Consider the following 56,593-nt stretch of genomic DNA (forward strand, 5'->3'; position numbering starts at 1 on the left):
CTTCAGGTCGCTGAGCTTCTTGCCGGGATTGCGGTCCAGCATGGCCAGGACCGCCGCCGCGGCGGTCAGGCCACAGTCGTAGCCATAGCCCAGCTCGCCGTTCATGAAGAAGTGGCCGCTCTTCTCGAAGCCGGCCAGGGCGCCCAGCTCGGCGCTCTTGCGCTTGATGTAGCTGTGGCCGGTTTTCCAGTAGATCACCTTGCAGCCATGCTGAGCCAAGATCGGGTCGGTGGCGTAGAGGCCGGTCGACTTGACGTCGACCACGAAGGTCGCGCCGGGATGCAGCGGGGCCAGATCGCGGGCCAGCATCAGGCCGATCTTGTCGGCGAAGATCTCCTCGCCCTCGTCGTCCACCACGCCGCAGCGGTCGCCGTCGCCGTCGAAGCCGAACGCCAGGTCCGCCTTGTGCTCGCGGACGGCATGGGCCATCGCGTGCAGCATCTCGGCGTCTTCGGGGTTGGGATTGTACTTGGGGAAGTTGAAGTCGAGGTCGGTGTCCATCGGCACGACCTCGCTCACGCCCATCTTCCGCAGGGCCTCGACCACGAAGGCACCGGCCGTGCCATTGCCGCAGGCGGCGACCACCTTCAGCGGGCGGGTGATGCTGGCGCGCTTGGCGACGTCGTCGATATAGCGCTGAGCCTCGCCCTGGACGCGGATCAGCTTGCCGCCGTCGCGCTCGACGAATTGCGCGCCCAGCACGATGGCCTTCAGGCGGCTCATCTCCTCGGGACCGAAGGTCAGCGGCTTCTGGGCGCCCATCTTCACGCCGGTCCAGCCGTTCTCGTTGTGGCTGGCCGTGACCATGGCCACGCAGGGAATGTCGAGGTCGAACTGCGCGAAATAGGCGGTCGGCGACAAAGCCAGACCGATGTCGTGCACCTCGCAACCGGCGCTGATCAGGCCCAGGATCAGGGCGTTCTTGATCGAGGTCGAGTACGAGCGGAAGTCATGGCCGACCACGATCTTCGACTGGCCCAGTTCGTGGATGTAGGTCCCCAGCCCCAGCCCCAGCGCCTGCACGCCCAGCAAGTTGATCTCCGGCCCGAACAGCCAGCGCGCGTCGTACTCGCGAAAGCCCGTCGCCTTGACCAACGGCTCGTTTTCATAGGCGGCGGTATTGGGAACGAGATCGGCGCGCGGCGCGGAGAACATCAAGAAGCTCGCTTCCGTTGAGACAGGATGCCTTTAGCTATCCAGAACCCAGGCGACCAGCACGATCCATGACAAAGTTCGGCAAGGACGGATGCGACTTGGATCCCGCCCGTCGCGGCGGACCGTGGACATGCCGCGCGCCGACTGAAAGCTCGGAGTGGATCACGAAGCACGCCGTGATCCGACGACCGGCGCGCATTCGCTAGCGGAGCTTCGCCAGCAGAGCGCTCAGCTGGACATGTTCATCGGGGGTCAGGGCCGCGAAGGCGTCCTGATCGTGCACGGCGGTCTCATGCTCGATACGCGCGCGCAAGTCCTCGCCCGCGACGGTCAGGTGCAGGGCGTTGGTGCGCCGATCACGCCCGGGCCGGCGCTCGATCGCGCCCAACGCCTCCATCTCGTCCACCGCCTTCACCGTGCTGGCCCGATTCACGCCTAGCGCGCGCCCCAGGGTGGTCTGGTCGCAACCCGGATGCAGCCCGATATAGACGATCGCCGTCGCCCGCGCGGGCGTCACGCCCAACGGCGCCAGACGGGCGCTCAAGCCCGTCATCACGCGCACGTCGGCGTAGTGCAGTTGCAACCCCAGGCGACTTCCCAGGACGCCAAAGGCGGCGATCTCTTCCATATTCGACAAGGCCCTAAGAGGAAACGGTACGCCAAGGAAACTGTATCTGACGCGTTTAGAGTGCTTCCAGCGATAGCTCCAGCGTCCTCTCGCTTCGAAACTCAATCCGCGCGAATGGTTCGGGCCGCGCCGAGCGGCAGGCCGGCGCCCATCGCCGCTTCGAAAACCTTGGCGTTGCGGATCGCGGCCAGGGCGTGGTCGCGCATGATGCGCTCGGCCTCCGCCGCGTCGCCGCGTTCGATCGCATCGAGCACGGACCTGTGCTGACGGTGCGCCGCGAGAAGATGATCATACTCGGCCGTCAGATCCGTCAGGTCCAGCGCCAGGGCGCCGGCGCCGGCGAAAGGCTCGAAGTTGTTGCGCGCCAGAGCGGTCTCGACCGCGTCGTTGCCGGCGGCTTCGATCAGCGCGTCGTGGAAGGCCAGATTGTAGTCCGCGTACCGATCGACGTCCTCGGGCTCCAATCGACCGCTCTCGAACAGGCCCTCCCCCGCCTCGATCAGGCCTGAGAGCCGATCGCGGGTTTGGGGAGATAGGCCGCGCTCGGCCAGGCGCCGCGCGGCGAAGCCCTCGAGAACGCCGCGCACCTCGATGGCGTCGCGGATCCGCGCGATCGACACGCCGCGGGCGGCGTAGCCGCGCGCGCCAAGGCGCACGACCAGCCCCTCTTGCTCCAGGCTCCGCAGCGCGGTGCGCACCGGCATCCGGGAAACGCCCAGGGTCGCCGCCGTCGGGATTTCGGCGATCCGTTCGCCGCTCTTGATCTCGCCCGAGGCGATCATCTTGCGAAGGGCCATCAGCACGCGCTGGCCCGGCTTCATCCTCGGCGTCTCCATGAGTTGGACCCTAGCCGACGCGCGAAGTCAGCGACAAGCGACATATTGGATCCAATCTTGACGCCGCCGCCCCAGCCGTGACAATTGGATCCAATTGGCGAAGACCAACGATACACGCGAGGAGACGACGATGGGCCCCGAACAAACCACGACCCTGCCCTCTTGGCCGCTCGACGCCTGGTACGTCGCCTGCACGCCCGGCGAGATCGGCGACAAGCCGCTGGGCCGCCGCATCTGCGGGCGGGCCATGGTCTTCCATCGTGGCAAGAACGGTCAGCCCGTCGCCCTCGAGGACTTCTGCCCGCACCGCGGCGCGCCCTTGTCCCTGGGCTTCGTGCGCGATGGCGAACTGGTCTGCGGCTATCACGGCTTGGCCATGGGCTGCGACGGCCGCGCCACTTCGATGCCAGGTCAGCGCGTCGCCGCCTTTCCCACGATCCGAGCCTTTCCGGTGCTGGAGCGCTACGGCTTCATCTGGGTCTGGCCGGGCGATCCGGCGCTGGCAGATCCTGCCAAGCTACATAAGCCGTTCTGGGCCGACAGCGCCGACTGGGCCTATGGAGGCGGGCTCTACCACATCGGCTGCGACTATCGGCTGATGGTCGACAACCTGATGGACCTGACCCACGAGACCTACGTCCACGCCACCAGCATCGGCCAAAAGGAGATCGACGAGGCGCCGGTCAACACCCGCCTCGACGGCGACACGGTGGTGACCAGCCGGTTCATGGAGGGTATCCAGGCCCCGCCATTCTGGCGCATGGCGCTGCGGGGCGCGGGCCTGCCCGAAGACGCCATCGTCGACCGCTGGCAGATCTGCCGCTTCTCCCTGCCCAGCCACGTGATGATCGAGGTGGGCGTGGCCCTGGCTGGGACCGGCGGTTATGACGCGCCCGCCGACAAGAAGGTCTCCAGCGTGGTCGTCGACTTCATCACGCCCGAGACCGAGACTTCGCACTGGTACTTCTGGGGCATGGCGCGCAGCTTCGCGGTCGAGGACGCCGCTCTGACGGACACGATCCGCGAGGGCCAAGGCAAGATCTTCGCCGAGGACCTGGAGATGCTGGAGCGCCAGCAGCAGAACCTGCTGGCCTATCCCGATCGCAAGCTTCTGAAGCTGAACATCGACGCCGGCGGCGTGCGCTCTCGCATGGCCATCGACAAGGCGATCGCGCAAGAAGCAGCGGCCCGCGCCTGATGATCAAGGTTCGTGTGGCGTCCCGCGCCCGGGTCGCCGAAGACATCGTCCGGCTGGATCTCGTCCACGCCGAAGGCGGCGAGCTGCCGTCGTTCAGCGCCGGGGCGCATGTCGACCTCTTCCTGGGCAACGGCCTGACCCGGCAATACTCGCTGTGCAATGACCCGGCCGATCGCGACCGGTATCGGATCGCCGTCCTGCGCGAGCCAAGCTCGCGCGGCGGCTCGGCTCATGTGCATGACACCCTGACGGAAGGCGCGGTGCTGGATATCAGTCCGCCGCGCAACCTGTTCGCCCTGGACGAGACCGGCGGCGAACACCTGTTGTTCGCGGGCGGAGTCGGGGTGACGCCGATCCTGGCCATGGCGCACCGGTTGCACGCGCTTGGGGCCCGCTTCACCCTCCACTATTGCGCCCGGTCGCGGTCCCGCGCGGCCTTCCTGGATGAGCTGGCCGCCGCGCCGTTCGCGGCGGCGGTGCGTCTCACTTTCGACGACGAACCCGACACCCGCCTCGACCTCGACACGGCCCTGGCCTCCCCCACGCCCAACCGCCGACTGTATGTCTGCGGCCCCGGCGGCTTCATGCGCTTCGTGACCGAGGGCGCGGCGGCGCGCGGCTGGACGCCCGAGCAAATTCGCAAGGAGCACTTCGCCGCCGAGGCCAGTGTCGGCGAGAACCAACCTTTCGAACTGTTGATCGCCAGCAGCGGTCAGGTCGTGCCGGTGCCCGCCGACCAGACGGCGGCGCAGGCCCTGGAGGCGGCCGGCGTGTTCGTGTTGCTGTCGTGCGAACAAGGCGTCTGCGGCACGTGCCTGACCCGGGTGATCGAGGGCCAGCCCGACCATCGCGACACCTTCCAGACCGACGCGGAGAAGGCGACGGGCGAGCAGTTCACGCCCTGCTGCTCGCGCGCCCTTGGCCCGCGCCTGGTGATCGATCTCTAGAGCGCATCGGCTTGAGATGCGCGCGGTTGACCGCCAAAACCCACTCTAAGGAGATTTTGCGCCTGCCTGGTTTGGATGGCTCATCCGGATCGGGCAGGCCCCAGGAACGACGTCAGGGCCGCGCGGCGATCAGACGTTCACGCAAAACCGTCTTCAGGATCTTGCCAGACCCCGTCCGCGGCAGGGCCGAAACCAGGGTCAGAGCCTTGGGCAGCTTGTAGCGCGCCACCTTATTGTCCAGGTGCGCCAGAACCGCCAGGAGATCGAGCGCGACGCCGTCGCGACATGTCGCGACCAGATGGCCGACCTCGCCCCATTGAGGATCAGGCACGCCCACGACCGCGCACTCGACGATGGCCGGGTGGTCGGCAAGGGCCGCCTCGATCTCGGCCGGGTAGACGTTCTCGCCGCCCGAAATGAACATGTCCTTCTTGCGGTCGACCAGCCAGTGATAGCCCTCGGCGTCGGCAAGGGCGATGTCGCCGGTGCGGAACCAGCCGTCGGTCGTGAAGGCCTGCGCGGTGTCTTCGGGACGCCGCCAGTAGCCCAGGAAGACGTTGTCGCCCTTCAGCAGCAGCTCGCCGGGGACGCCGGGCGGGCAGTCACGGTCCTGGTCATCGACGATCCGGGTGAACACCGACGGCATGGGCAGGCCCGCCGAGCCGGCCCGCGCGTCGATCAAGGCGGGATCGGCCGGCATGCCAAAGACCGTCCCCGCCTCGCTCATGCCGTAGCCGTCCACCACCGGGATCCCGTGAGCCAGCCAGGCGCGGATGTCGGCGGCCGGGTGCGGCGCGCCGCCGGTGAAGACGGCGGTCAGGCCCCGCAGCGCCGATGCGTCGAAGCCCGGCAAGCTCCGCAGCATGGCGGCCATTTGCGGCACGCAGAAATAGTGGGTGACGCCCAGGCCAGGATCGCCGAGGCGGCCCAGGGTGCGCGCGGGCTCGAAGCCGTCGGACACCAGGATCGTCCCACCGTGCATCAGCACCGGACGGATCGAGGTGATCAGGCCGATGATGTGGAACATCGGCGCGTCCACCAGGAAGACGCTCTCGTGCGTCACCCTGCCCAGCCGGCCGAAGTTGATCGCCGTCTGGTCAAGGTTGCGCTCGGACAGCAGGGCGCCCTTGGGGCGGCCCGAGGTGCCGGACGTGTAGAGGATCAGCGAGGGACGCTCGCGGTCGGCGGGCCCCGCCTGTTCGGGCTCGGCGGCGTCGACCTCGGCCTGCAGGGCGTCGAGGTCGACGCCCTGAAGCCCCGCCGCCGCCAAAAGAGCGTCGCCGACGATGAGGGTCGGGTCGGCGTCCTCCACCAGCGCGGAGATCTCGGCCGGCGACAGGCGCCAGTTCAACGGGACGAAGATCGCCCCCAACCGGGCGCAGGCCAGATGCAGGACGGCCAGCAGGACCCGGTTACGGGCCAGGGTCGCCAGGCGAGCGCCCTGCCCTACGCCCCGCCGACGAAGCACGGTCACCGCCCGGGCGACCGTCTCGTCGAGTTCGGCGTAGGTCCAGCGGCGACCGCTGGCCAGGTCGACAGCCGCCGTCCGGCTGGGCTGCAGGCGCGCCTGGGCGGCGACGTGATCCGTCGGTGTCATCTGCTCCAGCCTTCCTAGCCGTTTCCCCCTCAGCCTCGTCTCGCTCTATTTGGCGAGATCGTAGGCTCCCAGACCCGGCTTGTAGGTCTTGTCGTCAATGAACTGCTTGATGCCTTCCTTGCGCCCCTCGTTGTCGAACGAATTGGCCGCCTCCTGGGCGCGGACCAGGAAGTCCTCGGCGTTATCGTAGGTCATTTCCTTGACCCGACGCACGGCGTCCTTGGTCGCCTTCAGGGCCACGGGGTTCTTCTTGAGCAGCACCTCGGCCAGTTCGCGGACGCGGGCCTCGAGCCGCTCCAGCGGCACGCTCTCATTGACCAGGCGCCAGGCGGCGGCCTTCTTGCCGTCGATCAGCTCGCCGGTCATGGCGTGGTACATCGCATCGCGCATCGGCATCAGGTCGACCACGACCTTGGTGGCGCCGCCGCCCGGCAGGATGCCCCAGTTGATCTCCGAGAGGGCGAACTGCGCCTCGTCGGCGGCGATCGCCAGGTCGCAAGAATAGAGCGGGCCATAGCCGCCGCCGAAGCACCAGCCATTGACCATGGCGATGGTCGGCTTCTGGTACCAGCGCAGGCGGCGCCACCAGCCGTAGGACTCCCGCTGGGCCTGACGGGTCGCGCCCAGGCCCTTGGCCTCGGTCTCGCGGAAGTATTCCTTCAGGTCCATGCCAGCCGACCAGGCCGAGCCCTCGCCGGTCAGAACCAGCACGCCGACGTCGTCACGGAACTCAAGCTCGTCCAGCACCTGCATCATCCGCCGGTTCAGGGTCGGGCTCATGCAGTTGCGCTTGTCGGGGCGGTTGAACTTCACCCACGCGATGCGGTTCTCGACGCGGAAGGTGACGGTGTCGTCGGCGTTCGTCATGTCTGGTCCTTGGAAGAATATTGAGTGCGACGCAGAGCGTCAGATCGGGAAGTGGCCGGCTTGCGTCTCGATGGTGATCCAGCGCAGCTCCGTGAAAGCGTCGATGCCGGCCTTGCCGCCAAAGCGGCCGTAGCCCGAGGCCTTGACGCCGCCGAACGGCATCTGGGCCTCGTCGTGAACGGTGGGGCCGTTGACGTGGCAGATGCCCGACTGGATGCGGCGAGCGACCTTCAGGCCTCGCGCGATGTCGCGGGTGAAGACCGAGGCCGAGAGGCCATATTCGGTGTCGTTGGCCAGGGCGATGGCGTGCTCCTCGTCGCGGGCGCGGATGACGCCCACCACCGGACCGAAACTCTCCTCGCGGAACAGGCGCATGGCCGGCGTGACCTTGTCGACGACAGTGGCGGGCATCAGCACGCCCTTGGCCTCGCCGCCCGCCACCTGCACGGCGCCGTCCGCCACGGCGTCGGCGACCAGGCTCTGGACGTGGGAGACCGTCTTGAGATCGACCACCGCGCCCAGCGGGGTCTTGCCCTCGCGTGGATCGCCGACCGCGAGGCTGGCGGCCTTGGCGGCGAACTTGGCGACGAAGGCGTCGGCGATCGCGTCGACGACGATGATCCGCTCGGTCGACATACAGATCTGGCCCTGGTTCATGAAGGCGCCGAATGCGGCGGCCTTGACCGCCTCGTCGAGGTCGGCGTCCTCCAGCACGATCAGCGGGGCCTTGCCGCCCAGTTCCAGCAGGACCGGCTTGAGATGTTCGGCCGCGCGCTTGGCGATGATCTTGCCCACGGCGGTCGAGCCGGTGAAGTTGATCCGGCGCACCGCCGGATGGTCGATCAGGGCGCCGACCACCTCGGCCGCGTCCTTGGGCGCGTTGGTGACGATCGACAGCGCGCCCGCGGGCAGGCCCGCCGCCTCGAAAGCCTCGGCGATCAACGCGTGGGTGCGCGGGCAGCTCTCGGAGGCCTTCAGCACGACGGTGTTGCCGCAGGCCAGGGGCGTGGCGACGGCGCGCACGCCCAGGATGATCGGGGCGTTCCAGGGCGCGATGCCCAGGATGACGCCGACGGGCTCGCGGACCGCCATGGCCAGGCAGCCGGGCTTATCGGAGGGAATGACTTCGCCATTGATCTGGGTGGTCAAGGACGCGGCTTCGCGCACCATCGAGGCGGCGAGCATCAGGTTGAAGCGTGCCCAGCCCTCGGTGGCGCCTATCTCGCCCATCATCGCCTGGACGAAGGCGTCCGCGCGGACCTCCAGAGCTTCGGCCGCCTTGTACAGCAGCGCGCGACGAGCGTTGGGGCCCAGCGCGCTCCAGGCCGGCAGCGCCGCCTGGGCGGCGTCGACGGCGGCGCGCGCCTGGTCGGTGGTCATGGCGATGGAGGTGGTGGCGACGGCGCCGGTGATCGGATCAAGGCGTTCGAAGACGGCCTGGGTCGAGCTCATGTCGTTCCTTCCCTCACGGCGCGGCGCATGGTTCTGCGCCGACTATTTGTACGTTACTCGCTTTGTATGCCAGGCAAACAATGCTGACAAGTCACAATCCCCCGTCCCGCGATCAGGCGGCCAGGGCGGACGATCGGACTGCCCGATCCAGGCGATAGCGCTTGGGCGAGATCCCCTCCGCCTTCGCGAAAAACCTCGAGAAATAGGCGGGATCCTCGAACCCCAGATGGTAGCCAACCTCGGCGACCGTCATGTTCGAGTAGAGCAGCGCCCGCTTGGCCTCCAGCATCAGGCGGTCCTGCACCAGCCGCAACGGCGAAGCACCCGCGGCCCTCATGCAGGCGGCCCGCAGACGGGGCAGCGCGACGCCCAGGTTGCGGGCGTAGGCCTCCATCGGCAGGCCCTCGCGATAGTGCGCCTCCACCAGCTCGCGAAAGCGGGCCACCAGGGTGACATGGCCGCCCTGCTCGGCCGGCCCCGCGGCCTCGCGCTGAACCTGGCGGCGCAGGGCTTCGACGAGAATGGTCAGCAGATAGGCTTCCGCCGCCGCCCCGCCGCCGGGAGCGGTCCAGACCAGCTCCCGCGACAGCTCGGTCAGCGTGGACGCGATCCGCGAATGGACGTCGAGCGGCGTCTGGCGCGGCGCGCGAAACAGACCCGCGAACGCTGGCTCGCGAGCGGTCAGGTCGCGCAGATAGCTGTCGGCGATGGTCAGCACCCAGCCCGCCGTTTCGACCTCGTAGGCGAAGCCATGCACACGCCCCGAGGGCACCAGCAAAAGGCACGGCGCGGCGAAGGCGATCGTCTCGTCGTCGACGTGCATCACCCCGCCGCCAGCCGAAATGTGGAAAATATGGTTGAGATCCGCGTGCGCGTGCGCGCGTATGTTCCAATTATTGGGCCTTGTACGATCGTCCAACTCTTCGAGATGAATGAACTTGCCCTGGACGGTCTTCAGCGGCTCGCCGAACAGGAAAAAGCTAGGAACTGTTGAGCTATCAGGCACACCCCGTACTCCCCGTTGACGCTCACACATTCACGACACCAAGTCGAAAAGTCCAACTTTTTGGTAGCTCTGTCCATCCCCAGAACCGCGTCGAAACCGCAGTCTCACGCCAAGTCGCCCGAGAGCGGCTCTAGGGTGGAGATCGAACGAGATGCGCACACAGGTCGCCATTATCGGCGCGGGACCGGCCGGGCTGCTTCTGGCCCACCTGCTTCGCCGCGCCGGCCTGGACGCCGTCGTGCTGGAGCGACGCGACCGGGACTATGTCGAAGGGCGCGTGCGAGCCGGCGTCCTCGAGCAGGTCACGGTCGACCTGATGAACGACTTGGGCCTGGGCAAGCGCATGCGCGCCGAGGGCTTGGTCCACACTGGCACCAATATCGCCGCCGACGGCGAGCTGTTCCGCATCGACATGGCCGAACTGACCGGCGGCTCGACGGTCATGGTCTATGGCCAGCAGGAGGTGATGAAGGACCTGTTCGACGCGGCCGAGCCGCGCGGCGTGCAAATCATCTTCGACGCCGAAGACGTCGCCCTGCACGACATCGACAGCGCCAAGCCGCACGTCACCTGGCGCAAGGATGGGTTCGAGCACCGGCTGGACTGCGACTTCATCGCCGGATGCGACGGCTATCATGGGGTCAGCCGCGCGGCGATCCCGGCCGATGTCCTGAAGACCTTCGAGCGCGTCTATCCGTTCGGCTGGCTGGGCGTCCTGGCCGAGGTGCCGCCCTGCGATCACGAGCTGATCTATTCCAACCACGATCGCGGCTTCGCCCTGGCCTCGATGCGCTCGCCCACCCGCAGCCGCTACTACATCCAGTGCGGCCTCGACGAGAAGATCGAGGACTGGAGCGACGAGCGGTTCTGGGACGAGCTCTGCCTGCGGCTGGGACCCGAGGCCGGCGCGCGGGTGACGCGGGGCGCCTCGTTCGAAAAGTCGATCGCGCCGCTGCGCAGCTTCGTCAGCGAGCCCATGCGGCATGGACGGCTGTTCCTGGCTGGCGACGCGGCCCACATCGTGCCGCCCACCGGCGCGAAGGGCCTGAACCTGGCCGCCTCCGACGTCGTCATGCTCGCCGAGGCCCTGACCGAGCATTATCAGGAAGGATCCGACGCGGGCGTCAACGGCTATTCCGCCCGCGCCCTGGCCCGGGTGTGGAAGGCCGAGCGCTTTTCCTGGTGGTTCACGGGCTTGACCCACCGCTTCCCCGACCGCGATGGTTTCGACCGCAAGATGCAGGTCGCCGAGCTCGCTTACATGCGCGGCTCGCGCGCCGCCCAGGTCACCCTCGCCGAAAACTATGTCGGCCTCCCCTTGGTCTAGGAGGCTCCGGAGCACCCATGAAGAGCAAGATCTACGAAAGCGCCGCCGCGGCCTTGGAGGGCGTAACCTTCGACGGCATGACCCTGATGTCCGGAGGCTTCGGCCTGTCGGGCAATCCCGAGACCCTGATCCCGGCCCTGAAGGATACGGGCGTCAAGGGCCTGACGGTGATCAGCAACAACTGCGGGGCCGACGGCTTTGGCCTGTGGATGCTGCTGAACAACGGCCAGATCCGGAAGATGATCTCGTCCTATGTCGGCGAGAACAAGCTGTTCGAGCAACTCTACCTGTCGGGCGAGCTTGAGCTGGAGCTGAACCCGCAAGGCACCCTGGCCGAGCGCATCCGCGCCGGCGGCGCGGGCATCCCGGCCTTCTACACCAAGACCGGCGTCGGCACGGTCGTGGCCGAGGGCAAGCCGGTCGAGACCTTCGAAGGCGAACAGTACGTGCGCGAGACCTGGCTTCGCGCCGACCTCGCCATCGTCAAGGCCTGGAAGGCCGATCCGGAGGGCAACCTGATGTTCCGGATGACGGCCCGCAACTTCAACCCGGTGATGGCCACGGCCGGCAAGCTCACCATTGTGGAAGTCGAGGAGATCGTCGAGGCCGGCGAACTGGACGCCAACAGCATCCACACGCCGGGCATCTACGTCGACCGCATCATCAAGTCGACGATCAACGAAAAGCGCATCGAGAAGCTGACCACGCGCCCGCGTGAAACGGCTCAGGAGCAAGTCTGATGGCCTGGACCCGCGACGAGATGGCGGCCCGCGCCGCCCGCGAACTGAAGGATGGCTTCTACGTCAACCTGGGCATCGGCATCCCGACCCTGGTGGCCAACCACATTCCCGACGGCGTCCACGTCACCCTGCAGAGCGAGAACGGCATGCTGGGCATGGGTCCCTTCCCCTACGAGGGCGAGGCCGATCCCGACCTGATCAACGCCGGCAAGCAGACGATCACCAAGCTGCCGACGTCCAGCTTCTTCGACAGCGCCCAGAGCTTCGCCATGATCCGCGGCGGGCACATCGATCTGACCGTGCTCGGCGCCATGGAGGTGGCCCAGAACGGCGACATCGCCAACTGGACGATCCCCGGCAAGATGGTGAAAGGCATGGGCGGGGCCATGGACTTGGTGGCCGGCGTCAAGCGCGTCATCGTCGTCATGGACCACGCCAACAAGGCCGGCCAGAGCAAGGTCCTCAAGCGCTGCGCCCTGCCCCTGACCGGCGCGGCCTGCGTCGACATGGTCATCACCGATCTCTGCGTCTTCGACCTGGACCGGAAGGGTGGCGGACTGACGTTGCTCGAGCTGGCCCCCGGGGTCACCCTCGACGAGATCAAGGCCAAGACCGAGGCCGATTTCGACGCTGGAGCTTTCGCATGACCACCGCCTATCTCTGTGACGGGATCCGCACGCCGATCGGCCGCTACGGCGGCGCGCTGGCCAAGGTGCGGGCCGACGACCTGGCCGCGATCCCGCTGAAGGCCCTGGCCGCGCGCAATCCGAGCCTGGACCTCTCGGCCATCGACGAGGTGGTGCTGGGCTGCGCCAACCAGGCCGGCGAGGACAACCGCAACGTCGCCCGGATGACCCTCTTGCTAGCGGGCTATCCGCTCGAGATCCCAGGCGTCACCGTCAACCGGCTCTGCGCCTCGGGCCTGGAAGCCGTCGGCTACGCCGCGCGCGCCATCCTGTCTGGCCAGAACGATCTCGTCATCGCCGGCGGCGTCGAGAGCATGAGCCGCGCGCCATTCGTGATGGGCAAGGCCGACAGCGCCTTCTCGCGTTCGGCGGAAATCCACGACACCACCATTGGCTGGCGCTTCGTGAACCCCGCCATGCGCAAGGCCTATGGCGTCGACTCCATGCCCGAGACCGCCGAGAACGTCGCGACCGACTACGGCGTCAACCGCGCCGACCAGGACGCCTTCGCCCTGCGCAGCCAGCAGCGCGCCGCGGCCGCCCAGGCCAACGGCTTCCTGGCCGGTGAGATCACCCCGGTCGAGATCCCCGGCAAGGCCGGCCCGACCCTGGTCGACCGCGACGAGCACCCGCGCGAGACCACGCTGGAGGCGCTGGCCAAGCTGAAGCCCATCGTCCGCGAGGGCGGTACGGTGACGGCCGGCAACGCCTCGGGCGTTAACGACGGGGCCGTCGCCTTGATCGTGGCCTCGGAAGAGGCGGTGAAGCGCCACGGCCTGACACCCCGCGCGCGCATCACCGGCTACGCCACCGCCGGCGTGGCTCCGCGCGTCATGGGCATCGGCCCGGTCCCGGCGGTCCGCAAGCTGCTGGCCAAGACCGGTCTCGCCATCGGCGACTTCGACACGGTCGAGCTCAACGAAGCCTTCGCCGCCCAGGGCCTGGCGGTGCTGCGCCAACTGGGCCTTCCCGACGACGGCGCCCACGTGAACGCGAACGGCGGCGCCATCGCGCTTGGCCACCCCCTGGGCGCGTCCGGCGCGCGTCTCGTCCTGACCGCCTTGCGCCAGCTGGAAGCGACCGGCGGCAAGCGCGGCCTGGCCACCCTATGCATCGGCGTCGGCCAGGGCGCCGCCCTCGCCTTCGAGCGCGTCTAGGAGAACGACATGAGCCTGATCCTGCCCGGTTCCTATCGCCGAGAAGACGCGGGCCAGCCGCCCTCGCTCTATCCGCCCTACGCTTCGACGGTCTCGCGCTCGCCGCGCGAGCCCCTGGTCAAGATCCCCCACACCCTGACCGAAACCACCGGTCCGGCCAACGCCTGGGCGCGCCTGATGGGCGAGTCGATGGCGGACCTGACCACCCAGCACAAGGCCATGCCGCTGGGCCAGCGGATCGTCGTCTCGGGCCGCGTGCTCGACGAGGACGGCCGCCCCGTCCCCAACACCGTGGTGGAGATCTGGCAGGCCAACGCCGCCGGCCGCTATATCCACAAGAAGGACCAGTGGGACGCCCCGCTCGACCCCAACTTCACCGGCGCCGGACGGGTGATCACCGACGCCGACGGTCGCTACCAGTTCGTCTCCGTTCGCCCCGGGGCTTATCCTTGGAAGAACCACAAGAACGCCTGGCGTCCGTCGCACATCCACCTGTCGCTTCTGGGTCCGGCCTTCGCGACCCGGCTGGTGACCCAGATGTACTTCCCGGACGATCCGCTGATCGAGATCGACCCGATCGCCAACGCCGTGCCCATGCCCTACCGCCAGCGCATGGTGTCGCGCTTCGACATCGAGACCACCCAGCCCAACTGGGCCCTGGGCTATCTGTTCGACGTGGTCCTGCGCGGCCGCGACGCCACGCCTTTCGAGGACGGCCAATGACCCCCGAGTCCATGTCTCCTGAGCAAGCCAGACCCGCCTCGCGCCATGACAACCAGGATCCGGCGCTCTTTGGCCAGACCCCGTGGCAGACCGTGGGGCCGTTCTTCCACTACGGCCTGCCCTGGAAGGGCGGCGCGGACCTGGTCGGAACCAGCGAGTTGGGCGCGCGGCCCGAGTTGATGCCGCCGGAACACTACGTCCTGGCCTCTCCCAGCCCGAAGGGCGAGGTCGCCGGCGAGGTGATCATCCTGGAAGGCGCCGTGCTGGACGCCGACGGTCAGGTCATTCCCGACGCCATGGTCGAAATCTGGCAGGCCGACGCCTCTGGCCGCTATGCCGAGGGCAATACGGGCTTCGTCGGCTTTGGCCGGTCCTCGACCAGCGAAGAAGGCGTCTACCGCTTCAGAACCGTCCGTCCAGGCTCGATCGGTGATGGCCATGCCCCGCATATCGCGGTCGGCGTCTTCGGCCGCGGTCTGCTGAAGCGCCTCGTCACTCGAGCCTATTTCGAAGGCGACCAGGCCAATGCTGGCGACCCGATCCTGGCGCTCGTTCCAACCGAGCGGCGCGACACGGTAATCGCTCGCAAGGTCGGGAACGAGGACGGAGCCGCCGTCTGGCGTTTCGACATCGTCTTGCAAGGCGCGAGCGAAACGGTCTTCTTCGACATCTGACGCTGAACGGAGTCGCCCGCCCTTGCCTTCCCTGCTGCGCGACCGACCGGCCTCGACGCCGGAGATGCTGGCCGTGTTCGGCGACGAGGCGCTGCTCAAGGCCGCCCTGACGTTCGAGGCCCAACTGGCCCTGGCCCAGGGCGAGTTGGGCTTGATCCCGCCGGCTGACGCCGAAGCGATCGCCGCTGCCTGCGCGCAATCGTTCGATGTCACGGAGCTGGCCGAGGCCGCCGCCCACGCGGGCACGCTGGCGATCCCGCTAGTCGAACGCCTGCGGGCGCGGATGGCGCCCTCCGAGGCCGCCGCGCGGGTCCACAAGGGCGCGACCAGCCAGGACCTCGCCGACACCGCCCTGATGCTGCAGGCCCGCGAGGGCGCGGCGCTGATACGGCGCGACGCCGCGCGACTTGCGGACGCTCTCGCCGTCCTGGCGCGCGAGCACAGGTCGACACCGATGCTGGGCCGCACCCTGCTGCAGGCCGCCCTGCCGATCACCTTCGGCCTCAAGGTCTCGACCTGGCTGTCGGGCGTCGTCGGCGCCCTGGAGCGGTTCGAGCGCGAGACCTCCGCCATCCGCCTGCAGCTTGGCGGGGCCACCGGTTCGCGCGCCGGCCTCGACGGCCAAGGCGCCGCGCTGGCCGAACGGCTGGCCGAGCGTCTCGACCTTCATCCCGCCCTTCCCTGGCATGCCGAGCGCCAAGGGTTGGCGGGCCTGGCCTCCGCCCTGGCGATCCTGACCGGCGCGGTCGGCAAGATCGCTGGCGACGTGGCCCTGATGGCCCAGGTCGAGGTTGGCGAGGCGTTCGAGCCGCGTCAGGCGGGACGCGGCGGCTCGTCGGCCATGGCCCACAAGCGCAACCCGACCGGCTGCCAAGTCGCCCTCTCGGCCGCCATCCGCGCGCCTCATCTGGCCACGACCATCGTTTCCGCCCTGCCGCAGCAGCACGAGCGCGGCCTGGGCGGCTGGCAGGCCGAAGCCCCCGCGCTTGCGGACCTGTTTCAACTGGCTCACGGCGCCCTGACCGCCATGCTCGTCGTCATCAAGGGCCTGGAAGTCGACGCGGCCCGCATGGGCGCCAACCTCGCCGCCGCCCAAGTCGGAACCGACACCGGCGAGAGCCAGGCCCTGGTCGACCAGGCGCTGACCGCCTACGAAAAGGACCGCTGATGCCCTTCGCCACCTCGCACGGCGCACGCCTCTACTGGCGTCAGGACGGCGCGGCCGACAAGCCGGCGCTGGTGCTGCTGACCTCTATTGGCACCGACCTTTCCCTGTACGATCCGGTCGTGCCGCTGCTGACGCCGGACTTCCGCGTGCTGCGCATGGACACGCGCGGCCACGGCGCTTCCGACGCCCCGTCGGGCGACTACAGCCTGGACCTGCTGGCCGACGACGTGCTCGCGGTGATGGACGCAGCCGGCGCCGAGAAGGCCAGTATCTGCGGCACCTCGCTGGGCGGCATGGTCGCCATGACCCTGGCCCTCAAGGCGCCCGAGCGCGTCGAGGCCCTGATCCTGGCCTGCACCTCCCCGGCCATGGACCCGTCCGTCTGGGACCAGCGGCTGGCGCTGATCCGCCAAGAGGGTATGGGTGCGATCGTCGGGGCGGTGATGGGCCGTTTCTTCTCGGACGCGTTCCGCGCCCAGCATCCCGAAGTGGTTGAAACCGTCAGCGCCGGCATGCTGGCCCAGAGCGTCGACGGCTATAGCGGCTGCGGCGCGGCCATCCGCGACATGGCCCTGCTGAACCCACTGCCCTCCATCGTCGTCCCGACCCTGGTCATCACCGGATCCAAGGACCTGGCTACGCCCTACGAGGGCCACGGCGACCGGATTGTCGCCGCCGTCGCTGGCGCGCGGCACGTGGAGATCAGCGGCGCGCACCTGCCCAGCCTGGAAGCGCCCACGGCCCTCGCTGGCTCCGTGCGCGACTTTGTCCGGGAAGTGCTGGGCGGCACGGCCGTGCGCGAGGCCAAGGAAGCCTTGTTCGAGGCGGGCCTGAAGACCCGCCGCAAGGTTCTGGGCGACGCCTGGGTCGACAAGTCCCTGGCCAAGCGCACGGCGTTCACCGCCGACTACCAGGCGATGATCACCCGCTACGCCTGGAACGAGATCTGGGGCCGCCCCGGCCTGGATCACCGCACCCGCCGCCTGCTGGTGCTGGCCATCTGCGCCAGCCTGGCCCGCTGGGAGGAGTTTCGCCTCCATGTCCGCGCGGGGCTGGAGCAAGGCGGCTTCACCCAGGACGAGCTGAAGGAGGTGCTGATGCAGACGGCGATCTACGCCGGCGTGCCCGCCGCCAACACCGCCTTCACCGAAGCCGCCGAGGTCATAGCCGAGCTGGGCTGAGGCCTAGCGTCTCGCGGTTACCGGCCCTTCGATGAAGGCGGTCACCGCCGCCTCCAGGGCGTCGCCATCCACGCTCATATTGCTCATCGGCAGACGCAGAACCGGCACGCCAGCGCGCTCGAGGGCGGCCAGGACGAACGGGTCGGCGTCATCGATCGCCACCGCCCCGTGCACGCCGTGCGTCTCGGCTTCCTTGACGTGCCAAGCGCCCGCCCAGGTCGGCATGCGCAGCTCGTCGCCCATGGTCACGAACCGTGCGGCCAGGGCCCTCATGGCGTCCTTCTCGCCCTCGAAGGACCGCAGATAGCCGTCGGCGGCCAGGCCCAGGTACATCGACCACACGAACACCGCGCCGTGGCTCTCCTCCCAGCGCTGGTAGAAGCCCATGTCGCTCCACAGGCCCCGCCCGACCCACATCAGCCGTATCCGCTCGCCGGGACAGGCCGCCTGTCCGGTCGCCACCCGCTCGGCGACCTCCTCGTAGAACCGCTTGGCCGCGTCGCGTCCCCAGGTCGAGCCGCGATGCCATTGCGGCACCATGGTCGCGGGCATGGTGTCGACGATGCCCGCCGGAGCCGGATGGGTGGTCGCGATCAGGTCGCGGGTGCGGCGGTAATAATGCTCCTGCTCGTTGACGAGGTTCATCACCTCGACGAAACGCGCCGGATCGAACCTGCGGCCCGTGATCGCTTCCAAGCGGGGGATGCTGGCCTCGAGCTGGGCGGTCAAGAGATCCAGCCGCTCGGCCTCCAGGGCCTCGTTCCAGTGTTCGGGAAGCTCCGACCACCAGGCCGTCGGCAAGTCCCAGCGCCCTTCGATGGAGCGGGCGTAGGTGAAGAGCTCCGCCCCCGTCTCGCGGGCCCAGGCCTCGAACAACTTCGGCCCCGCGTCCGATCCGGCCGTCAGGGCCAGGATGTCGGGCTTGGGCAGGCCGCCCCAGGGCGCGGCGTCGACATCGGTATCCAGCGCCGCAGCCAGCCCCTGAGCGCTGTAGGATTCGACGTCCGCCGGATAGTCGGCTGCCTTCAGCAAGGCCGCGTAGTCGCGCCCGCGCTGCTTGGCCGCGACGATCGAAGCCCACCACTGGTTGACGACGTAGGGAATGTCCATCGCCCGCAGGATTTCCTGGGGCGCGTCGGCGTTGACCACGGCGAAGGGTCCCTCGGCGGCCCGGCGTCGGACATCCGCGAACCAGTCGCGCTGCCAGGCTCCGAAGTCGGCGGTGGAGGCCAGCGCCTTGTCGCTACGCCGCCCGGCGCTCGAGGCGGGCCGCTTCGGGGCGCCCGTCTCCGACTTCGGCGCGCGAGGCGCGGGCGTCAGGGGGCGCGACGGATCGGCGAAGAAGGCGGCGAGCTTGCCGGCCAGATCGGCCGCGTCCGGGGCGGGATCCAACCGCAAGGTCGCGAGTGGCTTGCCAATCGCGCTCAGCGCCTTGCGGGTCTCGGCCACGTCCCAGGGCGAAGCCTCGTCCCCGGGAAGCCGGATATGAATGACCGCCTCGACGTCCAGCGCGGACGCCCGGGTCGCCAAGGCCAGGGCGCGGACGAGGCTGGAGCCGGTCGGCGCGGACAGGGGCGGCGTCTCCCAGCGCGTCGCCAGGGCCTCGAGGGGATCTAGGGCCTCGTCGAGCATCAATCCGGCCCAGGGTTCGCCCCAGTCGTGATCCTCGCCGACGATTACGCATCCCGCGGCCTCGATGGCGGCGTAGAGCGCCGAGGTTTCGTGCGGCGATCCGGTGACCAGCACGCGGCGTCCGGCGATGGCCGTCGCGCCGGCCATCGTCGCGTCGATCAACCGGTCGCCTTCGGCGGACGGGACCTGGCTCACGCCTCGGATCAGGTCCAGCGCCTGGACGCCGCTCAGTCGCGGAACCGGCTCGGCGCGCAGGGCCAGGACTTGCGCCAGCCGCCGCCGCTGGGCGTTGGCGCTCGCGATCTCGGCGCGCAAGACGTTGGTCGTGACGGCTCGGCCGGCCGACGCCTCCAGCCAGGTCCTGAAGCCCAGGAGCCGGTCGCGGTTGTAGGCGCGGATGGCCGGCTCGCCGCCATATAGCGCGTCGAGGTGGGCGACGGCGACACCGTCCAGGCGCCCGACGCGCGACAGCTCCCGCAGCACGGAGACCAGTTGGGCGTCCTCGGCGCAACCGTGGGCGATGGCGACCCCCGCCAAAGTCCCCTCGCCGCCCATGATCTGGGCCAGCAAGGCGCGCGTTCGGGGCGACTGGCCCGCGACGCCATCTTCCGGTGTCGCCCGCGTATCGGCGGCGAGCCGAACCGGCAAGAAGCCCGCCGCGGCGACAAGCTCACGCGGGATGTCGGCGCCGACATGCGCCAGGACGCGCCCTGGCATCAGATCGCTCCCGCCTGCGCCAATTCGCGGATCTGCTCGTCCGAATAGCCCAGCAGGTCATGATAGACCGTCGCGTTATGCTGGCCGATCGCCACCGGCAGCACAGGGTCGAAGCCGGTGCGTCCCTCCGAAAACTGGATCGGCACGCCGGCGGTCATCAGTCCGTCCTGCCGGTCGTAGGCCGGGTGGGCGATCGGAACGGTCTCGCCGCGCGCCAGGACGCGCGGATCCTTCAGGCCTTCGGCGGGATGGCGGACCGGCGCGGCGGGAACGCCCTGCGTTTCCAGGCGCCGCACGACCTCGTCGGTCGGCAGTTGGCTGGACCAAGCCTCGATCAACGCCTCCAACGCCTTGGCGTTGGCTACCCGGCGGTCGCGCGTGCCAAATCTGGGGTCGTCGCCCAGAGCCTCGTTTTCCATGGCCCTGAACAGCCCGCGCGCCAGCCCCTCATGCACCGCGACGATCGAGACATAGCCATCCAAGCAGCGGAACACGCCGAATGGCGAGAGGCGCTGCACCGTCAGGCCCGTGCGGGCCTCCATGCCGGCCAGGGCCATGGCCTGCCAGTTCTCGATGGCCACGAACGAGGTCAAGGCGCCCAGCATCGACACGTCGACCTGTTGGCCCAGACCGGTCCGCCTCCGCTGCTCGAGCGCGGCCAGGACGCCGATGACACCGAACACCGGCGCCAGCATGTCGGCCATGGGAATACCGATCCGCACGGGCGGGTCGTTGAGCGCGCCGCTGGTGTACATCGCGCCGCTGAGCGCCTGGATCAGCACGTCCATGGCCTTGCTGCCCTCGGACACCCCCGCGCCGAAACCGCTGAGCGAGCAATAGATGATGCGTGGATTGGCCGCCTTGGCGGCCGCGTAGCCCACGCCGAGGCGGTCGGCGGTGCCGCTGGTGAAGTTCTCGACGACGATGTCGGCGTCGCGGACCAGGTCGGCGAAGACCTCGCGCGCCTTGGGATGCTTGAGGTTCAGGCTGACGCCGTACTTGCCGCGCGCCCGGGTCAGGTGCGAGATCGAAAGATCGTCCTCGTGGCGTCGCTCGACGCCGACCCCATCACGACCGACATAGGGACTGTTCTCGCGCGCCAGGTCGCCGCCGCGCGGGTCCTCCACCTTGATCACTGTCGCGCCCAGGCCCGCCAGCAACAGGGTGGCGTAAGGGCCCGCCAGCGCCCGGGTAAGGTCGATGACCTTGAGGCCCTCGAGCGGACGGGGACGAGTGTCAGCGGCGGCGTCGGTCACGGAATTCACCTGGTGCGAAGGGCTTGGCGCGGGTGGCGGTCGGCGCGCCAATGCGCCAACGCCTCCCCCATTCAGGAATGGTCGGAATCACCCTGCCAATAAATAGTTTGCATTACAAACTATATTTCGAGTGGACATTCCTCATTTTGCGTATGCGCGCAGCCGTCCGGGTTCAATTGGATGGCCGCCCATGAGCGCCTCGCCGAACGCGGTTCTCATTTTTGCATCTCCCCCCTTGAAATAAAAATTGTTTGTGAGACATACTATTTGAAGTCGAACGATTTTCTACTCGACCAAAAACAAAATTGCCGCGGCGGGGCACGCCGGACGGCGCACGGGAGGGCCGCTATGAAGACCACTATTTCACGCCACGCTTGCGTCTCACACCTGGCTATGACCATCGCGGCATGGTCCGTCGCCTCGGTCGTCCAGGCGCAGACCGCTCCGGCCACCGAAGCCGAGACGGCGGTGTCCGAGATCGTCGTGACCGGCACCAGCATTCGCGGCGTCGCCGCCGCCGGCTCGCCGACCATCGGAGTCGGCATCCAGGAACTAAAGGCTTCGGGCGCCGGCACGGCCAGCGACGCGCTGCGCATGCTGCCGCAGGTGCTGAACCTTGGCGCCGACGAAAGCCGCAACACCTTCAGCGGCGGGGCTCAGGACGCCGCCGCCAACGCCACCGCCGTGCGCAGCGCCAACCTGCGCGGCGTCGGTCCCGAGGCCACCCTGCTGCTGCTCAACGGCCGCCGCCTGGCGCCGAACGGCATCATCAAGGCCCTGGGCGACTTGGATCAGATCCCGACCTCGGCGGTCGCGCGCATCGAGGTCGTCACCGACGGTGCCTCGGCGATCTACGGCTCCGACGCCGTCGCCGGGGTCGTCAACCTGATCACCCGCCGCTCGCTGGACGGCGGCGAGACCACCGTGCGCTACGGCTTCGCCGACAACGTCTCGCAGAAGCAGATCAGCCAGACCTTTGGCAAGACCTGGGACAGCGGCGAGCTATTCTTCTCGTTCGAGCACAACGAACGCGGCCACCTGGCGGGCGCGGACCGTGACTTCGCCAGCCAGAACCGTACCGCGCGGGGCGGCAGCGACGCCCGCCCCTTCACCGCCGCGCCGGGCAACATCGTCATCGGCGGCGTGCGTTACGCCCTGCCCGCCGGCAATGGCGTCGGCGTCAATCCGTCGGCGCTGGTCGCGGGCACGGCCAATCGCTACGACGAAGCTGCGGTCGCCGACCTGCTGCCCAAGCAGAACCGCAACACGGTGCTGTTCAACGTCCACCAGCACCTCGGCGACAAGCTGGAGGTCTGGTACGAGGGCTTCTACACCCGGCGGAAATATGATCTGGCGGCCCCGCCCGCCCTGTTCAGCCTGACGGTGCGCAACACCAATCCGTGGTTCGTCTCGCCCGCAGGCCAAACCTCGGAGACGATCGAGTATCGCCTGACCGACGACGCCGATCCCAACTCCTCGGGCTTCGAGAACGCTCAGCAGAACGCGATTGGGTTCAACTACGACCTCGGCAAGCAATGGCGGATCGCGGCCTATGCCGACCACAGCGTCAGCCGCGGCTTCCAGGACCGTAAGAGCGTGCTGAACAACGCCGCCCTGACCGCCGCCCTGGCCAGCAGCGATCCGGCCACGGCCTTCAATCCGTTCGGTAACGGCACGTTCAACCGTACGAACAATTCCCGCCTGCTGGACATCATCGACGCCAATCGCGCGACCTGGGGCACGAACATCGCCAAGGACTACTCGATCAAGGCCGATGGTCCGCTGTTCAACCTGCCGGCCGGGTCGGTGCGCGTCGCCGTGGGCGCCGAGTATCACGACAACACCTTCAAGCAGACGCTGGAGGCCACCAACGTCCTGGCCACCGGCGCGGCGACCTACAAGATCGTCCACAACAGCCGCGATATCAGCACCCTCTACGGCGAACTGTTCGTGCCCATCGTCGGCCCGGCCAACGCCATGCCCGGCGTGCAGCGGCTGGAACTGTCCCTGGCTGGTCGCCGCGAGGACTATTCCGACTTCGGCACGACCTCGAACCCGAAGATCGGGGTGATCTACTCGCCGATCTCCGACCTGACCGTGCGGGCCACCTACGGCACCTCGTTCCGAGCCCCGTCGCTGGTCGACAGCGCCGATCAGATCAAGAACATCTTCATCCAGAACCTGACCGACCCGACCTCGCCGACGGGCGTGACGCGCGGCGTCTTCACCAATGGCGGCAACGGCCAGTTGGGTCCGGAAACCGCCAAGACCTGGTCGGCGGGCGTGGACTGGAAGCCCCGCGCGATCGAAGGGCTCAGCGTCTCGGCCACCTGGTACAAGATCCTCTACAACAATCGCATCGACGTGACGCCGACGACGGCTCTGACCGCCGGTTCGGTCTACGCGGCCTACATCGTCCGGCGGCCCGCGGCGTCCGACGCGGCGGCGACGGCGGCCTTCAACGCCCTGGTCGCCACGGCCCTGGCCAGCCCCGATCTCCAGAACCCGGTCGAGCCGGTGTCGAACATCAACGTCCTGCTCGACGGCCGCCGCCAGAACCTGGGCCAACTGGACCAGCGGGGCCTCGACGTCTCGGTGCGCTACGCCTTCAGCACGCCGGTCGGCGACTGGACGGTGGCGACCGAAGTCGCCAAGGTCCTGAAGCTGGAACGCAAGAGCGCCGCGAGCTCGCCTTGGCTCGACGTGCTCGACACCTTCGGCAACCCCGTGGACCTGCGGGTGCGCGGAGCGCTGGGCTGGCGCAAGGACGGCTGGGCGGCCAACCTGTTCGCCAACTACACCGACAGCTATCTGAACACCGCGATCACCCCCAATGTGAAGGTCAAGAGCCAAACCACCTTCGACGCCACCGCTTCGTACGCCTTCGAGCGCGACGCGGGTTGGGCCAAGAACGTGCGGGTCTCGGCCAATGTCATGAACCTGTTCGACAAGGATCCGCCCGTCGTCCTCAACGGCACGGTCTCCTGGGACAGCCAGAACGCCTCGGCGATCGGCCGGTTCGTGTCCGTGGAGATCAGCAAGGCCTGGTGATCGCCGACTTCCCCCCGGGACACCTCTGGCGGGCGGGGCTTGGCTCCGTCCGCCGCTCCTTTTTCAGTGAGCCTCGTATGAAATCTCAAGCGATCGCCCTGGCCCTCCTTCTGTCAGCCGCGGCCCTGCCCGCCGCCGCCGCGCCGCCAGCGGGCTTTGGCGCCTATGCGCCCAAGGAGGTTTATTCGCAGCAGATCGTGACGTCGTTCTATCTGCCGATGCGGGACGGCACGAAGATCGCGATCTCGCTGCATCGCCCGGCGGTCGACGGCAAGGTGGTCGACACGGCGCTGCCGGTCATCTGGCACCACACCCTGGACATCGAGAAGGCCGGAGTCCGCGAGACCGGCGCGGCCCGCGCACTGAGCGACCTGACTCGCGCCGGCTATGTGGTGGCCATCGTCGCGCGCCGTGGCAACGGAGCCTCCTTCGGGGTCCGGCGCGGCTACGAGGATTTCACCGAGGGCTTCGACGCCTACGAGATCACCGAATGGCTGGCCGCCCAGCCATGGTCGAACGGCCAGATCGGCATGTACGGCTGCTCCAACACCGGCGAAGCGGTGATGCACGCCCTCATCGCCCGCCCGCCGCACCTGAAGGCGGCTTTCGCCGGATGCTTCGCCTGGGAGCGGTATGACGGCCATACGCGCGGCGGGATCATCTCCCAGTACGGCACCGGTCCGACGCGGACGCTCGAGGACGATCTGAAGGCCACGCCCGTGCAGGGCGACGAAGACCGTGTTCAGCTGCGCCAGGCGGCCGAGGAGCACCTGAAGTCGACCAACCTGCTCGAGCTGATGAAGTCCATGCCCTATCGCGACAGCTGGTCGCCGCTGGTCATGGCCAAGTTCTGGGGCGAAGTCAGCATCGGCGCCTATCTCGATCAGTTGAAGGCCTCGAAGATCCCGCTCTACATCCAGGGCGGCTGGTACGACGACTTCCGCACCGAGGGCCTGATCGCCCAGGCCAACCTGCCCGGCCAGGCGCGGATCGTGATCGGACCCTGGCGGCACTGCCTGAACGACGGCTTCGATCTGCGCGCCGAGCAACTGCGCTTCTTCGACCATTACCTGAAGGGCCAGGCGACCGGCATCGAGACCGACGCCCCCATCCACTACTTCACGATCGGCGCGCCCAGGGGCCAGGAATGGCGCTCGGCCGACCGCTGGCCGCGTCCGGACACGCGCAACACCCTGTTCCTGGACGCCGACCAGTTGAAGACCAAGCCCGCCGCCAGGCCGGCGGCCAAGAGCGTTACGGTCGACTACGCCCCGGCCTGTCCGCCCGATCCGGTGCAGCCGAACTGGGGCCCGTTCGCCCAGCCATGCCATCCAGCCAAGGCGAGCTTCGTCTACAGCGGGCCGGTCCTGAAGGCCGACACCGAGATGACCGGCTCGCCGCTGGCCGATCTCTGGATCTCCTCGACCGCGCCGGAACAGCCCGTGTTCGCCTATCTGGAGGACGTCGCGCCCGACGGCTCCGTCGTCGTGGTCAGCGAGGGCCGCCAGCGCGCCTCGCTTCGCAAGGTGGTGAGCGCCCCATGGGACACCGTCGGCACGCCCTGGCGCCGCGCCCGCGCCGAGGACCATCAGCCGCTCAAGGCCGGCGAGCCGGTCAAGGTCTCGTTCGACATGCTCGCCGTGTCCTATGTCTTCAAGGCCGGCCACCGGGTGCGTATCGCCGTCAGCGGCGCCGATCCGCGCGAGCGGGCGCGGACCGAGACCTCCCCGCCGCCGACCCTGACCCTGCACACGGGCGGCGACACGCCGTCCAGCGTGACCCTGCCGGTGGGAGGCGCCCAGTGAGCGCGCCCTTCAAGCTCTACATGACCGGCGACCTCGTGCTCGACGAGCCGAACGCCGACTTCTTCTTCGACAAGGCGCGTCCGATGCTGGCCGAGGCCGACCTGCTGATCGGCCATGTCGAGGTGCCGCACACCACCCGGGGCCTTGAGTCGGTGGGCGACATCCCCGCCCCCGCCAGCGATCCGGAGAATCTCAAGGCCGTGGGCCGGGCGGGTTTCCACATGGTCAGCCTGGCGGGGAACCACATCCACGACCGCGGTGGCGAGGGCATCGAGGACACCATCGCCAACCTGGCCGCCCAGGGCGTGGTCAGCGCGGGCGCCGGCCTCGACCTCGACCAGGCCAGGTGGCCAGCCTTGGCGGCGCGCCGCGGCCTGCGCGTGGGCCTGCTCAGCTACAATTGCGTCGGCCCCAAAGAGGGCTGGGCCGGGCCCAAGCGCGCCGGCTGCGCCTATCTGAAGATCATCACCCACTACGAGTTGGAGAATGCCAATCCGGGCGGGCCGCCCAAGGTCTACACCTTCGCCGATCCCGACACGGTCGAGGCCATGCAGGCCGACATCGCCACGATCCGCGACCGGGTCGACGTGCTGGTCGTGGCCTTCCACAAGGGCGTGGTCCACACCCCAGCCCATATCGCGATGTACGAGAAGGCGGTGGCGAGGGCCGCGATCGAGGCCGGCGCGGACATCGTCATCGGCCATCACGCGCACATCTTGCGTGGGGTCGAGGTGTGGCGCGGCAAGCCGATCTTCCACGGCCTTGGCAACTTCGTCACCGTCACGCGGGCTCTGTCGGTGGAAGGCAACGACAATCCCGTCCGCCGCGCCTGGGCCGAGAAGCGCAAGGTGCTCTTCGGCTTCGAGCCCGATCCCGACTATCCGCTCTATCCCTTCCATCCCGAGGCCAAGAACGGCATGGTCGCCGCCTGCCATATCGCGGCCGACGGATCGATCAGCCCCGGTTTCCGTCCGATCTGGATGACCCCCACGGGCCAGCCCGAACCGCTCGCCGACGACGAACGCGGTCGCGCGGTCGCCGACTATGTCGCCGCGATCAGCCGAAAGGCCGCGCTGAAGACCGATTTCGCGTGGGATGGCCAGCGCGTGACGTTCGCCGCCGCGAGCGGCTCGTGACCGACAACCATTGACCGCGGCGGACCAAATCGACGAGGAAGTTGTTCAGCCGCCGGAGAACCAGGATCCGATGACAGCCAAAGCCGAGCCGATCGCTTCCATCGAAGACGATGAGCCCAGAGGCGAGATTTCGCTGGGCGTTCTCGACGACCTGGTTGGTTTCCGGATTCGCCGAATCCAGAACCACCTGTCACGCGCCTTCAACGCCCTGCTCGACCGCGAGGAAATCCGGCCAGGCGCCTTCTCCGCCCTGGCCCTGATAGCCGCCAACCCGGGCTTGTCGCAGAAGACGCTGGCGCGCGAAGTGGGGTTCGACAAGGCCACGATCGTCGCCATACTCGACAACATGGAGCGCCTGGGCTGGACGATGCGCCAGCGCTCAAAGACCGACCGGCGCCGTCACCTGCTGTTCGTCACCGCGGTGGGGGAAAAGGCGCTGAACGAGATGCGGGCCCTGGCCCACACCAACGAGGCGTCGATCAAGGCCGCGCTCACCGAGGATGAGCATCAGGTCCTGCACACCCTGCTCGACAAGCTCTACAAGCGCTGCTTCGCCAATACTGACGAGTAGCCCCTTACTGGGCGGGCGTTTCGCCGGCCTTCAGCCAGCGGGCGGCCAGCACCAGGAAGACGGCGGCCAGCAGGAACCCCAGCGAGACGACGACCAGCGCCGTCTGGAGCCCTGCGGCCGAGGCTTGGGCGCAGGCCTCCGAGACCTGGGTCGCCGCGCCCTTGGCCGCCCGTCCGCCGGGGCAAGCGACATGGAAGAGGCCCAGCGCCGTGGGATAGGCGCGTGAGGCGACGCTATCGCTGACCCCGCCGGCCAGCAGCGGACCGGTCATCCCCCCCACCACCGTGGCGCCGAACATGAACACCGCAGCGCCGGTGGCGCGCATCGTGCCCGGCACGATGTTCTGCACCGCCGCGTACATCGGACCGTTCTTGAGATTGTAGGCCACCGACGCGGCCAGCAGGAGCGGCAGGCCGAGGGTCCAGTTGTGCTGCGCAAAGGCCAGGCCATAGAAGAGGCAGGTCAACACTCCGCCCACGGCGGGCACCAGCACGTAGGAACGGCCCCGCGCGTCGGCCAGCCGGTCGGCGGCGACGCCGCCCAGGAAGGTCCCGGCCAGTCCTAGCATTCCTCCAAGCCCCACGACGCCGCCCGCCTCGGCCAAGGTCAGGCCGTGGGTCCGCATCATGAAGGAGACGGTGAACACCGTGACGCCGTTATAGGCCAGGCCGATGAAGGCGCCGCCGACCACCAGCATCACGAAGGCGGGGTTGCGCATCAGTACGCCGAGATCGACGGCGAAGGTCGACTTGGGTCTCGCCTCCACGCTGGAGGAGACGTCCTGACCGACACGGTCGCGCGGTTCGCGCAGGGTTAGCCAGGCCAGCAACGCAAGGACAAGGCCGGGCAGGCCCACGACCAGGAACGCCGCGCGCCAGCCCCATTGCTGCGCGACGAGCCCACCGACGATCGGCGCCAGGATCGTGGCGAAGGACGGCGCGGTGCTGACGATAGACATGACCATGCCGCGCTGACGCATGCTGAAGTTGTCGGCCAGCAGCGAGTGGCTGACCGGAAGGCAACCGCCCTCCCCCATGCCGACGCCGACGCGAAACAGCAGCAGTTGCACGAAGCCTTGAGCCACGCCGCACAACGCCGTCATCGCCGACCACACCGCGACCACCGCGCCCATCAGTCGGGCGCGGTTCGTCCGCTCGGCCAGACGCGCGACGGGAATGCCCGCCACCGAATAGAACAGGGCGAAGGCTGGCCCGCTCAGCAGGCCAAGCTGCCAGTCGCTGAGCCGCAGTTCGCGCTTGATGGGCTCTTGCAGGACGTTCAGGACGATCCGGTCGAGGTAGTTGCAGATCGTGATCAGCAGCAGCAAACCAACGATGTAGACATGATAGGGTCGCCAAACGATCTTGGCCTCGCGCGGGGCCGCGCCCTCGACGTTAGCCTTGGCCTTATCGGCGTCCCCGCGCACGGCGTCAGACATGTGGTTTCCTCCCGAGGCGTCGGCCCGCCGCGCCTTCAAGGTGGCGCTTTTATTTGTTTGTACATATAATTGTTTTCAATGCAAACTATTTGAGCGCGCCTTTATTGTGAGGTTGACCCGACGCGTTCGCGGACGTCCGCCGGGCCTTTCCGGCTAGATCGCGGCGATCCGCTCCAGGACGGCCAGCATCCGCTCCTGCTCGAGATCCCCCAGCGCTTCATCCACCTTCCGGCAGTGCGCCGCATGAGCCGCCTTGGCCTTCCGCAGCAGGTCCGCGCCCTCGGGCGTTATGGACAAGGCATAGGAGCGCCGGTCTCCGGGAACCGAATCCCGCCGCACCAGGCCCCTGCCCTGAAGCTGGTCCAGGATGATCACCAGGTTCGGTCGCTGAATCCGCAACATCTCGCCAATCACGCGCTGCTGCAGACCGGGCGTGGCCTCGATGACCATCAACACCGAAAGATCCGTGACACGCAGATCGAACGGCTTGAGCGACGCCAGCAGATCCTTGAACACCGCCACCTGAGCCAGGCGAAGCACGAAGCCGACCGTGGTTTCCAGCCCGCCCAGCGAAGGATCGGCCTCGGCCACCGCCTCTCGTTTCACAGCGCTAGTCATCAACGCGTCTTCCTCGCCTTCCAGGTTCCGTAGCACGGCGAGCGGATTCGCGCCGATGGTCGCGAATAGTGGCGACACCCCATAATAGTTATGACACATATCAAAACTAGCGACGTAGAGCGCAGCGATAGAAAGTTTGGGGGAAGCTCCATGAGGGATGGAAACGATGCGGCTCGTGGCCGCGTCAATCTGGCCGCCGTCGCGGTCTGTTGCCTACTGGCCGTCTTCGAGGGCTTCGACCTGCAATCGGCGGGCGTCGCCGCGCCGCGCCTGGGCCCCGACCTGGGTCTTGGTCCCAAGGATCTTGGATGGTTCTTCAGCGTTAGCACATTCGGCCTGATGTTCGGCGCCGCCATTGGCGGCCGCCTGTCCGATCGACTGGGTCGCAAGACGACGCTGCTGTTCTCGGTGGCCGTGTTCGGCCTGCTGTCGATCGCGACCGGCCTGGCGACGGATCTCAAGGGCCTGCTGCTGGCCCGTTTTCTGACCGGCGTCGGCTTGGGCGGCGCCTTGCCGAACCTGATCGCGATCGTGGCCGAGAGCGTCGAGCCCAGATTGCGCGGCCGCGCGGTCGGCTTCCTCTATGCCGGCCTGCCCTTTGGCGGCGCGCTCGCCAGTCTGGTCAGCCTGGCCGGCGCGGATCCGTCGGATTGGCGGATGATTTTCTACATAGGCGGCGCCGGTCCCCTGCTGGCCCTGGCGCTCGCGGTTCCCCTTCTGCCTAATTCACCCAAGGACGCCGTGGGCGCGCCCGCCGGCCAGAAGTCGGGCTTCGTGGAGGCCGCGATCGGCGAGGGGCGCGGCGTGACGACCCTTCTGCTGTGGATCGCGTTCTTCCTGGCCCTGCTTATCATGTACCTGCTGTTGAGCTGGCTTCCGTCGCTGTTGATCGGTCAAGGCCTCAGCCGCCCCGATGCGGGCCTGGTCCAGATGGCCTTCAATCTCGCCGGCGCCGTCGGCAGCGTGGTCACCGGCTGGCTGATGGACCACCCACGCAGGCGTCCTGTCACCATACTGGTGGTGTTCAGCGCTTCGGCGGCCGCCCTCGTCGCCGCCGCCGTCGCGCCCGCGACCCTGGCGGTCTTCTTGATCGTGGGCGCGGCGTTGGGGGCGACCGTCTCTGGCGTGCAGTCCACCGTCTACGGCATGGCTCCGAACTTCTATCCGACGCGCCTGCGTGGAACCGGGGTCGGGGCGGCCGTGGTGATGGGTCGCCTGGGCTCGGCCGCCGGCCCGTTGCTGGCGGCGTCCCTGATCGGCGCGGGCAGGCCGCCGAGCCAAGTGTTGCTGGCGATGCTCCCCATTCTCGCCGCCGGAGGGGCGGCCTGTCTGGGACTGAACCTCCGACCCAAGGCGACCAACTGACCGCCATCGCTTAGCGGCGACCGAAAGCACGAGCGGCTTTCGGTCGCCTAAAAAACTATAAGCGATTGTAATCACATATATTTATCTATTGCCGCTGCTTCCTACGGAAACGACAGACTCCAGGTGGGCCTCCAGCGAGCCGACGCCAACGCGCTCGACCTTGCGGCCGTGAGCGCCGCCGTCATGACGCCCCACGGCGCTCGCGAATTTGCGACAGCCGCGAGACACTGTTGCGCGCGGCATACAATCATGCTCTGGAATAGTTAGTACGCATAACAATCAAATCGATCGGGGGCGCTCGCGCTCACCGGTCATCGACGTACTAGGGAGGAAAAACCAATGCCCAGGATTGGGAATATATCTGGCCGCCTGTACGCCGGGGGGCTGTTGGCCTGCGCGGTGGCGGGTGGACAAGCGACGCCGTCGCTGGCTCAGACAACGCCGACCACCGACACCGCCACGGCCCAGATCGAAGAAGTCGTCGTCACGGCTCGCCGCCGCGAAGAGCGACTGCAGGACACGCCCGTCGCGGTCACCGCGCTCGGCGGAGAAGCCCTTCAAAGCCGCGGTGTCGAGAGTGTCGACCAGATCGCCAAATTCGCGCCGAGCATCCGTTTCGACGGGGCGGCCGCGCTCAGCGGCGGCAACTACAACGCCACGGTCTTCATCCGCGGCGTCGGCCAGAACGACTTCGCGATCTTCAGCGACCCCGGCGTCGGGGTCTATGTCGACGGCATCTATTACGCCCGTTCGATCGGCGGCACGCTGGACGCGTTCGACGTCAGCCGCATCGAGGTATTGCGCGGCCCACAAGGTACGTTGTTCGGCAAGAACACCATCGGCGGCGCGGTGATCATCACCACCGACCAGCCCAAGGACACGTTCGGCGGCAAGATCGAGGGCGTGATCGGCAGCCTGGACCGCCGCGACGTCAAGGGCCACGTCGACATCCCGCTCGGCGAGAAGGTCTCCGCGCGCCTCTCGGCCGCGCGTCTGACCCGCGACGGCTACGGCAAGCGCCTATTGACGGGCGATGATCTCGGCGACCGCAACGCCACCGCCGCTCGGGCCCAACTGCGCTGGGAAGCCTCCGACGCGGTGACGGTCAACCTGTCGGCCGACTACACCCGCGCCCGCGAACACTCCGCGCCGCAGAAGCTGCTGGTCATCGGATCCGTTCCCGGCTTCGTGGCCGGACCGTTCATGGCCAACTTCAACACCTACGTCGCGCCGAGCCTGGGGATCACCGCGCCGAACGGGGCCAAGACGCTCAACACCTCGTTCCTGACGAACGACCCCTACACGACCTACGGCACGGGCCCCAACATCAACGACCTGGACCTGTGGGGAACGTCCGCCACCGTTGACTGGGATCTCGGCGCGGTGTCGTTCAAGAGCATCAGCGCCGTGCGCGGCTTGAAAGCGACTTTCGCCCGCGACGGCGACAACACCCCCTTCACCTTCCGCGAGACCTTCAACCACGACGTCCAGGCCCAATACAGCCAGGAATTCCAGCTCAGCGGACAGTCGCTCAACGATCGCCTGACCTGGGTGACCGGGGTCTACGCCTTCCGCGAGCGGGGGACGGACTCCGGCTTCGCCAAGCTGGCCCTGGGCCTGGCCCCGGGCGTCTCGCCGCCGCCCTATAGCCCCTCGGCGGCCGTCTACACCAAGGTGACCAGCACCACCTACGCGGCCTTCGCCCAAGGCAGCCTCACCCTCACCGACCGCCTCAGCGCCACGCTGGGCGCGCGCTACAATCGCGACGAAAAGGACTACGTGCTGGACCACCGCCGCCTCCGCGACGGCGGCGTCATCGCCCAGCTGGGACGCAGCGGATCCTGGAATTCGTTCACGCCCAAGGTCGGCCTGGAGTTCAAGGCGACGCCCGACGTTCTGCTGTACGGCTCGATCGGCAAGGGCTTCAAGAGCGGCGGCTTCAACGCCCGCCCGCTCAACGACGCCTCCGAGGTCACCGAGTATCAACCCGAGACGCTGTTGACCTATGAAGCCGGCGCCAAGACCGCCTGGTTGAACCGACGCCTGATCCTCAATGTCGCCGGCTATTTCAGCGACTATCAGGACATTCAGGTCACGGTGAACCAGACGCCTCGCAACTTCGTCGCCAACGCAGCGGCCGGCGAGGTCAAGGGCGTCGAGGTCGAACTGCAGGCCAAGCCGACCGCCAACTGGAGCTTCAACTTCGGCGGCGGCTACATGGACGCCAAGTACACCAAGGTCGGTTCAGGTCTGGCGGCCGGCCAGGTGCTGCCGATCACCCTGGCGACGCACTTCGTCAAGGCGCCCAAATGGACGCTGAACGGCGGGGCCGAGTATGGTCGCGACCTGCCGAACGGCGGTCGCGTGACCGCCCGCGTCGACTGGACTCACTACAGCACCGTCTACAACGACGTGGCCAACGATCCCGACCTGACGCAACCGGCCTACGACCTGTTCGGCGCGCGCCTGGCCTATGCCTCGCCGGACCAGCTCTGGCAGGTCGCGCTGTTCGGCTCCAACCTGTCGGACGAGCGCTACAAGGTGTCGGGCAACGCCTCGAGCGGCTTTGGCCTGAAGGAGGCCAGCTACGGCCGCCCCCGCGAATGGGGTCTCAGCCTCAGCCGCAAGTTCTAGATAGCGTACGAGAAGTCGCTCGGGCGCGCATCGCCGCGCCCGAGCCAGCCTCTAGTTCAGATCCTTGCGGTCGACGCGCCAGCGCGGAAGAACGCAGAGGCCGCGATCCTTGCCGACGAACATCGCCTCGCCGGCCGCATCGCCCTTCAGCCGCCAGGACAAGCCAAGCCACGGGCAGCCCGCCAGCCCCCGCGCCCAGCACGCCGCTGTTCCAGACCATGGTGGTGGCGACGCGCGGGTCGGCCGAGGCCTCATCAGCAGCGGCCGGGAGGTTCCATTGGGGTTGTCGTAGTCGAGCGAAGCCGGAGACACCCAGCCCTCCCCCGGCGTCCACCATCGATCGGGCGGTCCTTCGACCACGGCCAGGCCCGCGATCACGGCGGTCAGCCCGACGCCGATCAGCGCTCCCGACGGCCTCGCCGATCCATCCTCCCATGAGCCTGTCGTTTCCCGCGGGCTTTTTCAGACAGAGCTCTCACCGTGTTTACGGCCCGAGATTCCACGCGTCGCAAACTGTTCGACATCGAACCACTTGCGTCTCCGCCGGTGTTTGATCGGAAGAATCCCGGGCCCTTGGTCGCAAATAGGGGCGCCGATGCAGGCAAGTTCATTGATCAATCTTCGGTAGGGTAGTTGCCGGCCAATGAGTATCTCCCGAGAACGTGGAGGAGCGTCGGTCATGAATAGATAAAATAATTGGGGGGTAATTTATGGTGAAGAACGTGATCCTCACGTCCGCGTCCGCGTTCGTGCTAATGGCCTGGGCTCCCGGAGCCCAAGCTCAGACACCGGCGGCGACGCCCGCGACGGAGCAGAGCTCCGAGATCCAGGAGATCGTGGTCACCGCCACGCGCCAAGCCACCAACCAGCAGGCCACCCCGATCGCGATCACCGCCGTGACCTCGAAACAGCTCGAGGAACGCGGCGTCAAAAGCACCGCCGATCTGTCCGCCGTGGTTCCCAACGCCACCTTCCGCCGCGCGCCGGGCGCGTTCGGCCCCGGCGTCACCGCCTTTATCCGCGCCATCGGTCAGGGCGACACCAGCCTCGGTTCGGAACCGGCGGTCGCCTACTATGTCGACGACGTCTATTACCCGCTGCTGCTGGGCTCGAACTTCGACCTGCTGGACCTCGACCACATCGAGGTGCTGCGCGGCCCGCAGGGCACGCTGTTCGGCCGCAACGCCCTTGCCGGCGCGATCAATATCGTCAGCAAGCAGCCCAGCCTGACCGACACCAGCGGCTACGCCCAGATGACAGTGGGCGACTATAACCGCCGCGACTTCCGCGCCGGGTTCAACCTGCCGCTCAGCGACAAGCTGGCCCTGCAGGTGGGCGCGGTGTCCAAGAAGCGCGAGGGCTACCAGCGGGTGCTGGACTTCCGCTGCGAGATGAACCGACTGGGCACGCCGGCCCTCGCGGGACGACTGCCCTATTCCAGCGCCATCAACACCACGGCCAGCAACTTCTCGCCCAGCGACTGCACCATAGGCCATCAAGGCGGCGACGATGTCCGCGCCGTGAAGGGTTCGCTGCTGATCGCGCCGACCGACCGGGTTCGCCTGACCGTCTCGGCCGACTACACCCACGACCAGTCGGAAAATCCCGCCGACCAACTGCTGTCGGTCACCGGGCCCGGCTCGGCCAATCTGCAGGCGGAAGCCGGCTATTTCGGCGTCGCCTATGACAGCCGGTTCGTGACGGGCAATCCGTTCACCACCTACGCCACCTACGCCGATCCGGTGGGGTCGGGCGTGACCATTCCGGGCAGCACCTTCCACAACGGCCTGGTCAATCGCGGCGGCGCCAAGTTCAGCCCGATCAACAATCTGAAGAACCGCGGCGTCTCCGGCCGCCTGGTCGTCGAGCTGACCGACCAGATCGACCTGACCACGGTCGTCGGCTACCGCAACCTGACCGAGGCCCACGCCTTCGACGTCGACGCCTCGCCCCTGGCTCTCGAACACACCCAGCTGCAGATCGGCGAGCACTACACCAACGCCGAGATGCGGCTGGCCGGCAAGTCCAGCTTCGTCGACTGGGTGGTCGGCGGCTTCTATTTCGAGGGCAAGGGTTTCACTCACGCCATCATCTATTCGCCGCAGAGCGCCTATTATCGAATTCAGAACATCGCCTACAAGCCGATCAGCAAGGCCGCGTTCGCGAACGTCACGCTGAAGCCGATGCAGGATCTGAACGTCACCCTGGGCGGCCGCTATTCCAGCGACAGCAAGTCGGTCGACTTCAGCACCGTGCTGGACACCAACACCGGCACGACCTCGCACGTGGGCGACACGCTCTTCAAGGTGCGGCCCAGCGCCAAGCGCTTCGACTGGAAGCTCGGCGCCGACTACCATATCAACGACGACGTCATGCTGTACGCCTCGGCGGCGACGGGCGCGCGCCTGCCAGGCTATAACACCCGGCCTCAGCAACCCTCCCAGGCCCAGGCCTACGAGGGCGACGAGACCCTGGCCTACGAGCTGGGGACCAAGACCTCGCTGTTCGACCGCCGCCTGCGGGTCAACGCCACGGCCTTCTACACCGACTACAAGACCCGCATCACCAGCGTGGCCGGGGCCGAGCCGAACCTGCTGACCGGCGCGGTGATCGCCGGGACCCAGACGGTGATCCCGCTCCCGGCCGCAGGCGCCGGCGGGACCAGCTGCCGGACCTACAACGCCGCCACCGACGGTCCGGTGGACCTGGCCCGCGGCGTCGGCATCACCTGTATCCCACGCACCTACTTCGTGAACACGCCCGGCAAGGTCAAAGGCCTGGAACTGGAGGTCGAGGGCAATCCGCTGCCGGGCCTGCTGATCAACGCCGCGGCCGGCTATGCGAAGTTCACCTCGCCGGACCTCAAGATCGCCACCCGGGCCAACAATCGCCTGGCCAACATCCCGGAGGTGAACCTCAACGCGGGGATCCAGTACACCCTTCCGGTGGACGCCCTGGCCGGCAAGATCACGCCGCGCCTCGACTGGTCCTACACCGGCTCGATCTATCCGAGCTCGGCCCGGAACACCTTCAACCAGCCGTCGTATTCGCTGGTCAACGCCCGGATCACCTACGCCAACACCGAGCATGACCTGACGATCGCGGCGGGGGCGACCAACCTGTTCGACAAGCTCTACTACCAGAACTTCTTCATCTATCAGGACGTCGGCTTCCCCAACAACAACGGCCAGCCGGGCGCGCCGCGCCAGTGGTTCGTGGAGATCGGCAAGAAGTTCTGATCGGGTTGCTTAAGCCCGAACCAAGGATCAAGCCCCGCCGGCCCTGGGTCGGTGGGGCTTTATGCGAACGACTTTGACGACGGAGAATGACATGGCGTGGCGGATCGGGGCGAGCTCGGCGGCGGTGATGGCGGCCATGGCGACGGTGGCGAGCGCCGCCCCGGCGCCGCGCCCCATCGACATCCTGGCGCGCGACGTCGAGCGGGTGGAATCCGCGCGAGCGGTCAAGGACGTCCAGCGCCACTACGCGCAGTTCAGCCAGTTCGGCCGCTGGGACTCGATGGCCGCCCTGTTCGCCGACAACGCCACCCTGCGCTGGGGCGAGGAGACCGTGACCGGCCGCGCGGCGATCGCCGCCTGGCTGAGGGCCAAGGCCGGCGCGATGGATGGCGTCCGGCCCGGCTCGCTGCACACCGAGATCATCGACGAGCCGCTGGAGAACCTCTCGCCGGACGGCAAGACCGCCAAGGCGCGCTGGATGGGGCTGCGGTTCCTCGGCGACGGCGCCGGCAAGGCGCGGATCGAGGGGGGGCTTTACGAGAACGAATACGTTCGCGAGGCGGGCGGCTGGCGGATCTCCGCCATGGTCTATCACCCGCAGTACGAAGGCGACTACGCCGACGGCTGGACCAATGTCGGCGGCAAGGACCTGCCGATCGTTCCGCCGCACTTCACCACCGATGAGACGGGCGTGCCTATTCCGCCCGCCACCGGCGCCGCGCCGCGCACCTCGGCGACGGTGGCGAGTCTCGCCAGTCGGATCGCGCGACTGAACGACGAGGACGCCGTTCGCAACGTCCAGAACGCCTATGGCTATTACGTCGACCGCCGCATGTGGACCGACGTGGTCGATCTGTTCGCCGACGACGCGGCAGTCCGCATCGCCGGGGTTGGCGACTATGCGGGCCGCGACGGCGTGCGCCGGGCGATGGAGCGCATGGGACCCGAGGGGCTGACCCACGGCCAGCTGAACGACCGACCGATCTTCGACCTGATCGTCCAGGTCTCGCCGGATGGCCGAGAGGCTATCGCCAGAGGGATCGAGGTCGGCATGCTGGGCGACGCCGACAAGCGCCAAGGCGCCTGGGAGTTCTCGGTGTTCCACAATCGCTTCGTCAAGCAGGGCGGGATCTGGAAGCTCCAGGCCCTGAATCTGACGCCACTGGTGCGCGCCGACTATGCCGAAGGCTGGGGCAAGGGCGGAGAAGGCGCCGTCTCGACGAAGCCGACGCCGCCGGCCTTCCTGCCGGTGGCGCGGCCCGCGCCCGCGCCGGTCGCCGGGGCGGTTCCGTCGCTGGACGATCTGGCGCGTAAGCTCGCCCGTTCGAGCGCCTACGACGGGGTCGAGAACGTCTCGTCGGCCTATGGCTTCTATATCGACGACTTCCAGTGGCCGCAGATGGCGGCGATCTTCGCGGTGAAGGGCAACAAGCAGTCGCCGTTCGCCGGCTACTATCTGGGCCGCGACCGAATCCTGGGCGCGGTCAACGCCAGCTGGGGGCCGGCGCCCAAGCTGCGCGCCGCCATCTCCTTCCACTGGCGCACGCAACCCGTGATCCAGGTGTCCCAGGACGGCCGCTCGGCCAACCTGCGCACGCGCCTGTTTCAGCCTCGAACCTCGAAGGCCGCGCCGGCGGGGCCTAGCGAGTTCTACATGGGCGGCGTTCATGCGGGCATGTACCCGAACGAGCAGGCGGTCCTTGAGGACGGCGTCTGGCGGCTGTGGAGCGTGACGATCGACGAGCACTATTTCGCCTCGCCCGACTGGAAGGGCGGCTGGGCCTCGGCGGTCGACCGTCCCGACGGCGCCGCGCCGCCGCCTAGCAAGCTGCTCACGATCTATCCACCCGACGTGAAGATCTCGGACCTCGGCCGTCGCGAGGAGGGCTTCCGGGGTGGCACGGGCAAGACCATCACCTGGCCGGGAATCCTGCCGATGTGGTTCAACTATCGTAACCTGGTTAGCGGCCGCACGCCCGAGCGCTACTGGCCCGACTGCGTCCCTTGCGAGGCCCTGCCGGACGCGCGCATGACGGCGCACGGCTATCAGGCGCCTCCGACCGGCCCCCAGGTTGATGGGGTGGACCTGGGCGCGCCGAAAGCGTCCGAAAACCCGTAGCGGCGGGGGTCTTAGCCGCGCCTGTCCTGGCCGTGGGCGAGCAGAGCCTGGGCGTAGTGGCGTCGATCGATGATCGGGCGGCAAAAGGTCAGCGCGCCGTCTATGACCGCCGGCTCGGCCAACAGGGCCTTGAACCAGGCGTTGGCCTCGGCCACGCCGCGATGGAGGGCGGTCACCCGGTAGTTGTGCTTGCCGGTGATCGCCGCGGCGGTCGAGACGTGCGGATCCGCCCGCAGGCGTTCCTCCAGGCGCTCCAGATCCGGCATCGCCAGGAGGCGGGTGCGAAGATCGGCGATGCAGTGGCAGACGTTCTCGGGCAGGCGAACCCTGTCAGCCAGCCGGAGCAGGCCGCTTCGCTTGAAACGGGCGATGATCCTGAAGGCGGTCGTCTGCGAGACGTCGAGCATCGCCGCGAGCTGCTGCGTGGTCGGCAGAGGCTTACCCTCGAGCCTGGCCATGATCTCCAGGTCGAACTCGACGCTCTCACGTGGTGCGGGCGTCTCGCACGCGGCGTCGGGCGAACGGGCGCTGAACGAATTCACTGACCGCCGCTCTTGGGCGTGAACAGGAGGTCGTGATAGTCCCAGCTGAAGTCGGCGATCGGCGAGACAGCCTTCATCGTCACGCGCTCGACACCGCCCTCGGCGTTCAGGCCAAAGGTCACGTAGGCCGGCTCCAGGGTCTTGTCGTCGAAGCGGGTGACGAAGGTGTCGTACTGCCAGTGCTCAAGCTTGCCGGCCATCCGCGGCGTGGACTTGAAGTCGATGCGGAGGCCGCCCTCGCCAGGCGTCTGGGTCACGGCGATGTCGCCGTACCAGGGATCGCTGTACGTCCCCGCATATTTCGCCGTCGGCAGCGAGGGCCCGACCGCGGCCGGCTTGGCCTGGACGCCGTCCAGTCCCTTCAGCGCTCCGGCGATCAGCTGCTGCTTGTAGGCGATATACCGTTCCGTCCAGGGCTGTGGCTGAAGCCCCAGATAATGGTCCAGCAACTCGTACATCAGCCCGCGCGGGAGCTCGCCGTCCTCGCTGTTCAGCTCGATCGAGAAGCCGGCGTTGCGGCTGGGGATCAGCACCACCACGGTCTTGAAGCCGAACACCGCCCCGCCGTGCCAGACAATCTGGGTTCCGCGATAGTCCTGGATCTCCCAGCCCAGGGCATAGGCCTGGAAGGTCGGCTTGGTGACCTCCATGCCCGGCGGAACCTTGTCGATCGGCTGGATCACCGTCGGCTCCCACATGGCGTCGTGCTGGGCCTCGCTGAACAGACGACCGCCCCCGGGCAACCGGCCGTGCGCCAATTGCAGCTTCAGCCACTTGGCCATGTCGTTGGCGCTGATCGCCATCCCGCCGGCGGGGGCTGCGCTCGTCGCCAGCTCATCGCGCTCGTCGAGAACCTCCTGGTCGCCCGCCCCACGCAGGCCGCCGTTCATGCGGGCGTGCGGCTGGGCGCGGTTGGCGACGTCGAAGCGGCGGCCGTCGGTGGTCGCGGTCGTCATGCCGGCGGCGGCGAAGACGTGCTCGCGGACGTAGTCCTCCCAGGTCTGGCCGCTGATCGCCTCGATCAACTGGCCCGCCACCATGTAGAGGATGTTGTCGTAGGCGTAGCCGCTGCGGAAGCTGGTGACGGGCTTCAGATAGCGCAGGCGCCGCACGGCCTCGGCGCGCGGGATATTGCTGCGCGGCACGAACAGCAGGTCGCCCTGCCCCAGCCCTAGCCCACTGCGATGGACCAGCAGGTCGCGGACGGTCATCTCGCGCGTCACCCACGGGTCGTACATCTGGAAGCCCGGCAGACGATCGGCGACCTTGTCGTCCCAAGAGAGCTTGCCCGCGTCGACGAGGGTCGCCAGGGCCGCCGTGGTGACGGCCTTGCCGGTGGAGCCGGTCATGAACAGCGTGTCGGCGTCGACCTTCTCCGAACCGCCCAGCCGGCGCACGCCCCAACCCTTGGCCAGCACGGTCTGGCCCTCGTCGACAATGGCGATCGACAGGCCCGGCGCGCCGACCTTTCGACGCAGTTGTTCGACGTGCGCGTCGAAGCCCTTTGGCGGCTGGACGACGGGCCCGGCGGCCACGGGTGCGGCCTGGAGGGCGATGGCGAGGACGAGGCTGATCATGGAACCTCCGGTTGGAAGACGGGACCCCGGACGAGGCGGGCGAGACCCACCGTGATCAAGGGCGCGACGTAGAGGGCGAACAGCGCGCAGGCCAGCAGCCGATAGCCGCCCGCGATCAGGCCGACCAGCCCGACCCGCTGGGCCAGCACCATGCAGAAGATCAGAACGACCAGGGCGGACACGGCCCGGGCGCGGACGCCGAAGACGCGGCCAAGCCGCGCCTGGAAGGGGCCGGCGATGCGCTCGTTGATCCCGTGCACCGCGCCAGCGCCGCTTTCCAACAGCGCCGCGAACACCATCAGTTGGAACAGCAAGCGGAAGACGGGAAGATTCAGCTTGGCCAGCAGCACATCGGACGGCAGGGCCGCTCCGGCGACCTCCGGCGCATAGGCGCACATGCAGACGAAGAAGACGAAGGCCGGGATCATGGCCAAGGGCCCGGCGATCAGGCCGGCCGTGACGGCGTCGCGGTCGCTGAGCAGGTGACGGGTCACGGGCAGGATGATCACCGCCCCGATGATGTTGTAGCCGGCATAGGTGGCTCCGCCGACGAAGGCGGTGGGTCCCACCGCGATCGGCGCCGAAAAGGCGGCGGCGATGTCATGACCGAAGGCGCCCAGGGCCAGCACTAGAAAGAGGCCGTAGACGCCGTAGAGCAGGATCGAGACCCAGGCGAACAACCGCTCGACCATGGCGTTGCCGAACGCGGCGAACAGAGTGACGCCCAACAGCAGAACCAGCGTGCCGACCGCCTTCGGCGCGCCTAGCACGGCATGGCCGATCTCGCCCGCCGCCGCCCCGAACACGGCCAGCACCAGGACGACGAAGAAGGCGTAGGCCAGTTCGAAGGCGATCCAGCCGCGCCCCAGCAGCGCCTCGAAGAAGCTCCGATAGTCCCGCGCCCCGCTCGCCCGCGCGAACAGGAAGGTCAGGACGCACATGCCACTCCAGATCAGCGTCGCCAGCGTCAGGCCCGCGAGCCCGCCCCAAGGCCCGGCCGGCAGGAAAAACTCGGCGATCTCCCGGCCCGTGGCGTAGCCGCCGCCGATGACGGCGGCCTTGAAGGCCAGGCCCGGCAGCAGCCAGCGACCGAACCAGCCTGACGCCTCGCCCGTCATGCGAGACAGGCGTCCAGCAGCCGCTCGAAGGCCGGACCGCCGCGCATAGGGTCGGCGGCGGGAAGTCCCAGGCGCTCGGCCACCGCCTCGATCTCGGCCTGGGCGGCGCGGGGCGTCAGCTTGCCGGTGTTGAGGCTTATCCCGGCGCAACGGATGTCCGGGCTGGTCACGCGTCCCAGGGCCAGGGTCGCGGAGATCACCGCCTCGATCGACGGAACGGCGTGACCGGCATAGCCCAGGATCTCGGCGCGGCCCGGCTCGTGGCAGACCACGAAGGCGGTCGGCTGGCTGCCTTGCAGCAGCCCGAGCGACACCGCGCCATAGGCCGGGTGCAACAAGGAGCCCTGCCCCTCGATGACGTCGACATGGCTGGGCGGAGCGGCGGGGCTCAGCATCTCGGCGGCGCCGGCCACGAAGTCGGAGACCACGGCGTCGATCGGCACGCCGGCGCCAGCGATCATTATGCCCGTCTGGCCGGTGGCGCGAAAGTCGACGTCCAGCCCCCTGCCCCTCAATCCCCGCGTAATGGCCAGGGCCGCGTACTTCTTGCCCAGGGCGCAGTCGGTGCCGACGGTCAGGATCCGGCGTCCCGATCGCCGCACGCCAGCGCCGACGGGGATGCCCTTCGGCGGCGTGCGGACGTCGATCAGCCGGCGTCCGGTGCGCTCGGCGGCGGCCTTGAGTTCGGGGATGTCCGCCAGTCGAGCGTGCATGCCCGAGATGATGTCGAGCCCAGCTTCCAGCGCTTCGACCAGGCCCGCGATCCAGGTTCGCGGAATGATCCCGCCGGCGTTGGCGACGCCGATCACCAGGCCGCGCGCGCCCGCCGCCACCGCCTGGCGCGGGGCCAGACGCGGCAGGCCGGTGCTGACCCTGGCGCCGGGTAAGGTGAACTCGCCGACGCAACGCTCGCCGACCCAGTCGCGCAGGCCGAACGCGGTCTTGGCGTAGCCCGGCTCGACCGTGTCACCGAGGAACAGCAGATAGGGCGATGGCAGGCCGTCCTCCGCCGCCTCGTCACGCGGGGCTGTGGCGATGCTGCTCATGAGGTCAGAAGCCGGCCGTCAGGCTGACGCCGATGGTGCGCGGCCGGATCATGCCCGTGCCGATCGCTCCGCCCGGGTAGATCGGCAGCCCATTGGCCGTCGTCGAGGAGGTCGAGGTCTTGCCGTCGGCGTCGGTCAGGTTCTTGACGTAGGCCTCGATGTCGACCCTGCCGACAGTGATCCCAGCCCGCAGGTCGACCACCTCGTAGGACGACAGCTTGCGCTGCTGGCCGTGCGCGGCGCGGTAGTCGGCGTCGAAGCTTCCGCTCTGCTTGCCCATCACCCGCAGCGAGGCGCCGACATAGGCCTGGTGATCGCCGATGGACCAGCTGTAGTCGCCGTTGAAGCCAAGGCTGAGCTTGGGCGTGAACGGCAGTTGGTCGCCCTTCTTGCCGCCGACCAGGTCGCTGGTGTCGCCGTCCAGCTTGGCGTTTGTATAGGCGCCGTTGGCCGACAGGGTCAGGCCCTTGGCCAGGCGGGCGCTGGCGTTGAACTCGATCCCGTCGCTCGTCGCGTCAGCCCCGTTGGCGTTGATGCCGAAGTTGTTGACGACGGTCAGCAGCTGAATGCCCTTCCAGTCGATGTGATAGGCCGCGACATCCAGGCTCAGGCGGTGATCGGCGCTCTCGCCCTTGAAGCCGGCCTCGTAGCTGGTGACCTTGTCGGGCGCGAAGCTGGATGGGGTGCCGGCCGGAGCGCCAGGCGGAATGACGTTGGGGCCGCCTGGGCGATAGCCCTTGGCGACGCGGCCATAGATCGAGCGGTGCTCGTCGAATTTGAACTTCGGGGCCAGCGAATAGGTGAAGACGTTGTCCGAGGATTTCAGGTTGCTGTTGACCGGCACGCCGCCGGCCAGCACGCCAGACGCCGCCTGGCTGGCGGTCTGCTTGTTGTGGCTGTAGCGGCCGCCGACATCGACATCGATCCGCTCGCCCAGATGCAGGGTCGCGTTGGCGAACCCGGCGTATTCCTTGTAGCGCGAGTTCAGATCAAGGTCGGCCAGCAGCGGCAGGCCGGTGAGCTGCGTCAGGGAGCCAGGCGTGACGGCGATGTACTCCTGGTGAACCAGGCCCTTCTCGTCGGTGAAGTAGCCGCCGACCAGCCATTCGAACGGCGCGCCGGCGTTCGAGGCTAGGCGCAGTTCCTGCGTATATTTCCGGTTATTGGTCTTCTGGCCCAGATAGAGATCGTTCGGAGCGCCAAACACCGCCTCGATCAGGCCGCTGAGGTTGAACGTCGCGTCGTCGCGCTTGGTCTGGTTCTGCTTGGTGTAGCTGCTGGACGCCGTCAGCGTGGCGAAACCCAGGTCGTAGTTCAGCACGCCGTTATAGACACGGTAGGCGACGTCCGAGACCGTCGGGACGTACTGCGACAAGGTCGGCCGCCCGTACAGGGTCTTCAGGGTGTCCGGATCGCTCTCGACCTCGGTCGGGCCGTCGGCCTTGATGTCCTGCAGCATCGCCGTCAGCCGCAGGTCGAAGGCGTCGTTCGGCTTGAACAGAAGCGAGGCGCGGCCGCCATAGACCTTGGCGTCGTTGATGTCGTTCTCGACGTCGGAGCCGCTGGTCCCGATCGAGTCGATGAAGCCGCCGTCCTTACGGTAGAAGCCCGACGCGCGCAGGGCCACCGTTTGGCTCAGTGGGATGTTGACCATCGCCGTGGTCCGGTACGACAGGTCGCCGCCCTTGGTGTCCTCGACCGAGATGCGCCCCCGGGCGGCGTAACCGCCGAAGTCCGGCGTGTTGGTCACGAACTTCAACAGCCCGCCCATGGAGCTGGCGCCATACAGCGTGCCTTGCGGACCACGCAGCACTTCGATGCGCGCGACATCGAAGGTGTCGAAGTCGCCCGCCAGAACCGCGCCGTTGACCAGGGCGCTGCTCGAGCCGAACGGGGTTTCGTCCATATAGACCGCGACCGTCGAGGCCACCCCGCCTGTGTTGACGCCACGCATGACCAGGCGCCCCTGCCCCGGCGTCGCCTGGCTGAGCTGCAGGCCGGGCACGAGCTTGAGGTAGTCGCTGAAGCTCGTCGCCTGCTGGGTCTCCAGCGTGCCCCCCGACACCACCGAGATCGCCTGCGGAATGTCGATCAGCGTCTGCTCGCGCTTCTGAGCGGTGACGACGATCTCCTCCACGGTCGAGACATTCGGCCGGGGTCCGTCGTCCTCCCCCGCGAAGGCCGGCGACCGAGCCAGCAGCGCGCCGATGGCGCTGGAGATCAGCAGGGTCGTTCGATTGAGCTTCATCCCCATTCCCCTCGTTGAAGATCGGCGGCTTCGCGAAACTGGCTGACATCGGGTCCGCCGCTTGCCGCTCACCCCGCCCATTACGCAAATTTAATCCTGAACAGGACAATGTTATCCCAATCAGAGAATTGTCAACGACTATTGTGCGACTAGGCGGACGGCGCGCCCGCTTCGGCGCGACGCGCCCAGGGATCGATCAGGCGCAGGAGGATCGCCGCCGTCAGCGCCAGACCGGCCAGCAGCGCGAAGTAGAGGGCGTGCGGCATCCCGCTCCACAGTGTCCCGACCAGGCCCGCGCTGAGGCTTCCGGCGAAGATGGTCAGGTACCACGCCGCCACGGTCGTCGCTCCGAACCCTGGCGGCGCCAGACGCGCGAAGAGGCCCAGGCCCGTCGGCAGAATGAAGAGCTCGCCGAACGTATAGACGCCGAAGAACGCCACCAGCCAAAGCCAGTGGGCCTTGCCGCCCGTCAGGGCGTCGACGGCGGACAGCATCAGATAGGAGCCGGCGACGATCAGCGCCCCCGTCGCCATCCTCTGCGCTGGCGAGGCTCCTCGTCCAGCGTCCGCCCGCCGCTTCCAACCGGCCAGCAGCATCGGCGTCATCGCCATGACCAGCAGCGGATTGAGCGACTGGAACCAGGTCATCGGCACGGTCCAGGATCCGAACGCCCGATCCACCCCGACATCGGCCCACAGGGCCACCGTGTTGCCGGCCTGCTCATAGGCGCCGCGGAAGACGGTGACCGACAGGGCGACGCCCGCCAGGACAAGCACCGTCGACAGCGCCATGCGCCCGCGCGCGCCGCCGGAAGTCTCGGTGACGACGTCGACCTTTCGCTGCTCTGCCGGCAGGTAGCGCTGGCCCCACAGGTAGATCAGCAGGCCGGCCAGCATGCCCACGCCCGCCACCGCGAAGCCGACGTGCCAGCCGAACAGCTCGCCCAGCGTTCCGCAGAGCAGCGGGGCCAGGAAGCCGCCGATGTTGATCCCCAGATAATAGACGTTGTAGGCCCAGCCGCGTCGGGGGTCGTCCTGCGCGTAGAGATCGTTGATCTGGCTGGGCAGGGTCGGCAGGAACAGGCCGTTGCCCAAGGCGATGGTGGCCAGGGCGACATAGAGGAGCGGCTCGAAGCTCATCATGAAGTGACCGGCGGCCATGACGCTGGCGCCGATGATGATGGCCCGGCGTTTGCCGAGCAGCCGATCGGCGATCACCCCGCCGATGATCGGCGTGAAATAGGCGCAAGCCGTGTAGGTCCCGTAGATCAGGGACGCCGTCCCCTGGGCGATCAGCAGGTGCTTGGTCATGTAGTAGACCAGCAACGCCCGCATGCCGAAGTAGGAGAACTGCTCCCACATGTTCGTCAGGAGAAGGACGGTCAGGCCGCGCGGCTGACCGAACCAGGGCCGCGCCTCGGCGGCCGCCTGGCTCATGCGGCGGCCGCCGAGGCCGGCGCGCCCCAAACGTCCTCGCCCGCCCAGACCGTCCCGTCGCGATAGACGACGCTCGGTGAGCGGTCCTTGGCTAGGAAGGTCGGCCCGTCGAGATCGACGAGGTCGCAGATCTGCCCCAGCACAAAACCCGGCCCGGTGGCGAGGCTGGTGCCGACCATGGTGCCGACCATGACCCCCAGGCCAAGCCGGCGCGCCTTGGCGGCCATCAGCAGGCCCTCGGTGAGACCGCCGCACTTGTCGAGCTTGATGTTGATGACCTGGAAGCGCCCCACCGCGGCCGCGACGTCCGGCAAGGACACCGCGCTTTCGTCGGCGGCGATCGGGATCGGGCTGTCGAAACCTTCCAGTTCGTGCTCGCAGCCGCGCGCCAGCGGTTGCTCGAGCAGCAACACCCGCTGCTCGACGAGGGTCTCGACCAGCGGATCGAGGTCGGCGCGGACGAAGCCCTGATTGCCGTCGACGCCCAGCCAGGCGTCGGGGCGCGCGGCGCGGATGGCCCTCACCCGCTGCTGGTCAAGCGCCAGATCGCCGGTCAGCTTGATCTTGATCGACCGGGCCTGGCCGTAGTCGATCGCCCCCCTGGCCATCGCCTCGGGCGTATCGGCGCCGAGCGTGAAGGTCGTGCGCAGCGGCCGGGGCGCGTCCAGCCCCGCCAGTCGCCAAACCGGCTGGCCGGTCACGGCGGCCTCCAGTTCCCAGAGCGCGCAGTCGACGGCGTTTCGGGCTCCGCCGGGCGGCAGAATGAAGCGTAGCGCCTCGCGCGTTGGCCAAGCCTCGATCGCGGCGCGCACCGCCTCGATCTGGGCCCGCATGCCGTCGACGGTCTCGCCCAGGAAAAAGACGCCGGACGCCTCGCCCCGCCCCCTAGCCCGGCCTTCCGACAAGGTCACCACGATGATCGCGGACGTGTCGAAAACGTGGCCGGCGATCCGGAAGGGCTGAGCCAGCCGTAGCGTCTCGCTGGCGATATCAAGAGTCAGCCGGGCCATCAGTAGTGCACCGACATCGCCAGCAGGTGGAAGGTCGCGGCCACATAGAGCAGCAGGAGCGAGGCCAGCAGGATCAGCACGCTCCACAGCTTGCGCGCCCAGCCGCGGCCATCGGTCCAGGTCAGCCACAGGTTCCAGCCGGCGGTGAGCACGGCGAGGGCCAGCGCCACCCAGGTCAGGCCCTGCAGCAGCATCAGGACGCCGTCCATGCCGCCGGCCATGGCGGCCGGGCTCGAAGTCAGTTTGGCGATGCCCACACCCCAGCCGACTATCAGAGCCAGCAACAGCCCCGCCCCGGCGCGGGCGGCCCGCGAAGCGGTCAGCGCCTTGCCCGAGATGTCGGGCGCGGCCTTGTAGCGGCGGCGCACCAGGGCAACGACCGGCCAGTAGAAGAAGGTCAGGATCAGGACCAGCAGACTGGCCACGACCGCCGGCAGCAGCCAGGCGGCGTCCTGCCCGGCCGGAGCGCGATCGAAGACCATGAAGGGCGAGCCGAAATCCCAGCTCCAGCGGACGGGCTTGCCGTTCACCACCTGGGCGGCCAGGCGATCGTGCCCGCCGACCTCGCGCCAGACGTAGGGCGCGATCTCGATCCAATCCTTGGGGCGGCCGTTGGGACCCAGCAGGCTGGGCACGATCAGCTCGCCCTTCGGCCCGACCGCGACCTTGGTCTGTCCCAGCGCATAGAACAGCGCCAGGAAGGTGCTGTCGGCGCGACGGCTGACGACCCAGGTCCCGGCCATGGCCTTGGCGTGCTCGGCGGCGGTCTTGGCGTCGACCCGGCCATCGGCCAGCGCGCTCGTGGCGGGCAAGTAACGGTCCGAGAAGTCGCGGAACAGGGCCGTGCGCAGCACGCCCGCCGCCCCCTCGCGCCCGCCGCTGTTGAGCGACAGGTAAAGCCCGACGCCGTCGTTCATGAAGAGGTGCAGCGAGGAGTGGAAGCCCTCGGTGTCGCCCAGGTGGCCAATGACGTTGCGGCCGTTGATCGAGGTCTGGAAGAAGCCCAGCTCCATGCGGTCCAGCGAACCGATCAGCGAGCGCGGGTCCACCTTGTCCACGGGGCTGTCGTGCATCATGCGCGCCGTCTCGGGCGACAGGATGCGCTGGCCGTCCAGCTCACCGCCTTGCAGGTGGGCGATCATGAAGCGGCCCATGTCGGCGCCGGTCGACGAGGCCGCGCCGGCGGGGGCCGGGCCGACGATCTCGAAGCCCTTCGAAGGTTTGCCGGGTTTGTCGTAACCGGTGGCGTCATGCCCTGCCAGGCTCGCGGGCAGCGGCTGCCGGAACGTTGTGTCGGCCATCTTCAGCGGCCCCATCACATGGCGCTCGAGATAGGCGTTGAACGGCTCGCCCGACACGCGCTCGACGATGTAGGCGGCCAGGGCGGTGCCGTAGTTCGAATAGGCCGGCGTCACGCCCGGATCAAAGATCCGCTTGGGCACGTGGTTCTTCAGGTAATCGCCGAGCGCCGGCTCGGGCTTGTCGTAATAGATCAGCGCCTTGACCACCTCCTCGAAGCCGGCGGTATGGGTCATCAGCTGCCGCGTGGTGACGGGCTTGCCGTTGCGCGGCGGGATCTTGAAGTCGAGGTAGCGGTTGACGTCGGCGTCCAGGTCGATCTTGCCGGCCTCGACCTGCTGCATCACCGCCGTCCAGGTGAACAGTTTCGAGATCGAGCCCGGCCGGAACAGGGTCTTGTAGGGATCGACCGGCGTTTTCTTGTCGCGATCGGCGTAGCCGAAGCCGCGCGTCGTCAGGATCTGGCCGTCCTTGACCACCGTGACCACCGCGCCCGGTATGTCGCCCGTTCGCAAGGCGTAGGGCATATAGCCGTCCAGCCAGAGGTCGACATCGGCCTTGGTCAGGGCCGGAGCCACAGGCGGCGACGCCGGAGCGGTGACCACGGATGGCCTCGCCGCCTTGGCGGCCGGCGGCGGCGCCGTTTCCTGTCGGGTCTGCGCCTGGGTCGACCCCAGCCCCGCCAGCAGCGCGAACACCGCGACAGCGGCTCCCTTGAACGCTTGCATGTCTTGTCTCCCCTCGCCCGACGGCAGGATTGCTCCCGCACGGCTCAGCCGATAAATTGGGAGACAACTATCCTAATTGGGACAATTGCTATCCTGATTAGAAAATTCGTCAACTGTCGAGGAGTCGCGGCGCGTGCCTGCCAATGCCCACACGCTTGGAACCCTGCTGCGTGGATTGAGGGATCGTGAGGGCCTGACGCTCAAGCAAATGAGCGAGAAGAGCGGCATCCCGGTCTCGACGCTCTCGAAGGTCGAGCACGACCGGCTCACCCTGACCTACGACAAGCTGCAGCAGTTGGCTCAACGCCTGGGCATGCGCATGTCGGAGCTGTTCGCCGAGGATGCGGCCAGCCCGCCCCAAGCGGTCACCGCCCGACGCAGCCTGGGCGATGTCGAGCGAGCCGTCCGGGTCGAAACGCCGAACTACGATTATTACTACCTGCACACCGAACTGCGCGGGAAACGGATGATCCCGGTGATCACCAAGATTCGCGCCAAGAGCGCCCAGCAGTTTGGCGATCTCGTGCGGCACGCCGGCGAGGAGTACATCTTCGTCCTGAAGGGCCGGATCGTTGTCACGACCGAATTCTACGACCCGGTGGTGCTGGAGGAAGGCCAGTCGATCTATATCGACTCCAGCATGGGCCATGCCTATCTGGCCGCCGAGGGCTGCGACGAAGCCGAGGTGCTGGGTGTCATGTCCAGCGACGATGAAGAGTTGATGCAGGCGCTGCTGGACCTGCACGAGGACCAGAAGCAGCTCCGGCGCTGAAATCGCGATCCGTCCGCGAGGTCATTTCCAACAGGCGCGGCCGGATCGGCGACTCGCGCCGCCATGGCGCGCGTTTTCGAAAACCGTCAGACCAAACTGCGCCCGCCTGGCCGCGCGGATTGCGCCGATATTCTTCTAAGTCGCTAAAAATATAAGAGAATGGCGGAGACGGAGGGATTCGAACCCTCGATACCCTTTTGAGGTATGCCGCTTTAGCAAAGCGGTGCCTTCAGCCTCTCGGCCACGTCTCCTCCTGAGAGGGAGCGGTTCGATAGCGTGTTCCCTGCGACATGACAACGGCGTCAATGAGGAAAATATGCGTGTTAACGTCGCACTCAGGAGGCGCCGCTAAGTTGAACGCTGTTTTCTCAGCGTCGAGCACCATGCGCCCCGTCCCAGAGCCCAACGCCACGCCCATGTCCGCCGCCGCATTCACCGCCTCCGGGGATACGCCGGGGCGCGCCGCGACAGACATCGAAGCGTCCGCCGGACGCCGGCGGCGAGGTCCGTTCCGCCCAGGCCGGCTTGTGCCGTCCCGGTCTCGGTTGGACGCGCGTTGGCTGGCGCGGACGTTTCGCGTCATCGACATCACTGCCGCGGCGATCGTCGCGGTCGCGGTGACGCTGGAGCGGTCGCCCCTGAGCGGAGCGCTCTGGGCCATGGCCGCGCTCATCGCCTTGCGGGCCCTGGGCGCCTATGCCTTTCCCCGCAAACAGGGCCTCTCGCGCCACCTGGTCATCGTCGGCCAGGCGCTGGTCATCGCGGCCCTTGCGGCGTTCCTGGGGTCGATGGTCTCCCGGCCGATCGACGTCGTGTCGGGCTCGACCCTGCTCGGCGCCAGCGCCTTCGTGGCCGCGCTGCACGCGACCTGGTGGAAAATCATCGCCCATGGCCGACGCCAGGGGCTTCTGACGCCCAACATCGTCGTGGTCGGGGCCACCGCCAACGCCCAACGGCTGATCGAGGCGGCCATGCGCACCGGCGAGGCCAATGTGCTGGGCCTGTTCGACGACCGTCTTCAGCGCGCGCCGGAGAACATCCTGGGCGTGCCCTTGCTGGGCGACACCAACGCGCTCGTGAACCACCGGATCATGCCTTGCGTCGACGGGGTGGTGATCGCCATCCCCTCCGCCGCCGAGGCGCGCGTGGGCCAGCTGGTCGACAAGCTGGGCGTTCTGCCCAATCCCCTGAGCCTGTTCATCGACGTCGGCGGTCCGGACGAGGATGACGCGGCCCTGGCGCGCATCGCGGCCGGCGCGGAGCATCCCCTGACGGGCTCGGGCGTCCTCTTCCGCGGGCGGGCCTTGTTGAAGCGCGCGCAGGATCTGTGCGTGGCCGTCTTCGGCCTGATCGTCGCCAGTCCGGTCATGCTGGCCATCGCCGTGGCCGTGAAGCTGGACAGCCCCGGCCCCATCTTCTTCCGCCAGCGCCGCCACGGCTTCAACAACGAAGAGATTCTGGTCTGGAAGTTCCGCTCGATGCGTCACGAGATGGCCGACGCCAGCGCGTCTCGCCAGATCAGCGCCGACGACGACCGCGTCACCCGGGTCGGAAGGTTCATCCGCAAGACCAGCCTCGACGAATTGCCTCAGCTGTTCAATGTCCTGCGCGGCGAGATGTCGATCGTGGGCCCCCGTCCGCACGCCATCGGCATGAAGACCGCCGGGGTGGAGTCGGCCAAGCTGGTCGCTCAGTATGCTCACCGCCACCGGATGAAGCCGGGCCTGACGGGCTGGGCCGCGATCAAGGGCTCGCGCGGACCCGTCGACACGCCGGACTGTGTGCGTCGTCGCGTGGCGCTCGACGTCGAATATATCGAGCGCCAGTCTTTCTGGCTGGATCTCTACATCATCCTGATGACCGTCCCCTGCCTGATGGGGGACCGGTCAGCGGTGCGCTAAAGCCCCTTTCCGATCTGATTGCTCCAATCAGATCGGACAAACCGGAAGACCGGATCAGCCGTGGGCGAGCCACTCGCGGGCTTGGCGCTGGGCCTCGGCGACGTCTTCGCTGGCCATCTCCTGAGACAGCTCCTTGCGATAGAGCTTAGCCTCGACCGAGCCGCGCATGGCGGCTAGGTTGAACAGCATGTGGGCCGAAACATAGTCCAGCGGCGCGCCGCCTTGGCCGGTCGAATACAGCAGACCCATCCGGAACAGTTCGTCTCCGGTGGACTCGACGTTCGGCAAGGGCAGCGTGGCGACGACGGCCGGCGGTTCGTTCATCAACATCATGGCTCATCTCCTCTCTCAGGCTCGCCCCGTCGTTCTGTCGGATCAGAGCCTGTTAGGAGAGAAGTCCAGTGCGGCTGAACATATAGTTAACCGCCCGACCATCATGAATGCGACGAAATGTATACTCGACGTTCAAGCTTATTACTGCCCGTCAACATGAGTATACGCAGCCTTAACGCGCCCTCTGGCCGAAGAGCACTTTTCGAGCCTCTTCCGCGGCTTTTCCTGAAGCCTGGAGCCCTCCGGAGCGCAATTCGGCGCCCAACTTGAAACCTTTTTGAACCGCCTCGCGAGCGCCCACGCGCTCAAACCAGGTCCTCAGATTGGGGAACTCTTCCAGGATGATGCCCTGATTTTTCCAGGGAACGACCCACGGCCACGCCATGAAGTCGGCGATGGACAATTGGCCGCAGATGAAGTCCCGCCCGTCGAGGCGCTTGTCGAGCACGCCGTACAGCCGATGGGTCTCGTTGGTGTAGCGGGCCACGCCATAGGCGATCTGGCGCTGATCGGCGATGATCGCCGGGGCGTATTGGCGGAAGTGATGGGTCTGGCCAGCCATGGGCCCGAGACCCGCCATCTGCCACATCACCCACTGGTCGATCTCGACGCGGTCGCGCTCGGTTTCGCCGTAGAAGCGGCCGGTCTTGCGGGCCAGGTATTGCAGGATCGCGCCGGACTCGAAGATCGAGATCGGCTGACCGTCGGGCCCATCGGGATCGACGATGGCGGGCATCCGGTTATTGGGGCTGATGGCCAGGAACTCGGGTTTGAACTGCTCGCCCGTTCCGATGTTCACCGGGATCATCTCGTAGGGCAGGCCCATCTCCTCGAGGGCGATGGAGACCTTCCAGCCATTGGGCGTGGGCCAATAGTGCAGTTCGATCGGATGGCTCATCGGCCTCCCCTCCCTCTTGTTCTCATCGGCTCCGAACATGGTCGCGGCCCGCGCGGCCGCCAAGGCTTCCCCGGGGAAATCCTGCGATTCCCGTTCAGACCCGGTTCAGTCGCGAGCCAGGATCATGCGTTTCGAAGGTCGAGGGAAGTTTCTCGGCGGTCCCGCACGGCCGCCCGACCAAAGGAGAAGACGAATGAAGCGTCTGCTGCTCACCATCGCCGCCGTGGCCTCCGTGGCTGGCCCGATGGTCCTGTCGGCGACCGAAGCCGCGGCCCAGGACCGAGGGCGCTGGGACCATCGCGATCGCGATTGGGATCGTGACCGCGACCGCGGCCATTGGGACAACGGCCGCCACAACGGGTGGGACCGCGGCGACCGCTGGGATCGTGACCGCCACAACGGCTATTATTACAACAATCGCTGGTCGTACGGTCCGCCGCCGAGCGCCTATTACGGCCGCCCTGGCTTCCGTCCCGGCTACAACGCCTGGCGACGCGGCGCCTATCTGCCCAGCTACTATCGCGACCGCGGCTATGTCGTGCACGATTACTATCGCTATCACCTGCGCCCGCCGCCTCGCGGCTATTATTGGTATCGCACCGGCAACGACTACGTCCTGGCGGCCATCGCCAGCGGTTTGATCTTCGAGGTGATCGCCAACCGCTAGACCTGAACTGCGCTTGATCTCCGCGAACGGTGTCCTGGACTGTGCCTGGGACGCCGTTTTGCGGCCACATGCGCCTCAACCCTGCCGCGTATGGGGCGCAAGCGCCCGATTGCGAAGTCATTTCGACCGCATTGACGGGTCAGCGTCAGCGGCGCGTCACAGTCCGACGCTGCCGAAACAATGGTCCTGAAACGATGACGACCCTGCGCATCACCACCGCCGCCCTCGCCTTGGCCGCCACCGCCTATGCCGGTTCGGCCTTCGCCCAATCGACGCTGCCGCAAACCTCGCCGGCCAATCCGTCGCCGATGTCGACGACGCCCGCGCCGACGACATCGGTCCCGCCGGCCAACACCGCCGAGCCGAGCATGCAAACCCCGACGGACGCGACCTCGGCCCCCGCCGACAGCGCCACCAGCGCCGGCAGCCCGACCTCGGCCACCGCCCCGGCGACCGAAGAGCAAACGGCCCCGAGCGCGAACGACAAGGCCGCCAAGAAGGCCAAGAAGCACAAGAGCCACGCCGAAGACCCGGCCGCTCCCAGCCAGCCTCAATAAGAAAAAGTTCGCATCAACGAAGAAGGGCCCGCGGTTTTCGCCGCGGGCCCTCGTCATTTCTGGATAGCCAAAACGCCTATTCGACGCCGAGCTTCTTGCGGAGCAGCTCGTTGACCGTGGCCGGATTTGCCTTGCCGCCGGTGGCCTTCATGACCTGGCCGACGAACCAGCCCAGAGCCTGCGGCTTGTCCTTCACCGCCTCGGCCTTGTCCGGGTTGCCGGCGATCAGGTCGTCGATGGCCTTCTCGATCGCGCCGGTGTCGTTGATCTGCACCAGGCCGCGCTTCTCGACGATCTCGGCGGGACGGCCCTCGCCGTTCCACATGTGCTCGAAGACCTCCTTGGCGATCTTCGACGAGATGGTGCCGTTCTCGATCAGTTCGACCAGCTGGGCGATGTCCGACGACGGCAGCGGCGAGTCCGTGAACGACGTTCCGGCCGCCGACAGCTTGGCCAGCAGTTCGTTGGTGACCCAGTTGGCCACCAGCTTGGCGTCGCGCCCTTTCGCGGCGGCTTCGAAGTAGTCGGCGCGGTCGGCGTCGATGATCAGCACGCCGGCGTCATAGGCCGAAAGGCCGTACTGGCTCTGCAGGCGCGCCTTCTTGGCGTCCGGCAGCTCGGGCAGCGTCCCCTCGATCTGCTTCACCCAGGCGGGGTCCAGCACCAGCGGCAGCAGGTCCGGATCGGGGAAATAGCGGTAGTCGTGCGCCTCTTCCTTGCTGCGCATCGAACGGGTCTCGCCCTTGTTCGGGTCGAACAGGCGGGTCTCCTGGTCGATCTTGCCGCCGTCTTCCAGGATCTCGATCTGGCGGCGGGCCTCGTACTCGATCGCCTGCTGGATGTAGCGATACGAGTTGACGTTCTTGATCTCGCAGCGCGTGCCCAGGTGGCTGAAGTCGCCCGTGGCGCGGAACTTCTCGTAGTCGCCCGGACGGCAGACCGAGACGTTCACGTCGGCGCGCAGATTGCCCTTCTCCATGTCGCCGTCGCAGGTGCCCAGATAGACGAGGATCGTCCGCAGCTTCTTGACGTAGGCGGCCGCTTCTTCCGAGGTGCGCATGTCCGGCTTGGAGACGATCTCCATCAGCGCCGTGCCCGCCCGGTTCAGGTCGACATAGGTCGCGTTCGGATCCTGGTCGTGCAGCGACTTGCCCGCGTCCTGCTCCAGGTGCAGGCGTTCGATGCGCACGTCGAAGGTCGTGCCGTCGTCGCGCTCGACGCTGACGACGCCCTCGCCGACGATCGGCTGGTCGAACTGGCTGATCTGATAGCCCTGCGGCAGATCCGGATAGAAATAGTTCTTCCGATCGAAGCGGCTCTTCAGGTTGATCTGGGCCTTGAGGCCGAGGCCCGTCTTCACGGCCTGCTCGACGCAGAACCGGTTCAGCACCGGCAGCATGCCCGGCATGGCCGCGTCCACGAGGCTGACCTGCTCGTTCGGACCCGCGCCGAAACCGACGGCGGCGCCGGAAAAGAGCTTGGACTTGCTGGCGACCTGGGCGTGCACCTCGAGGCCGAGGACCATTTCCCAGGGGCCG

45 protein-coding genes, 1 tRNA gene and 2 pseudogenes are annotated in these 56,593 nt (G+C 67.8%); 24 read left to right on the top strand and 24 right to left on the bottom strand.

Annotation, left to right across the window (positions count from 1 at the left end; all coding sequences use genetic code 11):
- From VJ655_RS06920 to VJ655_RS06930, 3 genes are all read right to left on the bottom strand, one after another.
- On the bottom strand, positions 1-1,155 hold a 1,155-nt coding region (locus VJ655_RS06920; RefSeq protein WP_324110329.1), incomplete at its 3' end, for a phosphomannomutase/phosphoglucomutase.
- 202 nt (positions 1,156-1,357) lie between these two features.
- Entirely contained in the window at positions 1,358-1,792 is a 435-nt protein-coding gene (locus VJ655_RS06925) for a MarR family winged helix-turn-helix transcriptional regulator (protein WP_324110330.1), read from the bottom strand.
- A gap of 92 nt (positions 1,793-1,884) precedes the next feature.
- Positions 1,885-2,619 carry a GntR family transcriptional regulator gene (locus tag VJ655_RS06930; protein WP_324110331.1) on the bottom strand — a complete coding sequence of 245 codons (735 nt, stop codon included), beginning with the start codon at positions 2,617-2,619 and terminating at the stop codon, positions 1,885-1,887.
- A 130-nt stretch (positions 2,620-2,749) separates the two neighbouring features.
- Between VJ655_RS06930 and VJ655_RS06935 the strand changes: the two genes are divergently transcribed.
- Positions 2,750-3,817 (top strand): aromatic ring-hydroxylating dioxygenase subunit alpha, encoded by a 1,068-nt coding sequence (locus tag VJ655_RS06935; protein ID WP_324110332.1) that lies wholly within the window; start codon positions 2,750-2,752, stop codon positions 3,815-3,817.
- The gene (locus VJ655_RS06940) at positions 3,817-4,764 is read left to right on the top strand and encodes a PDR/VanB family oxidoreductase (RefSeq protein WP_324110333.1); all 948 of its coding nucleotides are present in this window, start codon (positions 3,817-3,819) and stop codon (positions 4,762-4,764) included. Before VJ655_RS06935 ends, VJ655_RS06940 begins: the two co-directional genes overlap by 1 nt.
- A 112-nt stretch (positions 4,765-4,876) precedes the next feature.
- Here the strand turns inward: VJ655_RS06940 and VJ655_RS06945 are convergent, their stop codons facing one another.
- The 4 genes from VJ655_RS06945 to VJ655_RS06960 all read right to left on the bottom strand — a co-directional run bounded on the left by VJ655_RS06945 (position 4,877) and on the right by VJ655_RS06960 (position 9,716).
- Positions 4,877-6,361 (bottom strand): AMP-binding protein, encoded by a 1,485-nt coding sequence (locus VJ655_RS06945; RefSeq protein ID WP_324110334.1) that lies wholly within the window; start codon positions 6,359-6,361, stop codon positions 4,877-4,879.
- 45 nt (positions 6,362-6,406) lie between these two features.
- A complete protein-coding gene (locus tag VJ655_RS06950; protein ID WP_324110335.1) occupies positions 6,407-7,228 on the bottom strand; it encodes a p-hydroxycinnamoyl CoA hydratase/lyase in 822 nt (273 codons plus the stop codon).
- 39 nt (positions 7,229-7,267) lie between these two features.
- On the bottom strand, positions 7,268-8,680 hold the full coding sequence (locus VJ655_RS06955; RefSeq protein ID WP_324110336.1) for an aldehyde dehydrogenase: 1,413 nt from the start codon (positions 8,678-8,680) through the stop codon (positions 7,268-7,270).
- A 112-nt stretch (positions 8,681-8,792) separates the two neighbouring features.
- Positions 8,793-9,716 carry a helix-turn-helix domain-containing protein gene (locus VJ655_RS06960; RefSeq protein ID WP_414646954.1) on the bottom strand — a complete coding sequence of 308 codons (924 nt, stop codon included), beginning with the start codon at positions 9,714-9,716 and terminating at the stop codon, positions 8,793-8,795.
- A gap of 121 nt (positions 9,717-9,837) precedes the next feature.
- Here VJ655_RS06960 and pobA point away from each other — a divergent pair, with 121 nt between their 5' ends.
- From pobA to pcaD, 8 genes are read left to right on the top strand one after another with little or no spacing between them, the layout of a single operon-like run.
- Positions 9,838-11,013, top strand: a complete 1,176-nt coding sequence (pobA, locus tag VJ655_RS06965) for a 4-hydroxybenzoate 3-monooxygenase (protein ID WP_324110338.1) — start codon at positions 9,838-9,840, stop codon at positions 11,011-11,013.
- Positions 11,014-11,030: 17 nt separating this feature from the next.
- Positions 11,031-11,753 (top strand): CoA transferase subunit A, encoded by a 723-nt coding sequence (locus VJ655_RS06970; RefSeq protein ID WP_324110339.1) that lies wholly within the window; start codon positions 11,031-11,033, stop codon positions 11,751-11,753.
- Entirely contained in the window at positions 11,753-12,400 is a 648-nt protein-coding gene (locus VJ655_RS06975; RefSeq protein ID WP_324110340.1) for a CoA transferase subunit B, read from the top strand. The genes VJ655_RS06970 and VJ655_RS06975 overlap by 1 nt, the downstream gene beginning before the upstream one ends.
- Positions 12,397-13,596, top strand: a complete 1,200-nt coding sequence (pcaF, locus tag VJ655_RS06980) for a 3-oxoadipyl-CoA thiolase (protein WP_324110341.1) — start codon at positions 12,397-12,399, stop codon at positions 13,594-13,596. Before VJ655_RS06975 ends, pcaF begins: the two co-directional genes overlap by 4 nt.
- Positions 13,597-13,605: 9 nt before the next feature.
- Positions 13,606-14,319 (top strand): protocatechuate 3,4-dioxygenase subunit beta, encoded by a 714-nt coding sequence (pcaH, locus tag VJ655_RS06985; RefSeq protein WP_414646955.1) that lies wholly within the window; start codon positions 13,606-13,608, stop codon positions 14,317-14,319.
- A gap of 11 nt (positions 14,320-14,330) precedes the next feature.
- On the top strand, positions 14,331-14,993 hold the full coding sequence (pcaG, locus tag VJ655_RS06990) for a protocatechuate 3,4-dioxygenase subunit alpha (protein ID WP_324110342.1): 663 nt from the start codon (positions 14,331-14,333) through the stop codon (positions 14,991-14,993).
- Positions 14,994-15,015: 22 nt separating this feature from the next.
- A complete protein-coding gene (gene pcaB / locus VJ655_RS06995; RefSeq protein WP_324110343.1) occupies positions 15,016-16,161 on the top strand; it encodes a 3-carboxy-cis,cis-muconate cycloisomerase in 1,146 nt (381 codons plus the stop codon).
- On the top strand, positions 16,161-17,342 hold the full coding sequence (pcaD, locus tag VJ655_RS07000) for a 3-oxoadipate enol-lactonase (protein ID WP_324110344.1): 1,182 nt from the start codon (positions 16,161-16,163) through the stop codon (positions 17,340-17,342). The genes pcaB and pcaD overlap by 1 nt, the downstream gene beginning before the upstream one ends.
- Before the next feature lie 3 nt (positions 17,343-17,345).
- Here the strand turns inward: pcaD and VJ655_RS07005 are convergent, their stop codons facing one another.
- Positions 17,346-19,691, bottom strand: coding sequence for a 2-hydroxyacyl-CoA dehydratase family protein (locus tag VJ655_RS07005; RefSeq protein WP_324110345.1), 2,346 nt, complete (start codon positions 19,689-19,691; stop codon positions 17,346-17,348).
- Entirely contained in the window at positions 19,691-20,947 is a 1,257-nt protein-coding gene (locus tag VJ655_RS07010) for a CaiB/BaiF CoA-transferase family protein (RefSeq protein ID WP_324110346.1), read from the bottom strand. The genes VJ655_RS07005 and VJ655_RS07010 overlap by 1 nt, the downstream gene beginning before the upstream one ends.
- 348 nt (positions 20,948-21,295) lie before the next feature.
- Between VJ655_RS07010 and VJ655_RS07015 the strand changes: the two genes are divergently transcribed.
- From VJ655_RS07015 to VJ655_RS07030, 4 genes are all read left to right on the top strand, one after another.
- Positions 21,296-23,998, top strand: a complete 2,703-nt coding sequence (locus VJ655_RS07015) for a TonB-dependent receptor domain-containing protein (RefSeq protein ID WP_324110347.1) — start codon at positions 21,296-21,298, stop codon at positions 23,996-23,998.
- A 77-nt stretch (positions 23,999-24,075) separates the two neighbouring features.
- Positions 24,076-25,803 carry a CocE/NonD family hydrolase gene (locus VJ655_RS07020; protein WP_324110348.1) on the top strand — a complete coding sequence of 576 codons (1,728 nt, stop codon included), beginning with the start codon at positions 24,076-24,078 and terminating at the stop codon, positions 25,801-25,803.
- Positions 25,800-26,939 carry a CapA family protein gene (locus VJ655_RS07025; RefSeq protein WP_324110349.1) on the top strand — a complete coding sequence of 380 codons (1,140 nt, stop codon included), beginning with the start codon at positions 25,800-25,802 and terminating at the stop codon, positions 26,937-26,939. The genes VJ655_RS07020 and VJ655_RS07025 overlap by 4 nt, the downstream gene beginning before the upstream one ends.
- A gap of 70 nt (positions 26,940-27,009) precedes the next feature.
- A complete protein-coding gene (locus tag VJ655_RS07030; protein ID WP_324110350.1) occupies positions 27,010-27,510 on the top strand; it encodes a MarR family winged helix-turn-helix transcriptional regulator in 501 nt (166 codons plus the stop codon).
- A gap of 4 nt (positions 27,511-27,514) precedes the next feature.
- On the opposite strand, the gene VJ655_RS07035 is transcribed toward VJ655_RS07030, so the two are convergent.
- Positions 27,515-28,948, bottom strand: a complete 1,434-nt coding sequence (locus tag VJ655_RS07035; RefSeq protein ID WP_324110351.1) for an MFS transporter — start codon at positions 28,946-28,948, stop codon at positions 27,515-27,517.
- A 153-nt stretch (positions 28,949-29,101) separates the two neighbouring features.
- Positions 29,102-29,539 (bottom strand): MarR family winged helix-turn-helix transcriptional regulator, encoded by a 438-nt coding sequence (locus VJ655_RS07040; protein ID WP_324110352.1) that lies wholly within the window; start codon positions 29,537-29,539, stop codon positions 29,102-29,104.
- A 177-nt stretch (positions 29,540-29,716) separates the two neighbouring features.
- Between VJ655_RS07040 and mhpT the strand changes: the two genes are divergently transcribed.
- Both mhpT and VJ655_RS07050 read left to right on the top strand, forming a co-directional pair.
- Positions 29,717-30,931, top strand: a complete 1,215-nt coding sequence (gene mhpT / locus VJ655_RS07045; RefSeq protein ID WP_324110353.1) for a 3-(3-hydroxy-phenyl)propionate transporter MhpT — start codon at positions 29,717-29,719, stop codon at positions 30,929-30,931.
- 339 nt (positions 30,932-31,270) lie between these two features.
- Positions 31,271-33,565, top strand: a complete 2,295-nt coding sequence (locus VJ655_RS07050; protein ID WP_324110354.1) for a TonB-dependent receptor — start codon at positions 31,271-31,273, stop codon at positions 33,563-33,565.
- 51 nt (positions 33,566-33,616) lie between these two features.
- Here the strand turns inward: VJ655_RS07050 and VJ655_RS07055 are convergent, their stop codons facing one another.
- Entirely contained in the window at positions 33,617-33,943 is a 327-nt protein-coding gene (locus VJ655_RS07055; RefSeq protein ID WP_324110355.1) for a hypothetical protein, read from the bottom strand.
- A gap of 377 nt (positions 33,944-34,320) precedes the next feature.
- Here VJ655_RS07055 and VJ655_RS21040 point away from each other — a divergent pair.
- From VJ655_RS21040 to VJ655_RS07065, 4 genes and pseudogenes are all read left to right on the top strand, one after another.
- Positions 34,321-34,704, top strand: a pseudogene (locus VJ655_RS21040) (TonB-dependent receptor plug domain-containing protein); the annotation flags it as partial.
- Positions 34,687-34,762 (top strand): annotated as a pseudogene (locus VJ655_RS21045) (hypothetical protein); the annotation flags it as partial. The pseudogenes VJ655_RS21040 and VJ655_RS21045, both read left to right, overlap by 18 nt.
- A 194-nt stretch (positions 34,763-34,956) precedes the next feature.
- Positions 34,957-36,804: a TonB-dependent receptor gene (locus VJ655_RS07060; RefSeq protein WP_414646957.1), complete on the top strand. Its 1,848-nt coding sequence runs from the start codon at positions 34,957-34,959 to the stop codon at positions 36,802-36,804.
- Between the two features lie 91 nt (positions 36,805-36,895).
- Complete coding sequence (locus tag VJ655_RS07065) at positions 36,896-38,923, top strand: nuclear transport factor 2 family protein (RefSeq protein WP_324110357.1); 2,028 nt, start codon at positions 36,896-36,898, stop codon at positions 38,921-38,923.
- Positions 38,924-38,934: 11 nt separating this feature from the next.
- Here VJ655_RS07065 and VJ655_RS07070 read toward each other — a convergent pair whose 3' ends face one another.
- The 8 genes from VJ655_RS07070 to VJ655_RS07105 all read right to left on the bottom strand — a co-directional run bounded on the left by VJ655_RS07070 (position 38,935) and on the right by VJ655_RS07105 (position 49,927).
- A complete protein-coding gene (locus VJ655_RS07070; protein ID WP_324110358.1) occupies positions 38,935-39,465 on the bottom strand; it encodes a hypothetical protein in 531 nt (176 codons plus the stop codon).
- On the bottom strand, positions 39,462-41,042 hold the full coding sequence (locus VJ655_RS07075) for a serine hydrolase (RefSeq protein WP_324110360.1): 1,581 nt from the start codon (positions 41,040-41,042) through the stop codon (positions 39,462-39,464). The genes VJ655_RS07070 and VJ655_RS07075 overlap by 4 nt, the downstream gene beginning before the upstream one ends.
- A complete protein-coding gene (locus VJ655_RS07080; protein WP_324110361.1) occupies positions 41,039-42,160 on the bottom strand; it encodes a hypothetical protein in 1,122 nt (373 codons plus the stop codon). Before VJ655_RS07080 ends, VJ655_RS07075 begins: the two co-directional genes overlap by 4 nt.
- Positions 42,157-43,206, bottom strand: a complete 1,050-nt coding sequence (locus VJ655_RS07085) for a DUF1611 domain-containing protein (RefSeq protein WP_324110362.1) — start codon at positions 43,204-43,206, stop codon at positions 42,157-42,159. The genes VJ655_RS07080 and VJ655_RS07085 overlap by 4 nt, the downstream gene beginning before the upstream one ends.
- A 4-nt stretch (positions 43,207-43,210) precedes the next feature.
- Positions 43,211-45,454: a TonB-dependent receptor gene (locus VJ655_RS07090; protein WP_324110363.1), complete on the bottom strand. Its 2,244-nt coding sequence runs from the start codon at positions 45,452-45,454 to the stop codon at positions 43,211-43,213.
- A gap of 149 nt (positions 45,455-45,603) precedes the next feature.
- Complete coding sequence (locus VJ655_RS07095) at positions 45,604-46,890, bottom strand: peptide MFS transporter (RefSeq protein ID WP_324110364.1); 1,287 nt, start codon at positions 46,888-46,890, stop codon at positions 45,604-45,606.
- Positions 46,887-47,900 (bottom strand): dipeptide epimerase, encoded by a 1,014-nt coding sequence (locus tag VJ655_RS07100; RefSeq protein ID WP_324110365.1) that lies wholly within the window; start codon positions 47,898-47,900, stop codon positions 46,887-46,889. The genes VJ655_RS07095 and VJ655_RS07100 overlap by 4 nt, the downstream gene beginning before the upstream one ends.
- A complete protein-coding gene (locus VJ655_RS07105) occupies positions 47,900-49,927 on the bottom strand; it encodes a serine hydrolase domain-containing protein (protein ID WP_324110366.1) in 2,028 nt (675 codons plus the stop codon). The genes VJ655_RS07100 and VJ655_RS07105 overlap by 1 nt, the downstream gene beginning before the upstream one ends.
- Positions 49,928-50,060: 133 nt before the next feature.
- Here VJ655_RS07105 and VJ655_RS07110 point away from each other — a divergent pair, with 133 nt between their 5' ends.
- Complete coding sequence (locus tag VJ655_RS07110) at positions 50,061-50,699, top strand: XRE family transcriptional regulator (RefSeq protein ID WP_324110367.1); 639 nt, start codon at positions 50,061-50,063, stop codon at positions 50,697-50,699.
- A gap of 160 nt (positions 50,700-50,859) precedes the next feature.
- On the opposite strand, the gene VJ655_RS07115 is transcribed toward VJ655_RS07110, so the two are convergent.
- Positions 50,860-50,950: transfer RNA gene (locus tag VJ655_RS07115), tRNA-Ser, on the bottom strand.
- A gap of 165 nt (positions 50,951-51,115) precedes the next feature.
- Here VJ655_RS07115 and VJ655_RS07120 point away from each other — a divergent pair.
- Positions 51,116-52,600, top strand: coding sequence for an exopolysaccharide biosynthesis polyprenyl glycosylphosphotransferase (locus VJ655_RS07120; protein ID WP_324110368.1), 1,485 nt, complete (start codon positions 51,116-51,118; stop codon positions 52,598-52,600).
- 54 nt (positions 52,601-52,654) lie between these two features.
- Here VJ655_RS07120 and VJ655_RS07125 read toward each other — a convergent pair whose 3' ends face one another.
- The gene (locus tag VJ655_RS07125; protein WP_324110369.1) at positions 52,655-52,933 is read right to left on the bottom strand and encodes a sel1 repeat family protein; all 279 of its coding nucleotides are present in this window, start codon (positions 52,931-52,933) and stop codon (positions 52,655-52,657) included.
- Between the two features lie 172 nt (positions 52,934-53,105).
- Positions 53,106-53,831: a glutathione S-transferase N-terminal domain-containing protein gene (locus VJ655_RS07130; RefSeq protein WP_324110370.1), complete on the bottom strand. Its 726-nt coding sequence runs from the start codon at positions 53,829-53,831 to the stop codon at positions 53,106-53,108.
- A gap of 193 nt (positions 53,832-54,024) precedes the next feature.
- Here VJ655_RS07130 and VJ655_RS07135 point away from each other — a divergent pair, with 193 nt between their 5' ends.
- Positions 54,025-54,498: an RcnB family protein gene (locus VJ655_RS07135; RefSeq protein ID WP_324110371.1), complete on the top strand. Its 474-nt coding sequence runs from the start codon at positions 54,025-54,027 to the stop codon at positions 54,496-54,498.
- 194 nt (positions 54,499-54,692) lie between these two features.
- A complete protein-coding gene (locus VJ655_RS07140) occupies positions 54,693-55,055 on the top strand; it encodes a proteophosphoglycan 5 (protein ID WP_324110372.1) in 363 nt (120 codons plus the stop codon).
- A gap of 76 nt (positions 55,056-55,131) precedes the next feature.
- Here the strand turns inward: VJ655_RS07140 and gatB are convergent.
- Positions 55,132-56,593: Asp-tRNA(Asn)/Glu-tRNA(Gln) amidotransferase subunit GatB (gene gatB, locus VJ655_RS07145; protein WP_414646956.1), on the bottom strand; the 1,462-nt coding region annotated here is incomplete at its 5' end.

Source organism: Caulobacter sp. (assembly GCF_035254145.1).
Taxonomy (GTDB): Bacteria; Pseudomonadota; Alphaproteobacteria; order Caulobacterales; family Caulobacteraceae; genus Caulobacter.

What these genes read in the sequence shown, in the direction of transcription:
- VJ655_RS06930 (WP_324110331.1), bottom strand. Translation starts at nt 2,619, where the DNA reads ATGGAGACGCCGAGGATGAAGCCGGGCCAGCGCGTGCTGATGGCCCTT.
- VJ655_RS06935 (WP_324110332.1), top strand. Translation starts at nt 2,750, where the DNA reads ATGGGCCCCGAACAAACCACGACCCTGCCCTCTTGGCCGCTCGACGCC.
- VJ655_RS06940 (WP_324110333.1), top strand. Translation starts at nt 3,817, where the DNA reads ATGATCAAGGTTCGTGTGGCGTCCCGCGCCCGGGTCGCCGAAGACATC.
- VJ655_RS06945 (WP_324110334.1), bottom strand. Translation starts at nt 6,361, where the DNA reads ATGACACCGACGGATCACGTCGCCGCCCAGGCGCGCCTGCAGCCCAGC.
- VJ655_RS06950 (WP_324110335.1), bottom strand. Translation starts at nt 7,228, where the DNA reads ATGACGAACGCCGACGACACCGTCACCTTCCGCGTCGAGAACCGCATC.
- VJ655_RS06955 (WP_324110336.1), bottom strand. Translation starts at nt 8,680, where the DNA reads ATGAGCTCGACCCAGGCCGTCTTCGAACGCCTTGATCCGATCACCGGC.
- VJ655_RS06960 (WP_414646954.1), bottom strand. Translation starts at nt 9,716, where the DNA reads ATGTGTGAGCGTCAACGGGGAGTACGGGGTGTGCCTGATAGCTCAACA.
- pobA (WP_324110338.1), top strand. Translation starts at nt 9,838, where the DNA reads ATGCGCACACAGGTCGCCATTATCGGCGCGGGACCGGCCGGGCTGCTT.
- VJ655_RS06970 (WP_324110339.1), top strand. Translation starts at nt 11,031, where the DNA reads ATGAAGAGCAAGATCTACGAAAGCGCCGCCGCGGCCTTGGAGGGCGTA.
- VJ655_RS06975 (WP_324110340.1), top strand. Translation starts at nt 11,753, where the DNA reads ATGGCCTGGACCCGCGACGAGATGGCGGCCCGCGCCGCCCGCGAACTG.
- pcaF (WP_324110341.1), top strand. Translation starts at nt 12,397, where the DNA reads ATGACCACCGCCTATCTCTGTGACGGGATCCGCACGCCGATCGGCCGC.
- pcaH (WP_414646955.1), top strand. Translation starts at nt 13,606, where the DNA reads ATGAGCCTGATCCTGCCCGGTTCCTATCGCCGAGAAGACGCGGGCCAG.
- pcaG (WP_324110342.1), top strand. Translation starts at nt 14,331, where the DNA reads ATGTCTCCTGAGCAAGCCAGACCCGCCTCGCGCCATGACAACCAGGAT.
- pcaD (WP_324110344.1), top strand. Translation starts at nt 16,161, where the DNA reads ATGCCCTTCGCCACCTCGCACGGCGCACGCCTCTACTGGCGTCAGGAC.
- VJ655_RS07005 (WP_324110345.1), bottom strand. Translation starts at nt 19,691, where the DNA reads ATGCCAGGGCGCGTCCTGGCGCATGTCGGCGCCGACATCCCGCGTGAG.
- VJ655_RS07015 (WP_324110347.1), top strand. Translation starts at nt 21,296, where the DNA reads ATGAAGACCACTATTTCACGCCACGCTTGCGTCTCACACCTGGCTATG.
- VJ655_RS07020 (WP_324110348.1), top strand. Translation starts at nt 24,076, where the DNA reads ATGAAATCTCAAGCGATCGCCCTGGCCCTCCTTCTGTCAGCCGCGGCC.
- VJ655_RS07030 (WP_324110350.1), top strand. Translation starts at nt 27,010, where the DNA reads ATGACAGCCAAAGCCGAGCCGATCGCTTCCATCGAAGACGATGAGCCC.
- VJ655_RS07035 (WP_324110351.1), bottom strand. Translation starts at nt 28,948, where the DNA reads ATGTCTGACGCCGTGCGCGGGGACGCCGATAAGGCCAAGGCTAACGTC.
- mhpT (WP_324110353.1), top strand. Translation starts at nt 29,717, where the DNA reads ATGAGGGATGGAAACGATGCGGCTCGTGGCCGCGTCAATCTGGCCGCC.
- VJ655_RS07050 (WP_324110354.1), top strand. Translation starts at nt 31,271, where the DNA reads ATGCCCAGGATTGGGAATATATCTGGCCGCCTGTACGCCGGGGGGCTG.
- VJ655_RS07060 (WP_414646957.1), top strand. Translation starts at nt 34,957, where the DNA reads ATGAACCGACTGGGCACGCCGGCCCTCGCGGGACGACTGCCCTATTCC.
- VJ655_RS07065 (WP_324110357.1), top strand. Translation starts at nt 36,896, where the DNA reads ATGGCGTGGCGGATCGGGGCGAGCTCGGCGGCGGTGATGGCGGCCATG.
- VJ655_RS07075 (WP_324110360.1), bottom strand. Translation starts at nt 41,042, where the DNA reads ATGATCAGCCTCGTCCTCGCCATCGCCCTCCAGGCCGCACCCGTGGCC.
- VJ655_RS07080 (WP_324110361.1), bottom strand. Translation starts at nt 42,160, where the DNA reads ATGACGGGCGAGGCGTCAGGCTGGTTCGGTCGCTGGCTGCTGCCGGGC.
- VJ655_RS07085 (WP_324110362.1), bottom strand. Translation starts at nt 43,206, where the DNA reads ATGAGCAGCATCGCCACAGCCCCGCGTGACGAGGCGGCGGAGGACGGC.
- VJ655_RS07090 (WP_324110363.1), bottom strand. Translation starts at nt 45,454, where the DNA reads ATGAAGCTCAATCGAACGACCCTGCTGATCTCCAGCGCCATCGGCGCG.
- VJ655_RS07095 (WP_324110364.1), bottom strand. Translation starts at nt 46,890, where the DNA reads ATGAGCCAGGCGGCCGCCGAGGCGCGGCCCTGGTTCGGTCAGCCGCGC.
- VJ655_RS07100 (WP_324110365.1), bottom strand. Translation starts at nt 47,900, where the DNA reads ATGGCCCGGCTGACTCTTGATATCGCCAGCGAGACGCTACGGCTGGCT.
- VJ655_RS07105 (WP_324110366.1), bottom strand. Translation starts at nt 49,927, where the DNA reads ATGCAAGCGTTCAAGGGAGCCGCTGTCGCGGTGTTCGCGCTGCTGGCG.
- VJ655_RS07120 (WP_324110368.1), top strand. Translation starts at nt 51,116, where the DNA reads ATGTCCGCCGCCGCATTCACCGCCTCCGGGGATACGCCGGGGCGCGCC.
- VJ655_RS07125 (WP_324110369.1), bottom strand. Translation starts at nt 52,933, where the DNA reads ATGATGTTGATGAACGAACCGCCGGCCGTCGTCGCCACGCTGCCCTTG.
- VJ655_RS07130 (WP_324110370.1), bottom strand. Translation starts at nt 53,831, where the DNA reads ATGAGCCATCCGATCGAACTGCACTATTGGCCCACGCCCAATGGCTGG.
- VJ655_RS07135 (WP_324110371.1), top strand. Translation starts at nt 54,025, where the DNA reads ATGAAGCGTCTGCTGCTCACCATCGCCGCCGTGGCCTCCGTGGCTGGC.
- VJ655_RS07140 (WP_324110372.1), top strand. Translation starts at nt 54,693, where the DNA reads ATGACGACCCTGCGCATCACCACCGCCGCCCTCGCCTTGGCCGCCACC.